Below are 46,853 nucleotides of genomic sequence, written 5' to 3' on the forward strand. Positions count from 1 at the left end.
TGGCGAGCGCTTCAGCGCGGCCGACATCCAGATGAGCTTTCCGCTGGAGGCGGCGGTAGCACGCGCCGGCGAGTACGTCGGTCCCCGCATCCGAGACTTCGTCGAGCGGATCCATGCACGGCCAGCCTACCGCCGCGCGCTCGAGGTCGGCGGTCCCTACGAGCTGGGGCGATGAGCGCGACGGTCCTGCCGCAGGTCGCGCTGGCGCATGGCCTGCGCTTCGAGAACCGGTTCGTGCGCGAGTTGCCGGGCGATGCCGAGGCCGGCAGCCGGCGGCGCCAGGTCGAGGGCGCATTGTGGTCGCCGGTGCTGCCGACGCCGGTTGCCGCGCCGCGCCTGCTCGCGCATTCGGCCGAGATGGCGCAGGCGCTGGGCTTCGATGCCGACACCATCGCCTCGCCGGCGTTCGCGCAGGTCTTCGGCGGCAATGCGCTGGCGCCGGGCATGATGCCCTATGCCAGCAACTACGGCGGGCATCAGTTCGGGCATTGGGCCGGGCAGCTCGGCGATGGCCGCGCGATTACACTGGGCGAGGGCGTCGCCGACGACGCCCAGCGCTGGGAACTGCAGCTCAAGGGCGCCGGTCCCACGCCGTACTCGCGCACGGCCGATGGGCGGGCGGTGCTGCGCTCGTCGATCCGCGAATTCGTCTGCAGCGAGGCGATGCATCACCTGGGGATCCCGACCACCCGTGCGCTGTCGCTGGTGGCCACCGGCGATGCGGTCGTGCGCGACATGTTCTACGACGGCCATCCGGCCGCCGAGCCGGGCGCGGTGGTGTGCCGGGTTGCGCCGTCGTTCGTGCGGTTCGGGCATTTCGAGCTGCCGGCCGCGCGCGGCGACCTTGCGCTGCTCAAGCGGCTGGCCGACTTCACGATCGCGCGCGACTTCCCGCATCTGGCCGGCCAGGGCGAGACGCGGTACGGCGACTGGTTCGCAGAGGTCTGTACCCGCACCGCGACAATGATCGCCGGCTGGATGCGCGTGGGCTTCGTGCACGGCGTCATGAACACCGACAACATGTCGATTCTGGGCCTGACGATCGACTACGGGCCGTATGGCTGGGTCGACGATTACGACCCGGAATGGACGCCCAACACCACCGATGCCCAGGGCCGGCGCTATCGCTTCGGTTGGCAGCCGCGCATCGCGCACTGGAACCTCGGGCGACTGGCGCAGGCGCTCGCGCCGCTGTTCGGTGAGGTCGCGCCGCTGCAGGCCGGGCTCGACGCCTATGCCGCTGGCTACGGCGCTGCCGATCGCAACAACACCGCCGCCAAGCTCGGTTTGCCGGATGCGCGCGAAGGCGACGTCGCGCTGATGCAGCGCCTGTACGGCCTGCTGCAGGCAGGAGAGGTCGATATGACGCTGTTCTTCCGAGGGCTGGCCGATCTCGACCCGGCCGCGCCGTCGCTCGATGTGGTCGACGAGGCGTTCTACGAGCCGGCGCGCCGTGCGGCGGTCGAGGACGGGCTGGTCGCGTGGTTGCGCGACTATGCCGCGCGCCTGGCCGACACCGCCGAACCTGCCGAGGGCCGGCGAGCGCGCATGCACGCGGCCAATCCGCGCTACGTGCCGCGCAACTACCTGGCCCAGCAGGCGATCGACCGCGCCGAGGGCGGCGATGCGGCGGGCATCGCGGAGTTGCTGGACGTGCTGCGCCGCCCCTACGCCGACCAGCCGGGGCGCGATGCCTTCGCCGGCCGCCGTCCGGACTGGGCGCGCACGAAGCCGGGCTGCTCGATGCTGTCGTGCAGTTCCTGACGGCGCGTGCCTGCCGGGGCGATCGCGCGGGGATGTGGCGCCGGTCGTGACCGCGGTCGCGGCTTGCCGACACCGGGCATGGCAGGCTGGCGTGGTCTCTGGCCGCCTGGAGTTTTCATGAAAGCGCTCGCCGCCTCGCTCTCGCTGCTGCTGCTCGCCGCGTGCTCCGACGCCGATCGCGCAGCGACGCCCCCCAGCACCACGGCCGACCCCGGCGCTGCATCGCCATCGGACGCCCGCACCACGCCCGCTGCTTCGCTCGGCACAGCCGGCGCTGCGGCGCCGGCGCCGGAAACCGCCCCATTCTGTCCGGACGACGAGACCGTGGTGTTCGGCTGCCGCCACGCGGCGGGCGTCGATGCGCTGTGCGGGTCGCCCGACGGCGCGCGCATCACCTACCGAAGCGGCGCCGCGCAGGGCGCGGCACCACCCGCGGTCTATCCGTTCGACGACACCGCGCCGTCGCATGCATTTCGTGGCGGCACGTTGGTGTACTCGGGCGGTGGCGGTGCCTTCCTGCGCTTCGATCACCAGGGGCAGGTCCACACGCTGTACACCGGCATCGGCCGTGGCTGGGACAAGGCGGGCGTGGTGATCGCGTCGACTGGCGGCGCTGCGGTCGAGCGCAGTTGCGACGGTGATGCCGTCTCGCAGATCGGGCCCGCACTGTTCACCCAATACGGCATCCCAACCGACCCGGAAGGCTTCGAGATTCCCTGAGTGCGATGCGCGCGGTGCCCGGCGTCAGGCGCGTTGAGGGCCGGTCGCAGGGCAGCCGGCCGATCGCGTCACTGCCGGCGCTCCGCAATGCACGCCGGCACCGGCCATCGCCGGTGGCGCAGCGGGGCTCAGTCCAGGATCGCGCTGGCGCGCGCGTAGTAGGCCTCGCGGTCGGCCAGGCCGTTGGTGCCGCCATTGATCAACCGCGTCACTTGGGTGAAGTCGCCGGCATCGGCGGCGGCATTGATATCGCGGCTCTGCCAGTACCAGGCCGCAATCCGCGCGGCGTTCTCGGGCTGCGCGGCGAGCTCGGGGTTGTTCACCAGGTCCAGGCCGAGGGCGCGCCCGGCCTCGGTGTAGTTGTGACGGCCGGTCACCTGGATGTAGCCGCGGCCCTTGTAGCGCTCGCCGTCGCCTGGCTGGGTGTTGCCCAGGTCCGCGCGGCCTTCGTACGCCGCGCCGCTGGCGATCTCCTCCATGTAGTGGAAGCCGCCGCTCTCGTGCGCCAGCTGGGCGATGAACATCGCCTGGCGCTGCGGCGTGTCGATATTGGCCTCGGCCATCGCGGCGTTGAGGTGCGGCGCGACCGCCTCGGCCTTTGCGGCGCTGAGCGTGGGCACGATCTGCTGCAATTCGGCTGCGGTGACGCCGCCCGCCCCGCCTGTGGCTGGCGGTGCGGTCGGGTCCGGGCCCGTCACAGGACCGGCGCCGTCGCCACCGGTGCCGCCAGGCAACTGGATGCGGTCGCCGACGACGATCAGGTCGGGGTTGCGGATCTGCGGGTTGGCCTCGAGCAGTGCCTGCACCGTCGTGCCGTTGGCCGAAGCGATGCCCGACAGCGAGTCGCCGGGCTGCACGGTGTAGCTGCCACCGGCGCTGCTCGCCGCCTGCGTGGAGCCGCCAGGGACGTTGATGGCATCGCCGGGATAGATGACATCGGGGTTCAGCACCTGCGGGTTCGCCGCCAGCAGCTTGTCGAGCGGCACACCGAGCTGTGCGGCCAGGCCGGACAGCGTATCGCCGTGCTGGACAGTGACCGAGCGTCCGGAGGCCGGATCGGTGGCGGGCAGGGCGGCCTGCGGGCCGACGGCGGAAATGGCGTTCATCGACGTCTCCTTCGTGGCGGATCGCGATGCAGCGCATGCGGTGCGATCAGGTTGTCATCCTGGATACCGCCATGCCACGGGCGCTCCAACTAGGGAAAGCCCTAAGGCGCCCGGTTCAGGGACGTTGGATCGTCGAGACTGAGACGGCGGTCCGGTCAGCGGCGCGGGCCGCTACACTGTGCGGATGCCTTTGATGACCTTGAATGCCGTCGACTACAGCGTCGGCGGCCCTTTGCTGCTGGACGGTGTCGAGCTGTCGATCGACCGGGGCGAGCGGATCGCGCTGATCGGCCGCAACGGTGCCGGCAAGTCCACCCTGATGCGCCTGATCGATGGCGAGCTCAAGCCCGACGACGGCGAGATCCGCCGCGAGCAGGGCGTGCGCGTGACGCGCCTGGAGCAGGAAGTGCCCGCGGGCGCCGACGGCAGCATCTTCGATGTGGTGGCGGGCGGTCTGGGCGAGGCGGGCGCGGCGCTGGCCGAATACCACCGCCTGCTGCACGCCGAGGACTACGACGCACTCGCCGACGTCCAGGCGCGCATCGACGCCCTCGACGGCTGGCGCATCGACCAGCGTGTGACCGAGGTCCTCGAACGCCTGCAGCTCGACGGCGATGCGGCCTTCACCCGGCTGTCTGGCGGCATGAAGCGCCGCGTGCTGCTGGCGCGTGCGGTGGTGTCGGCGCCGGACATTCTGCTGCTCGACGAACCGACCAATCATCTTGATATCGCCGCGATCGACTGGCTCGAAGGCTTCCTCAAGCAGTGGCCCGGCGCAATCGTGTTCGTCACCCATGACCGCCGATTCCTGCGTTCGCTGGCCACGCGCATCATCGAGATCGATCGCGGCAAGCTGACCAGCTGGCCCGGCGACTGGGACAACTACGTGCGCCGCCGCGAGGAACGCCTCAACGCCGAAGCCCAGGAGCAGGCGCGCTTCGACAAGATGCTGGCGCAAGAAGAAGCGTGGATCCGCCAGGGCATCAAGGCCCGTCGCACCCGCGACGAAGGCCGCGTGCGCCGGCTCAAGGCGATGCGCGTCGAACGTGCGCAGCGCCGCGATCTCACCGGTAACGTGCGCATGGCGGCGGCCTCGGCCGGCAATTCCGGCAAGAAGGTCGTCGAGCTCAAGGACATCAGCTTCGGCTTCGGCGATCGCGTCCTGATCCGCGATTTCTCCACGACGATCTTCCGCGGCGATCGCATCGGCCTGATCGGCGCCAACGGCACCGGCAAGACCACGCTGCTCAAGCTGCTGCTGGGCGAACTGCAGCCGCAGACCGGTGAGGTGCGCGCGGGCACGCAGCTTCAGATCGCGTACTTCGACCAGTACCGCGCGACGCTGCGCGAGGACTGGAACGCGTTGGAGAACGTGGCCGAGGGCCAGGACTTCGTCGAGATCAACGGCACCCGCAAGCACGTGATCGGCTATCTGCAGGATTTCCTGTTCACGCCCGAACGCGCGCGTGCGCCGATCACCCGCCTGTCGGGCGGCGAGCGCAACCGTCTGCTGCTGGCCAAGCTGTTCGCGCAGCCGTCCAACCTGCTGGTGATGGACGAACCGACCAACGACCTCGATGTCGAGACGCTGGAACTGCTCGAAGAACTGCTGGGCGAGTATCCCGGCACGCTGCTGCTGGTCAGCCACGACCGCGACTTCCTCGACAACGTGGTCACCTCGACGCTGGTGATGGAAGGCGAGGGTCACGTCGGCGAGTACATCGGCGGCTACGAGGACTGGCTGCGCCAGCGCCCACAGCCGGGCGAGGCGCTGCCGGCGACCACGCTCGCGCCGAAATCCGCGGCGAGCGCGGTCCAGGCCGCGTCGGCGCCAGCAGTGGCCGAGGCGCCGGTGGCGGCCAAGCGCAAGCTCAGCTACAAGGATCAGCGCGAACTCGAACAGTTGCCCGGTCGCATCGAGCAGTTGGAGACCGACATCGCGCGCATGACCGAGGAGATGAACACGCCGGCCTTCTATCAGCGCGATCCCTCGGCGATCGCCGCGCACGGCCAGGCGTTGCAGCAGGCGCAGGACGCGCTCGATGCGGCCTACCTGCGCTGGACCGAACTCGACGCCTGACCCTCAACCACGACGGACGCCCCGTGCTGATCACTCGACCGCTGCCCGCCGACACCGATCTGCTCGCGCTGCAGCGCGCCGCGCCCGCGCGCCATCCGCTGCTGCTGCAGTCGGTCGCGCACGGCACCGCACAATCGCGCTGGGACCTGCTGCTGGCGACCGACGGTGCCTCGCTGCGGCTGGATGCCGACGGCACCACCCGCGACGCCGACGATCGCAGCCTCGAGGGCGCGTTTCTCGACTTGCTCGATGCCCAGTGGCGTGCCGCACGCATCGATCGCGATGAGCCGCGCTGGCCCTTTCGCGGTGGCTGGGCGCTGTACCTGGGCTATGAACTCGCCAGTCAGGTCGAACCGGTGCTGGCGCTGCCTGCCGCGGTCGGCCAACTGCCGGTCGCGATCGCCTGGCGCTGCCCGGCCGCGGTGCTGCGCGACCACGCCACTGGCGAGGTCGTCGCGGTCGCCGAGCCCGGCCACGCCGCGCTGCTCGATGCGCTGACCGAGGCGGCCTCGGTGTCGCCTGCGCCGTTGCCGGCCTGGCGCGCGCCGCTCGCGCTCGACGAAGACGCCCCGGCGCGCTTCACCGACGGTGTGCGCCGCGTGCTCGACTACCTCGCCGCCGGCGACGTGTTCCAGGCCAACCTCTCGCGCGGCTGGCGTGCGACCTTCGACGGCGCGCTCGATCCTGCCGCGCTGTACGCCCGCCTGCGCGAGCACAACCCCGCACCGTTCGCCGGCCTGCTGCAGGGCGCGGGCTGGGCGGTCGCCAGCGCTTCGCCCGAACGTCTGGTCTCGGTGCGCGGCGATCTGGTCGAGACCCGGCCGATCGCCGGCACCCGCGCCCGCTTCGACGGCGACGACGACCTGGCCCGCGTACAGGAACTGGTGGGCCATCCGAAGGAGCGCGCCGAGCACGTGATGCTGGTGGACCTGGAGCGCAACGACCTGGGACGCGTGTGCGTGGCCGGCAGTGTCGAAGTCGACGAGCTGATGTGCGTGGAGAGCTACGCGCACGTGCACCACATCGTCAGCAACGTGCGCGGCCGGCTGCGGGCGGATGCGACGCCCGGGCGGACGATCGCCGCGGTGTTCCCCGGCGGCACGATCACCGGCTGCCCGAAGGTCCGCTGCATGCAGATCATCGCCGAACTCGAAGGCCTGGGCCGTGGCGCCTACACCGGCGCGATGGGCTGGCTCAATCGCGACGGCGACCTCGACCTCAACATCCTGATCCGCAGCGCCGAGATCGAAGGCGACACCGCCCGCTTCCGCACCGGCGCCGGCATCGTCGCCGACTCCGACCCCCAGCGCGAACTCGACGAAACCCGCGCCAAGGCCCGCGGCACCCTCCGCGCGCTGGGGTGCGATGGCTGACGCGTTCGTCGCGCGACGAAGGACGCCCTCTGCGATGACCTCCCGCCCGCGGGGGGGGGGGGGCGCGCATCGCGAGTCGGGTGGGGGCAGGAGCTCGCGAAAAGCAGCCCCCATCCCAGCCTTCCCCCGTAAAAACGGGGGAAGGAGTTAAAGCGTCATCGCGCGAGATCACCTCCCCCGCTCGCGGGGGAGGTCGGCGCGCAACGCGCGCCGGGTGGGGGCATGGGCTCGTCGCGTAAAGCGCCCCCATCCCAACCTTCCACCCGTGAAGGGTGCAATGCCCCGTAAACGGGGGAAGGAGCCAAAGCCATCATCGCGCGAGATCACCTCCCCCGCTCGCGGGGGAGGTCGGCGCGCACGCGCGCCGGGTGGGGGCAAGCGCCGTCAGTGCTCCGTCACCGACACCAGCGGCACGCGCTTGACGCCACACAGCAGCCGGTACGCGCTCGTCTGGCTGCGGGCGACGACTTCGCCGGCCGGGATCTGGCGGCCCCACAGTTCGACACGGCTGCCGACGCCCGCGTCCGGATGCTCGGTCAGATCGACGGTGAGCATGTCCATCGACACCCGTCCGATCAACTGGCCCGGGAGCCCGTCGATCGCGACCGGCGTGCCGGTGGCGGCGAACTGCGGATAGCCGTCCGCGTAGCCCATTGCCACGACGCCCACGCGCGTCGGACGCGGTGTGACGAACGTGCCGCCGTAGCCCACGGGTTCGCCGGCCGGCAGCTCGCGCACGGCGATCACCTGCGACTCGAGCGTCATCACCGGTTGCAACTGCGCCGCGGCCGGATGGCCGGGCGCGAATGGCGATGCGCCATAGAGCATCAGCCCCGCGCGTCCCCAGTCGCCGCGTGCCTGCGGCCAGGTGAGCAGGGCGGGGGAGTTGCACAGGCTGGTCTCGCCCGGCAGGTCGGCAGTGACCGCGGCGAACGTGGCGATCTGCTCGCGCGTGCGGTCATGCGCAGGCTCGTCGGCGCGCGAGAAGTGGGTCATCTTCACCAGACGGCCGACCTGCGGCAGCGCGCGCAGCCGGTGCCAAGTGTCGGCGTAGGCATCGGGATCGATCCCGACGCGGTGCATGCCCGAATCGAGCTTGAGCCACACGTCCAGCGGCCGCGACACCGTCGCGCGCGCGAGCGCCTCGACCTGCCAGGGCGCGTGCACCACCATCCACAGATCGTGCTCGGCAACCAACGGCAGCTCATCGGCGGCGAGCACGCCCTCCAGCAGCAGGATCGGTGCGGTGATGCCCGCTTCGCGCAGCGTCAGCGCTTCTTCCAGGAACGCGACCGCGAACCCGTCGGCTTCGCTCGACAGTGCCTGCGCGCAGCGCACCGCGCCGTGGCCATAGGCGTCGGCCTTGATCACCGCCAGGGCCTTGCCGCCGCCGAGCCGGCGAGCGAGTCGATAGTTGTGGCGCAGGGCGTCGAGGTCGATCAGCGCGCGAGCGGGGCGCATTGCGGTGTCCTTGCTGCGGGGGAAATCAGCGCGCCATTGTCGCGCCTGCGACGCTGCGCGTGTCCGACCGCGACGCAGTGTCCCGCGCGTGTCCGTAGCGAGAGAGGTCGAGCCCGTCGCCGCGGATCGCGGTCGGTTGCATCGCCATCAGGTCGGCCAGATAACGCCCGGAGCCACAGGCCATCGTCCACCCCAGCGTGCCGTGGCCGGTGTTGAGGAACAGGTTCCGGTAGCGGGTGGCGCCGACCACGGGTGTGCCGTCGGGCGTGGTCGGCCGCAGGCCGGTCCAGAAATCGGCCGCAGCGAGGTCGCCACCATGCGGATACAGGTCGCCGACCACTTTCTCCAGCGTCGCGCGCCGACGCGGGTCCAGGCGCATGTCGAAGCCGGCGACTTCGGCCATGCCGCCGACGCGGATCCGGGTGTCGAACCGGGTGATTGCGACCTTGTAGCTCTCATCGAGCACGGTGGAGACCGGCGCCATCGCCGGGTCGCGGATTGGGATCGTCAGCGAATAGCCCTTGAGCGGATACACCGGCACGTCCAGACCCAGCGGCCGCAACAAGGCCGGCGACCAACTGCCCAGCGCCATCACATAGCGGTCGAAACGTTCCAGGCGACCATCGATGCGCACGCCGTCGATCCGGTCGCCGCTGCCCTCGATGCGCTCGATCGTCTGTCCGAAGCGGAATGTCACGCCCGCGTCCCGGGCCAGTTCGGTCAGCCGCTCGGTGAACAGCCGGCAGTCGCCGGTCTGGTCATCGGGCAGGCGCAGCGCGCCGGTCAGGCGGTCGGCGACGCCGGCCAGCGCCGGCTCCACACGCGCGATGCCGGCGCGGTCGAGCAGTTCATAGGGCACCCCGGCCTCGTCGAGCACTGCGGTGTCGCGCCCGGCGTGATCGAGCTGCGCCTGGGTGCGGAACACCTGGAGCGTGCCCAACTGGCGCGCCTCGTAGGCGATGCCGGTCTCGGCGCGCAGGGCGTCCAGGCAGTCGCGGCTGTACTCGGCCAGCCGCACCATCCGCTCCTTGTTCACCGCATAACGTGCGGCGGTGCAGTTGCGCAGCATCTGCGCCAGCCACAGGTACTGCTGCGGATCGGAGGTGAGCCGGATTGCCAGCGGTGCGTGCCGTTGCATCAACCAGCGGATCGCCTTGAACGGCACGCCCGGCGCCGCCCACGGCGACGCGTAGCCGGGCGAGATCTGGCCGGCGTTGGCGTGGCTGGTCTCGCAGGCCGGGCCGTTCGCCCGGTCGACCACCGTCACCTCGAACCCGGCGCGCGCCAGATACCAGGCGCTCGTCACGCCGATCACACCGCTCCCCAGCACCAGCACCCGCATGTGCGCGACTCCGCAAGACATTTCGCCGGCGCAGGGCGCGGCCGGCACGCAATCCGCGCAGTATAGTGGCGGTCCGATAGTCGATTCCGCTGTTTTGAGGCGCGGTTCACGGCGGATTGTCCTGTCGCGCGCCGCTCTTGCCCGGAGTTTTTCATGCCCGTCCCGCGCACCACCCGCAGCCGCCCGCTCGACCGCATCGACGCGCGCATTCTGCGCATCCTGCAGGAGGATGCGCGCATCTCGTTCACTGAGCTCGGCGAGCGCGTCGGGCTGTCGACGACGCCATGCACCGAACGCGTCCGCCGGCTCGAGCGCGAGGGCGTGATCCAGGGCTATCACGCCCGGCTCGACCCCGCGCGGCTGAAGGCCGGGCTGCTGGTCTTCGTGCAGATCGGCCTGGCCTACAAGTCCGCCGATATCTTCGAGGAATTCCGCCGCGCCGCCCTGCGCGTGCCCAACGTGCTCGAGTGTCACCTGATGTCCGGCGATTTCGACTACCTGATCAAGGCCCGCATCCCGGAGATGGCCGCCTATCGCGAACTGCTCGGCAGCAGCCTGCTGACGCTGCCGCATGTGCGCGAATCGCGTAGCTACATCGTGATGGAGGAGATCAAGGAGACGCTGGCGCTGGCGATCCCCGACTGAGACGGCGGACAGCGCGTCCGCCCAACGTCTCACCGACGCCCGCCCTTGCCATGGCCCGCATCCGCTGCCCCCGCTGTCTGCGCCCGGTCTCGCATTGCCTGTGCGCGTGGATCCCCGATCTGTGCAGTCGCGCCCGGGTGCTCGTGCTGCAGCATCCCGACGAGGCGGCGCATCCGCTCAACACCGCGCGGCTGGCCGCCCTCGGCTTGCGCCACGCCACGCTGTGGGTGGGCGAGCGGTTTGCCGACCTGCCGGCCTGGCTCGAGGCGCCCGGTGTGCGTGCGCTGCTGCTGTTTCCGGGGGAGACGGCCGTCGATCCCGCGACATGGACGGCAGCAGGCGAGGGCGCGCAGACGCTGCTCGTCGTTCCGGACGGCACCTGGCGCACCGCCCGTCGCCTGCTGCGCCTGAACCCGGCACTCGCGGCGCTGCCGCGTCTGGCGCTCGCGCCGGACCGGCTATCGCGCTACCGCGTGCGCCGCGCCCGAGAACCGCATGCACTCGCGACCGTTGAGGCCATCGCCGCCGCACTCGACGTGCTCGAGCCCGGTGGCGGATTCGAGGCGTTGCTCGCCCCGTTCGACGCGATGGTCGATGGGCAGATCGCGGCGCAGCAAGCGCGGGAAGCGGGCGAGGCGGGCGAGGCGGAGGTGTCGGCAGATACCGCGATTACGGACGAAGCCGGGGCCGCAGACAGATAAGCCATGGACGGCGCATGACGTGCGTTGTGCTCTCGCATGCGTGTTCGTGGGGGGAGACGCCATCGCGCCAGTCCGTGCCCCCACCCGCCACGCTGCGCGTGTCGACCTCCCCCACGCGTGGGGGAGGTGACATCGCAGCGTCGGCTTCGGGCCTACCCTCGCCGAACTCCCTCACGCGTAGGGAGGGGCCCATGCGACGTCGCGTCGCTGGCGTCTTTCCGTCTGTGGGGAAGAAGCATGCGCCGCCCGCGCTTACTTCGTGAAGGGGGCGCGTGACGACTCCTTCCCCCGCTTGCGGGGGAAGGTTGGGATGGGGGCGCTTTTCACGCGCGGGTCTGGTCCTTCCGAGAGCTGCGCGCGTTGTGCCTTGCGGCGGACGTGGCCATGCGTCTCGGTGTGGGTTACTTCGTCTTCATCTGCAATGAAGCGGACGCGCTGCTACTCCTTCCCCCGCTTGCGGGGCATTGCGCCCTTCACGGGTGGAAGGTTGGGATGGGGGCGCTTTCGCGCTTTTCGCTGCGCGGTTCGCGCGCGCCTTGACCCCACGCAGCAATGGCATGCTTGCCGACTGTTCCCGCCTTGATGGATCCGCCGATGTCCCTCCCGCTCTCCGACCAGATCGTCCTCGTCACCGGTGGCGCCCGCGGCCTGGGGGCCGCGATCGTGCGCGCGTTCCTGGGCCAGGGCGCGCGTGTGGTGGTCAATCATTTCCGCAGTGCCGCGGCCGCGCAGGCGCTGCAAGACGAGTTCGGCCCCGAACGCGCGCTCGCACTGCGCGCCGATGTCACCGATCCCGCGCAGGTCGCTACATTGTTCGAGCAGGCGCGCGCCCGGTTCGGTGCGCCGGTGACCACCGTGGTCAACAATGCGCTCGTCGATTTCGCGTTCGATGGCGATGCGCGCCCGCAGGGCGAGACGATCGATTGGGCGCGGTTTTCCGCGCAGTTCGAGGGCAGCGTGCGCGGGGCACTGAATACGATCCAGGCCGCCGCGCCCGGCATGCGCGAGCGCGGCTTCGGGCGCGTGATCAACATCGGCACCAACCTGTTCCAGAACCCGGTCGTCCCGTACCACGACTACACCGCGGCCAAGGCCGCGCTGCTCTCGCTCACGCGCACGATGGCCGCCGACCTCGGTCCGCACGGCATCACCGTGAACATGCTGTCGGGCGGGCTGTTGCGGACCACCGATGCGAGCGCCGCGACCCCCGACGCGGTATTCGACCTGATCGCCGCCAGCACCCCGCTGCGCCGCGTGACCACGCCGGCCGAATTCGCCGACGCGGTGCTGTTCTTCGCCTCGCCGTGGGCGCGCGCCGTGACCGGCCAGAACCTCGTCGTCGACGGCGGCCTGGTCAAGGACTGAGCGGTCGCGGCCCCTGCGACCGCCCCCGCGCACGCTGCCGCGACGGTGACCTGCAACCGGTGCACACTGCACCCGGGCATCCGCCAAGGCCGGTGGCAGGCATCGGCCGCGTTCGACGCAGGCACGCAGGAGGCAGCATGGCGACCACGACCCCCCGCGCCGGCAAGGCGCCGCGCACGACAGCGGCCACGCCGCGGCTGTTCGACGCCCGGCCCGACACCGCCGACTTCCGCGACCGCATGTTCGAGCCCACGCTGGTCGACGTGCCCTCGGAGATGCCGCTCGCGCACTTCCTGGCGCTGAAGGTGCCCGTGCTCGACCAGCGCAGCGACGGCGCCTGCACCGCCTACGGCCTGGCCACCGTGGCCCACACCTTGCTGCGCCGCCGCCGGCCCGAGCCGGTCACCCGGCGGGTGAGCACGCGCATGCTCTACGACATGGCACGCCGCTACGACGAATGGGAAGGCGAGGACTACACCGGCTCGAGCTGCCGCGGCGCGATGAAGGGCTGGCACCGCCATGGCGTGTGCGCCGAGGAATGCTGGCCGGCCCGCCCCGGGCCGCTGCACGAGGTCTACACCGAGGAACGCGCTCGGGCCGCGCAGGAACATCCGCTCGGCGCCTACTACCGCGTCAACCACAAGGACCTGGTGGCGATGCATGCTGCCTTTGCCGAGGCCGGCGTGCTCTACGCCTCGGCCGCCGTGCACGACGGCTGGCTCGCGCCACCGGCCACTGGCGTCATCACCTGGGCCGAGCAGCCGGTCGCCGGCTGGCATGCGTTCGCGATCGTCGGCTATGACCGCGATGGCTTCTGGCTACAGAACTCCTGGGGCACGCGCTGGGGCCGACGCGGTTACGGCTGGGTGAGCTACGACGAATGGCTGCAGCGCGGCACCGATGTCTGGGTGGCGCGGCTGGCCGTGCCGGTGCGCCTGCAGCGCGTGCAGGCCACGGCCACCAGCAACTCGTTCCTGGCTCGTCAGTCCAACAGCTACGCCCAGGCCGACCTGCGCCCGCACATCGTCAGCCTCGGCAACGACGGCCGCCTGCGCACGACCGGCCGCTTCGGCACCAGCCAGGACGCCGTGCGCAATCTCGTGCGCGACGATCTGCCGCGCATCACCCGCGACTGGCCGAAGAAGCGCATCGCGCTCTATGCGCACGGCGGCCTGGTGCCCGAGGAGGCCGCCATCCAGCGCGTCGCCGACCTGCGCGAGCTGATGCTGCCGCAGCAGGTCTATCCGCTGTGCTTCGTCTGGAAGACCGGCTTCTGGAGCACGCTGGGCAACCTGCTGCGCGATGCCGTGCGCCCGCGCACCGAGGGGCTGATGGACCGCGCCAAGGGCCTGCTGCTCGACCGTGTCGACGACACCATCGAGCCACTGGCCCGCGCCCTGGGCGGCAAGGCGTTGTGGGACGAAATGAAGGAGAACGCCCTGCTGGCGACCAATGCCGTCGTGCGCAGCGGCGATGCGATCACCGAAGCCGGCGGCGCGGCCCAGGTCGCCCGCCTCCTGGGCGAATGGATGCAGGCCGACCCCGACGTGGAACTGCACCTGGTCGGCCACAGCGCCGGGTCCGTACTGCTCGCGCCGCTGGCGCAGTTGCTGACCTCCGACGGCCGCGTCGCCGACGGCCCGGCCGCGACGATGCAGGGCATCGGCCAGCGTATCGCCAGCCTCACGCTATGGGCGCCCGCGATGACCATGGCCCTGTTCGAGCAGACCTTCCTGCCGGCACTGCAGAACGAACGCATCGGCCACGCCGCGCTGTTCACGCTGACCGACCGCGCCGAGCAGGACGACCATTGCGCGCGCGTCTACAACAAGTCCCTGCTGTACCTCGTGGCCCATGCCTTCGAGGTCCGGGCACGGAGCTGGGTGCGCAGCGAGCATCGCCAGGGCACCCCGTTGCTGGGCATGGCCCGTTTCATCGAGGCCCATCCTGGCATCCGCGACCTGCTGGCCACCGATCGCCTGGATTGGATCCAGTCGCCCGCGCGCGAACCGCCCGCTGTTGCCGCAGACGGCAGCGCGGCGACCCGTCACGGCGATTTCGACAACGACCCCGAAACCCTGCAGGCCACCGTATGCCGGATTCTCGGCCGCCGCGACGGCCGTGCACCGGTGCGCATCCACCGCACCGAGTCCGGCCTGGAAGACAGCCGCAACCAGCTGTGCGAAGCGTTGGACGCCGCGCCGCCGCGACGCTAGGCGAGGGCGGCGCGCATCATCGCGTCGGCCATCGAAGGCCGGCGATGCTCAGGGCGCCTCGAGCCGGCACCGCGGCGGGGAAAACATCGTGTTCGCGCACGGCGACCTGCCGAGCTGGACGAGCTGCAGGCCGCCCAGGGCCGCTGCGTGCCGCACCACGGCCGCCAGCCAGCGGATCTCGAATTGCGAGCCGATGCAGGCGCCAGGGCCAGCGGAGAAGGGCATGAATGCCGCCGGCCGCGGGTCTTCCTGCCAGCGCTGGGGCGCGAAGGCGCGCGCATCGGGCCAGGCGTCGCGATGCCGATGCAGCACGAACACCGGAATCACCAGGTCGTCGTCGCGCAGCGCCTTGACCGGCCCGACCTGATGGTCCTTGAGCACGCGCCGGCCATGCGCCGAGGCCGGCGGCCACAGCCGCAGCAGCTCCAGTGCGACATGCTCGGGCTTGCAGGCGAACAGCAGCGCCCGCGTCTCGGCGGAGGTCTCGATGTCGGCCACGGCGTCCATGTGCAGCACGCACGCAAGCCACGCCAGCATCACCGCCGAGGCGCCGACCACCGACAGCACGGCGTGCAGATAGACCTCGCCGCGCGCCGCGCCGGTCAGCACACCATCGGTGCGCAGTACCGCCGGCAGCTCGGCATCGCAGGTCGTGAGCATCGCAGCGACGCGCGACGCCAGCCCTTGGGCGCGTGCGATCTGCGCATCGTCGAGGTGCGCATTGACGAGTTTGGCGTGGAAGACATCGCCGATGTACACCCGGACCGCGGCTGCCAACTCGAGATCGCAGTCGAAGCCCAGCATGTCGGCGACCGAATCGAGCGCCGCCAGCAGGGCAGCGCGATGCAGATCGCCCGAGGCCGCCGCGAGCGCCACGACCGCGACACGCGCTGCCGCATCGACATCGTGCCGGGCGGCCGCGCCGTGCAGCCAGCGGTTGAGTTCGGTGACTGTGGCGGCGGGCACCCGCTGCTTGTCGCCGAACTGCCACACGCTCGGTTCGCGCGCCAGGCAGTTATCGCTGTCGAGCAAGGCCCGGCGTGCCAGCGCGGCATCGCACACCACCACATCACCGATCCAGGCACGGTAGACCGGCCGGCGCTCGCATTTGCGCAGCAACGCCTTCATGCGGCGCCAACCGGCGTTGTCGGCGACGCGGCCGCCCAGGAATCGGCCCACGACGGGGAGCTTGTCGAGCATGGATGTCCTTCTCCACAAAACAAACGCCGCGCAGCATGACGCTACGCGGCGCAGTGTCGACGCGCGACTCAGCCCAGATAGATGCTCGGCCAGAGGTAGGCGTACTTCCACACGGCCTTCTGGCGGCCAGACCCGGTACGCAGCACCGAACGCACGAAACGCTTCATGATCCTGTCTCCTTGTGTCGTCATGAGATCGAGAACAACGGGGCAAACCGCCGATACGACCGCAAACCGACCGCGGGACATACCGACACCCGTTGCGTTCCTACTGTCCTAGCGCGAACCGATGCGTCTGCGCATCTTCCCCCACAAGCGCCGCGATCCGCGCCGGCAGTCTAGGCACAGTTTTTGGTCGCTTGCAATCACCGGTCACCCTGGGTGCTGGCCGTGTCCCAGGTGCAGGGCCATGGCCAGACGACGCCCTTCACGGGCATTCGTTGGCCGCCAACGCATGGGATACCCGGGTAGGCGATAGCCCACGCGCCGTGCTCGTGACAGTGCGGCGGCGGGACGCAGGTCATCCGAGTGCTGACAATCGCATACTCCGCGCCTCTGTCGTCGATGGCTTCTGGGGGCCGCTATGCCGCTTGTTCGTATCGATCTGCGTAAAGGTAAGGACGTCGGGTATCGCGAGCGGGTGGGGCAGGCAGTCCAGGACGCACTGGCAGGCGTGGGTGTGCCCAGCGACGACCGCTTCCAGGTCATCCAGGAGCATGACGAGGCGGGGCTGGTGTTCGATCCCGGCTATCTCGGCATCGCGCGGACAGATGACTTCATCGCCATCCAGATCACCTGGAGTGAAGGCCGCAGCCTCGAGCAAAAGCGAGCGCTGTATCGCGCGATCGCCGACGGCTTGCACGCCCAGGTTGGCCTGCGGCCGGAGGACGTGTTCATCAACCTGGTCGAGGTCAAGAAGGAAAACTGGTCGTTCGGGAACGGCGAGGCGCAGTACGCGCCTTGAGGTTGGCGGCGATCTTGCCCACTGCGACGTGCTTGGCATCGGCTGGTGACGAGTCCGTCGCGAAAAGCACGGTTCTTTGCTGAAAATCGGCGTTCAACGTGTTTCCAGCGAAGCCTGCAGCGCCGTGGCCAGTGCCGCGTCGCCGCTGACGAGCTCGGTCCAGCGCAGTTCGAGGCCCTTGCGCTTGCCCTTGGGCACGAGCTTCAAGCCGTCGGGGTCGATGGTCAGCACATACGGCGCATCGTCGATCTGCACTTCGCGCTTGAGGGGCTTGTCGAGTGGGGTCATGGCGAACTCCGACGGGGATATCGACTTTCGACGCTACAGCGCGCAGCATCAAGTGGAGCAGGGATGTGGGCGGTCCCATAGTGACCGGAACCGCCCGTGTGCTGGCGCCTTGAGACGGTTTCCTGCAGTAGACTCAACTATTACTACGCCCAAGGAAGAATGCGTGCGTCATTCATACGAGCATCGACCAGAGCGAGAATCAATTTCATCGCCGACTCTGGGGCGGGCAGCTTCGTCTTTGACACGCTCATCGATCTCGTCGATTAGGCCGTCTACAAGGGGTTCGAGGCTCTCAGCGAGCGCGGCGGTGTGCTGGGCGCCAGCACCATCTGATTAAGGATGTCTGGCGGCGGTGTTCGCACACGGTTGTCAGTAGCGGGGTCAAGTCTCTTATCTAGGATGAAGCCGCGCGAGCGGTGACGTAAGCCAGTCAGGGGGACGGCATGCGACAGGGATTGAAGCGAGTAGCGCACCGTCGCGACGATGCGCTGACGGGGGGGCGGTGGGACCGGCTGGAGCATCTGCTTGCTGCGTACTACCGCGATGCGGGTTATCAGGTTGCACACGTGGGGACGGGCGCGACGGCTGGCCGGTTCGATGGCGGTGTCGATCTGGAGTTGCGGCGTAATGGGCGACTGCTGCTGGTCCAGGTCAAGCACTGGAACGCCTACAAGGTGCCGCACAACGACGTGCATCAACTGATCGGCGTGATGGTCAACGCCAGGGCCGATGGGGCCATTGTCGTGACCAGCGGTGAGTTCACTCGTGCCGCGATTGAAGCCGCCGCCCGCAACGGGCATGTGCAACTGATCGACGGCGACGAACTCCGTGGCATGCTCGGCCCGCTGCCGGACGTGCCGCCCGCCGCAGCCCATACCGCCGACACGCTGGCCGCCCAGGTGGGGGAGCGCCTGTTGAATGCCGCACTCAGTCGCGCTTTGCCTACTGGACGCAAGGCAGCGAGGTCATATGCCAAAGCCGCTGGGATGGCGCTGCTGCTGAAGTTCGCAGCGCTTTGCTTCCTGTTGCTGGTTGCCTATCAGGTGATCCAAGGCCTAAGCCGAAACCTGAATCTGAGGCTCCAGAGCGTCGATCGGTCTGCTGTCGTTATGCCGCCGCGTTACGAAGCGTCGCCGTCAGTGGCGCCATCTCGTGCTGCGATCGCGGCGCCGCCTGCGGCTCACAATTTCTGTATCGAGCGCGACCGTCGCACAGGCGCGACTGTAGATCGCTGCGTCGAGCACGCCATGCGTCCCAAGCCGACGCTTGCAGAAGTCCGAGAATCGCAGCGAAAAGCGGATGCGGCGATGGAGGTGCTTCGCGCTTCGACACCGGAAATGTAAGGACGTGCTTTCTGCTTCGGTCGGATTTAGTGGTTATGTCAGTAGCACAAGTTCGGGGAGTAAAACGCCTTCTTCGGCGTTTCGTAATAACAAATATGAGAAATTTGATGAAGCGAGTAGGCATGCAAAGTAAGGAGCTTTTTGCGTCGGCGCGGGAGATGCTGTTGGATGCCCAGCGCAGTCGCACATTCGGGTCAGTGGCCTTGCTCGGCGCTCTGGTGGCGGCTGCCGGTAGTGCACCTGCGGCGGTACTGAACCTGCCTGCAATACCGGATAAGCCCCAAGGCGAACAGTTTGTGGGCGTGCGGGCGCCATGGCGCGACTATCTGATCGCCGTGCGCGCCGCAAGGCAGATCGACGACCCGCTTGCCCGTTGCTTGGCGTGGCCTGATCTGCCAGACATTGCTTGGCCCGCCGGTCACGCGGCGGCGCATTGTCACTATCACTTCGCCAATGCGCCTTCGCCCGCGCAGACGAAGGCGCTGCTCGATGCCGGGCAGGTAGACGTGCTCGAGGCGCAACTCGCCGCGGTTTCGGCAGGTCATGGGCAGCGCGAGGAGGCCGAGCGCATCCATACGTTTGTTCACGACGTGGCCAAGCTGCCGGACGGTGAGCGCGATGCACTCACGGCGCAATGGATCGAGGCAGCGCCTGACAGCGCGTTTGCGTCGATGATGCGCGGGCACCACTACTCGACAATGGGGTGGGCGGCGCGAGGCGCGGCGTGGGCATCGGAGACCACCCCTGCCCAGATCGAAGCGATGGAGGGCCACTTCGTCGAGGCTGTACAACTGTATGGCCGGGCCATCGAACTGGATCCTGCGTTGACGCAGGCCTACATTGGCCTGATGGAAATCGCGAAGGCAGTGTCCGACAGGGATCTAGAAGCTTGGGCATTCGCACAAGCTCAGCTCGCAGGGCCTGCGTGCGCCGAGGTTGCACTGTCGCGTATGGGCGCGTTGCAACCGCGATGGGGCGGGTCGTTGCAGGCAATGGCGCAGTACGCGCAGACCTTGGCACCGAACGTGGAGATGTATCCGCTACAGGCGAATCAGCTCGCAGCGCCTTACGTCGAGGCGGTGCGTATCGAAATGGCGGAAGATCGCTACACGCAGGATGCTGCGGATGTCATCGAGGACGCGGTTCGGATGGCGTCGAATGAGGACGCGCTCGCAAGAGCCGCGCAGCTGAGTCTTCATCGTTCCGACGGATCGTCCGAGGATGGTATCAAGGGCCTTGCACTGCTCCTGCAACGCGAACGCTTCACACAGTTGACGCCCTGGCAAGCGCGGCAGGTTGCAAGCCGGCTAGTGCGGGGGGAGCCCGAATGGGCATTTGCGACGGCGGCGGATGCCGTCGCGCGTAGCCCGGACGATGCGTACGGCCAGTATCTCCTGGCAGCAGCCAGCTACAGCATCGGTCGGTTCGAACTTGCCGAAGCCCACTATCAGCTGGCCCGGAAGGACCCGAGGCAGGAGCAGGTGGTCCTGCGCGAACTGGTGACGATGTGGATGTACGACGCCGGGTTGCCTACCGAGGACGCAATGGCGAAGGCAAGCCCGTATCTCGATGCGCTTTTGGAGAAGTATCCCCGCGACGGTCGCGCGCATATCCTGGACTGGTCGCGTCGTGAGTCCCTAGGCCAACCCATTTCGAGGCGGTGGTTCGAGAATTTCCTTGAAGTGGCGGATTCGAACGACCCGCTTCAGGTACAGGCAATCGAGAACGTGAAGCACGCGCTTGCCGAGTGATACTTGAGCTTGATTGCGGCAGCGCCGGAGAGCGAAGTCCGACCCTTGGCTCTCCGGCGCCTATGCCTTGAAGCGATGGCGGTCAATCGCGCTGTCTTCATGAATTATGTGGCAGGTGGGCTCGTAACCCCTCGATAGCAAGCCGACGCCGGGACCTTTGGTCCTAGGGGGGCGCCGCTGTACAACACGAATGAGAGTGGACCACCAAGCGGCGGCGTGACATCGCACCGATCTGCATTGAGCGATCGCGGCCCGCAGCCGCTCGCGTGCTGCCGGTCGCATCGGTGTCTGAGTTCACTCGCTTCTGTTTGCGGTAGTCGCTTGGTGTCCCACCGCTGGTCAACAGCAAAGGCATTGCGCCGCCGTGCGTCGCGGGCGCCGGTACATTGACGACACGCGGATGCAGACCTCGCTGGTTAGATCCAGTCTGATGGGCGCAGCATAAGAACGTCTTTCTGCCATCTAGGGTCTGCCCTAGATATGGAAATCAGCAGTCTTTCACCTGCCATTTACGTAGTCCAATCTCGCCTGAAGGCGCATGGAGGCGACTGCAAGAACGCCGCTATATTCCGGACTCCCCCGAAGCAGGAGAACCCGAATGTTGCTCACCCCTCAGCGTCGTAGAACGGCGCAAATGATCGGCGTGGCGCTTGTTGCCTCTGTGGCCCTTGGTGGCTGCGCTACCTACAAGGAAGACTTCGCACGCATCGACTCGCGCCTGGATTCCCTCGACTCGCGAGTGCAGGGTGCGGCCCAGAGTGCGGAATCCGCCAACCAGTCCGCGACGCAGGCCAACCAGCGCCTGGATCAGATGGAGCGTCGTGTCCAGCAGCTCGAAACGGCGCCGCGCCGCACGCCGCGCGGTTGATCTGATCGAACCGGGACCTGCGGGCCTGCTGGCCACGGGTCCCGGTGTTTCATCCGTCTTGTCGAGGAGTTGTCCCATGGCCCAGTCCACACACGCTGCGAGGCGGGTCTTTCACGGTGCGCTGTTGCTTGCGTTGGCATCCGCCAGCGTCGGCGTGGCCATGGCCGAAGACGCGGTGACGCCGCCTGTCGCCTCGGTCGACCAGCTTCCGCCCGGTCAAGAGGTGTCCGACACGGTGATCGAGCTGGCGGGCTGGGTCATCGCGGCCAACGACAATCACGGCTATCCGTTCGCGGTGATGGACAAGGCCGCAGCGCAGATCCTGGTGTTCGGCGGCGATGGCCGGCTGCGGGGCGCAGCGCCTGGGCTGTTCGGTTCTGCGGTGGGCGACCACGCGGCGCCCGGCATCGCCGGCCTTGCGCTGCGCGAGATTCCAGGGCGCGATCGCACCACGCCGGCCGGTCGTTTCGTGGGCGGCTATGGTCCGTCGATCGACGCCGGGCGTGTGCTCTGGGTGGACTACGACTCAGCGGTCTCGCTGCACCCGACCGCGAGCGGCACGCCGGCCGAGCGACGCGCCGAGCGCCTGGCATCGCCTTCGCCAGACGACAATCGGGTGACCCACGGATGCATCAACGTCGCATCGGACTTCTATGAGCAGGTTGTCCGCTCGACGTTCGAGAAGGGCGGCGTGTTCTACATCCTGCCGGACAAGGATTCGATTGCCGAGACCTTTCCGGACTTCGCGGCAAGCCGCGCGGCAAAGGGCGCCGATTGATTTGAATTGCGGTGCCAGGGACGTGCCCCTGGCCCCCGTCGGGACGCGCGTCTGCTACGCGCGGTCGATGACGAACGCATGCAACTCCGCGAGTTTCCCGTCGCGCAGACGCCACGCGTCGCTGTAATCGGACGTGGTGCGCGTGCCATCGGCAGAGACGATGGTGATCGTGCCGATCGCCACCACATGGTTGGCATCGGAGATCAGCCGGTCCACCACGACCTCCGGTGGATTGACATAGGTTTCGTCCATGAAGCGCCGGATCGCCTCCTTGCCTGTGATCGTGCGGTCTCCGACGAAGTGCCAGACCACATCGTCGGTGCAATGGGCGAGGAAGCCGGCATGGTCGCCGCGCGAGACGGCGGCATTGGCTTCGGTCAACACGGCAGCGGGATTGATGGGCATGGTGCGTCTCCTGTCAGGTTGGCCAGACCTTAACGGCGAGAACGTAAGCCGGCGTGACTTGGACGAGAAGGCCGAGCTGGGCTTTGCTGGCTGAGTCACGCGAGCAGTCGGATCGCAGTCTCCAGACAGGAACGCGCGTCGACCAGTGATGCGCGCCTGGGATGCTCAGGTGTTCGAGGCCTCAAGCTGGCTGCCTTTGCATGCCATTTCTCGGATCTGTGAATCTGGTGCTGTCACGGGGCGCTAGACTCCGCCGATGAGACCCGACCAGACCAAGCTCGACCGCATCGTTGCCGAGGCGCGTCGCAGCGCTGAGCAGCGCAACAACGGATACCGCGAGCGGGCGTTGAAGCTGTACCCGTGGATCTGCGGCCGCTGCGCGCGTGAGTTCATCCGCGCCAACCTGCGCGAGTTGACCGTGCACCATCGCAACCACAATCACGACGACAACCCATCCGATGGCAGCAATTGGGAGTTGCTGTGCATCTACTGCCACGACAACGAGCACGCCCGCCAACTCGACCACACCGGTGTGAGCGCGCGCAACGCCGAGGATGTGCCGGCCGCGGCTACCTCCAACCCCTTTGCGGATCTGAAGGCGCGGCTGGAGAAGGCGCGGTCATGAGTGGCATCGCGCGGCGTCGTGATGACTCGCTGCGGCGACCGCTGGGCGCCGCTCGTTTAGCTCAGTTGGGAATAGTCTCGATGGCGAGTCGATAAGAACCTTATGATGCGGCGCCAGCTCTATAAGGTTTCTCGCATTTCCTTTTAGTTTGCGGCGAATGCGGCGCTCAACAACCTGCTTGCTGAAGGCATCGTCAGTCTGGTCAACGAGCGGCAGTGGGGGCGCGTGTTTCAGGCGACCGAGATCATGGCGCGGCTGGACCGACCGCCTCAAGGGGCCGGAGCGGGCTGAACTGCTGTCATGCCTTCTCAACAACCGTGACACGCACCTTCATTACCGGTGCATCCGGACCTCCAACAGCTCCACCTCGAACACCAGCGACGCGCCCGGCGGAATCACCTTGCCGGCACCACTGCTGCCGTAGCCGAGCCAGGCGGGAATGTGCAGTTCCCGCGTGCCGCCGGGCCGCATGCCGGCGACGCCCTCGTCCCAGCCCCGGATCACGCGGCCGGCGCCCAGTTCGAACACGAAGGGCTGGCCACGATCGCGCGAACTGTCGAACTTGGCACCTCGCTTGTCGGGCGCGTGCTCGTCGTAGAGCCAGCCGGTGTAGTGCACGGCCACTTCGTCGCCGGCTGCCGCGGGTGCGCCGGCACCCTCGGTCATGTCGATGCGCTGCAGCTCGGCGACATCGCCCCCGGTGTAGGGCGCCGGACCGCCGCACGCGGCGAGCAATAGGACGGCGAGCAGGGCGGCATGGCGATGCGTTCGATAGGACATGGGCAAAAGTACGACGAAGGAGCGGGGCAGCATAGCGGCAAGCGCCGCTCACCGCGCCGGGTTCACAGCGGGCATGGCGAACTGTGAGCAAGCGCCTGGGTCTGTCCAGTGCGCATCCGGAGAAGAGGACGCATGCGTCGCCAGTTGCTGCCGCGTGATCTCGGCTTCGAGATCAAACCCTATGACGAGTTGGCCCTGTTCAAGTGGTTCCTGGCCAGTTTCCTGTTCGGCAACCGCATCTCCCAGAGTATTGCAGCCGAGACGTGGCGGGTGATCGTGGAGGTGCACGGCTGTGACACGTCCCGCAAGCTCGGCGCCTGCACCCATGCGCAACTGGTGCGGATGCTGGGCGAAGGCGGCTATCGACGCTACGACGAGTCCACCGCGACTCGCCTCTCGCTGCTGTGCCGCACGCTGATCGACGACTACGACGGCCGCATCCTCGGCATCGCCGAGGCCGCCGGCAGCCGCGAAGACTTCGAGCGCCGCCTGCTTGCGTTCAAGGGCGTGGGGCCAGTGACGCTGGGGATCTTCATGCGGGAGGCGGGGGCGGCGGTGTTTGGGGATGGATAACGCGGCGTGCATGTCAGGTTGAACGATGAGCGGTCGCCGGCTGCTATCGGATCCTGCGGGCGGGCGTTACGCGGTCGCCCCCAGCGAAGCGTCCTACCTTCGAGCATCTCAGGCCGCGGGTGATCGCGGGCCAAACCTGTCCCCGCCTCCCAGTAGCCGCGAAAGTGGCGCCGTTTGTCCTTATGATGCGTCCGGCACCGCCATAACCTGCTGCCTGCTGGTCAAAAAGTTGGATAGGTGACATGCACAACAGCGAACGCGACAGCGGTTTTACGTTCGAAGACGCCGAACGAGCCCAATTGCGGGATTGGATCGGGCTCAGCACCGCCGCAAAGATCGATTTCTTTGAGGAGATGGTCCTGCTCGCTTATCGAAGTGGCGCGCTATCGTCTGAGCGTCTTACGCTTCGCGATTGAGATTCTGTAGAAACTTGTACAGCGTCGACTCCCATCGCATGCTCAGTTCATTGTTGTCGCCGTGGATTCGAGACGTTGTCGTGATGCTTTTGGAGGCTGGTCGCGTGACGAAACGCAACTCCTATGAATGGTGTGTTCGGGCGATCGCGCTGTGGCTGCTCGCCAGCGGTACTGGTTGCACTGTTGAACCCGCGATCAGCCCCGATGACGTTCGGCTCGTCCGTACAGACGCCTCGCAGGAGCCAATGGTTCACGCGCTGGCGCCTTTTCAAGGCGCCGCTAAGGTGGTCGACGGGTGCTTGGGCTTCAATAATTCTGAGGTCGGCGACGTCATCCTCGTCTACCCGTACGACCACACAATGGCGCGCCTTGATGGCACTTTGAGCGTTGTGGACGCGAAAGGATCTCTTGTCTTGCCGGTAGGTCGTCGCGTCCAGATCGGCGGTGCGATGCTACCCGGAGATGAAGCGGTAGAGAGATTGGTCTCCGCGGAGGATCGACGTGACTGCAAAGGTCCGTTCTTTTTGGTGCTGCCGCGGCCTGCCGAGCTTTTGTGACCAAAACGACCTGGCTCCGCGTTTGATCGCAATGCGGCAACGCATTGGCCGAGCCTAGACTTCGATAGCAGCGGCAGCCTTCGGCGAAGGCGTTGCATGGGTTTGACAGTGGAGACGAAAGCACCAGCATGACGGTGGTCCAGGGGGCCGATCCCGCCTCGCCTCAGGGAAGTGAGGTCCTGGTGCTGTACGGAAGTCCAGCCAGGATCATTGCCGACCCGCGCGATCGATCGAGCCCCTGACTGCAGGGCAGTGGCGTCATCACGGGCTGGAGCGCGTCCATGCAGCCAGTCCTCGGGAGCGACGGTCCGTCCGGTCGCGATCCGACCGGTCGAACCCGCGGACGCGCCGTCGTCTCTTCTGTCGCGGATCAGTCGGGGGCGTCGCGTCGATCGTCTTGCGCGGCCCTCGTGTCCGCACTCACCACCCGCCGAACCCGCGTCCGGTAGTCGCGCAGGTTGTCGCCGCGGATGCGGGTCGCCTGCGTGCCTTTCACCGTGCCGACCTTGGTGTCGGTGCCGGTGACAGGGGTGGCCTCGACGGTGGTCTCGCGCTCGAACGCGTGTGATTTGTCGGTGTTGCGATAGAACCGGTACAGACCCCAGTACAGGGCGGTCGCGCCCAGGGGGCCGGCGGCCAGCAGCCAGAGTCCGTTTTCGTCGCTCATACGGTGCTCACCAGAAATGCGATGACGGCCGATTCGATGATCGTGCCGGTGACCAACGCGGCCAGCAGCAGCTTCCACTGCTGCACCGGCACGCTGCCCATGGTTTCGCCGGTGCGGCCGTTGACGGCGATGTAGTGCAGCAGGCCGCCGTTCCTGCCGGGCTGGTGGTAGGAGTACAGCCAGACGGGCAGGTACATCGAGACCCAGCGTGTCCCATGGACCTCGAGCTGTTCTTGCTCCCAGCGCACGCCGCGGTCGTAGCGGCGCGCCGAGCCTTCGACCTGGGCGCGGGCGATCGACAGCAACTGGTCTTCCAGACGCGGGCGCAGGTGCTCGACGTTGCGGTTGCGCTTCTCGGAAGTGAAGCCGCTCAGGTAGGAGGCGTTCCAGCGCACAGCATTCTTGGTGTCGAACGGCAGGATGGTGTTGATGATGTTGTTGGTGTTGGCCTGGATATCCAGGTTGCCGCGCTCGGCCGAGGACTCCAGCGGCAGGTCGTCGACGGTGAAGTCCACTTGTCGTTCGACGCGGTAGACGTCGGCGTCGTAGTAGGTCTTCTTGTTGTTGTCGGTGCCGCGGGTGTAGCGGCGTGTCTCGACCTCGCCTTCGCCGGCCACTGCGGCGCTGGCCCGGGCATCGACGATCATGTAGGGCAGGTACACGCCGACGACGTTCTCGGGCGTGAACTGGTCCTTGAATGCCTTGAGCGCAAGCAGCCGGCGCTTGTCGACGAACTGGCGGATGCGTGCGACCGCGTCGTCTTTCTTGATGTGGAACGGCAGCACGGCGTCGGGCACGGCGCCATTGGGCACCTGCTCGTTGATGCCGAAGACGTGGCGGCACCAGTGGCACCGCGCGGTCATCGCGTTTTCGGTGTTGACGGTGACCTCGGCGCCGCAGCCGCTGCACTTGAAGCTCATCAGCGCCGCGGCGTCGGCGGCGATGTCGCGGGCGCCGGAGGCGACGACGGTGCCGGTCAGCGTGTCCAGCCCCGCGCCGAAGCCGAAGACTTCCTCCACGCGTTCGCCATGCCATTCGTTGCGGCAGTACTGGCAGACGAGCAGGTCGGTGCCGGGCTTGTGACGGATATCGGTCGAGCCGCACTTGGGGCAACGGTTGAGGCCGTCGCGCAGTTCGGCCGACGCGGTATCGATGGCGACGGGGTCGGGCGCCTCGAGCTCGTCACGGATCGCGCCCGGCAATGTGGCCGGGTCGATCGGATACGTCCCGGGCAGCGGCGGGACATCGCGTGGCGAGCCCGGGCCGTCGACGGGCTGGGCCGGCAACGGCGGGGGCAGCTTGGAGTCGGACATGGGCGCGGCGCCGGTGGTCTTACAGGCCCAGTGCCTTGGCCTTGAGCGCGTCGTAGTCGGCCTGGGTGATCAGGCCGAGATCGAGCATCTCCTTGGCCTTCGTGAGCTTGGCGACCGGGTCGTCGGCCGCGGGCGCCGCAGCTGCGGGCGGTGTGGCGGGTTGCTGCAGGCTGCCGAGTCCGCCCGCCATCCCCGAAGCCATGCCCAGGCCCACCAGGCCCGCGGCGCCGCCATTCTCGCCGGCCGACTGCATGCCCTGGGCGACGCTGGCCTGCAGATTGGAATTGCCACGCGACCCCGCCAGCGCATCGGCGCGCTGCACGGTCTTGAGCAATTCGCGGGTGTTGGCGTCGTACTCGATCGAGACGATCGCGGTCTTGACGATCGCAAGCCCGCGGTCGGACTTCCACTGGTAGCCCTGTTCGACGGCGGCCGACAGGCTCTGGGCAAAGCCCAGCGAATCCTGCTGCAGCTTGGTGATGCGATTGCCCTTGGCCGGATCGTTGGTGTACAGGCTGAAGGCCGGGGCGAGCGAGCCGACGACTTCGTTGAATAACTGGCTGGCCGCGGCGTTGTCGATGTCGGTGAAGTCGAACACCTGGCCCGGCTGCAGGTAGCTGGCGGGCACGAAGTTCTTCACGAACAGGATCGGGTCGACGATCTTGAGTGTGTAGGAGCCGCGGGTGATCGCGCCGACCTGGGTGCCGAGGAAGCCGTCGTCCCAGTAGATCTCCGACTGGGTGCCGAAGCGGTTGTCCGGCAGTTCCTTGAGCGAGACGAAGAACGCCGCCTGCTGGGCGCCGGGCTGGCCGCCGAACTTGAAGCGCTCCCAGCTCTGGCGGATCAGCGGGCTGACGATGCCGTCGCCAGCGAAGATCGACTGCGAGTTGACGTCGTCCGAGCGCCACTCATAGCCGCCGGGTTCGGCGACGAAGCCGGTGATCGCGCCGTCCTGCATCAGCAGCAGGCCATAGCCTTCGGGCACGACGATCTTCGAGCCGTTGGTGATGATGTGGCTCGAGCCGCGGGTGTTGGACCCACGCCCGGCGTTGGTGCCCTGGGGCACGGCGGCGAACAGGGCGGCGGTCGGGGGCAGGCCCGCCGGCACCGTGAGGAAGTCCTTCCACTGGTCCGCGAACACGCCGCCGACCGCGCCTTTCACTGCCTGCACAAGACCCATGGACACTCCTGCGTTCGATCGGCGGACACTGCGCCCGCCGTGTCGCCGGACTATACCCGCGCGCGGGGCTGTGGCGCGTCGGGGGCATCCCCAGGTCAGCGTGTCCACAGGTTGGGGTGGCGGGGCGGCGCCGCCGACGGCCTCAGGACTGGCCTGCGCGCCACTGCGTACGGTCTGCGGCGTCGTGGAACGTCCAAGCCACGAACCGGCTCTGCTTGTTGCCCTGGGCCATCGCAACCTCGCGCACCTCGACGGCTTCGGCCTGGCGCAGTTGCCGGCGCAGGCCCGACAGGTGCTCGGCGCGGGCGACGAGGCTGGTGAACCACAGCACCTGCCGGCCGATGGCGGTACTTTCGCGGACCATCTTGCGCAGGAACTCGGCTTCGCCGCCCGGGCACCACAGTTCGTGGTCGTGGCCGCCGAAATTGGGCGCAGGCGCCGGTGCGCGCTTGGCCGGCGGCGCCTTGCCGAGCTGGCGACGCTTGCGCTGGTGCGCGCCGGCGGCCTCGGCGGCGGAGGCATGGAACGGCGGATTGCACAGCGTGAGGTCGAAGCGCTCGTCCGCGCGCACGACGGTCTGGAAGATGCGGTTGCGCGCCGGCTGGCGGCGCAGCGCGATGGCCTTGTCGAGGCGATTGGCGTGGACGATCGCAGTGGCCACCTGCAGCGAGGTGGCGTCGACGTCGCTGCCGACGAAGCGCCAGCCGTACTCGGCGTGGCCGAGCAGCGGATAGATGCAACTGGCGCCGACGCCGACATCGAGCACGCGCACCGAGGCGCCGCGCGGGATCGTGCCGTCGCCGGAGGCGGCGAGCAGGTCGGCCAGGCCATGCAGGTAGTCGGCGCGGCCGGGGATCGGTGGACACAGTGCGCCGTCGGGCAGGTCCCAATGCGCGATGCCGTAGTCGCTGCGCAGAATCGCGCGGTTGAGCGCACGCACCGCGGTGGGGTCGTCGAAGGCGATGCTGGTCTCGCCGCGCGGGGTGGTCAGCAGGTGGGCGGCCAGATCCGGACTGGAGGCGACCAGCCGGGGAAAGTCGTAGCGGCCCTGATGGCGGTTGCGCGGGTGCAAGGCGGGGGCGCTGCGCGCAGCGGTGCGGGCGGCGCCGGGAGAAGCGGGCATGCGGACACTCGGTGGGACGGACGGCGGGCGTCAGTATGGCGGCTCGGGGGACGGACAAAGAAAACCCCGCCGGAGCGGGGGGCTGTCGGGCGGCGCGGGTCTACGGCAGCTCGCACTGCATCTTGGCATCGACGTAGTAGGGCTTGGGCACGTCGGGGTTCTCGCTGGTGCGCTCGAACACCACCTCGAACGAGTCGGCATTCGGCGTGCCCTTGCGCTCGGTGCAGGCGGCCTGGAGCTTGTCCTTGACGGCGGCGATGCCGGCGTCGCGGTTGGCGCCTTCAGCGCTGTTGGTCAGGTTGACGACCTCGGCAGAAGCCTGGGCGCTGACGGCCAGCAGGCCGGCGAACAGGATGGCGGGCAGGTGCCTCATGGGATCTCCTCGTCATGGTGGCGGTGATGGGGGACAGCGCTGCAGCGGTGCGAAGCCGTTGGCGCCGCGGGCCGTCAGCGTAGGGCGGTGAGGTTAAGGCGGCGTGCGCGTGACCGGTGAAGCCCAGATGCGTGCTCCAGCGCAGCGGGACGGCCGAGCGCTACGGTGGCGCATCGTCAGGTCGCGGCGCCATGTGCGGCACGGTCGCCGACTGGCGGTGACGGAGAAGGTGCCACAATCGAGGCGTCGACCCCCTCTCACGGAGAATCCGGCCATGCGCCTCGTATCCCTTGCGCCGCTGCTGTTTGCGATCGCCGTATCGTCGGCGGCCCACGCCCAGTCGCAGCCTGCCCCAGGAGATGCCCCCATGTCCCACGCCTCCCAACCGAGTTCGACGGCCGCGATCGAAGGCACGTGGCGGTTGGTGTCCTACGAGGTGGAGGTCAAGGCGACCGGGGAGCTGTTCCCACCGATGGGCGAGAAGCCCTCGGGCTATACGATCTTCGCGCCCGAGGGGCGGGTGTGGTTCATGCTCACCGCGCAAGGCCGTGAACCGGGCGAGAGCGAGCGCGAGAAGGCGCGCCTGCTCGAAACGGTGATCGCCTACACCGGCCGCTACCGGATCGAAGGCGATGCCTGGATCACCGCGGTGGACGTGGCCTGGAACCCGGCCTGGGTCGGTACCGAGCAGCGCCGCCAGTTCAAGCTCGAGGGCGACCGGCTGCAGGTGCTGACGCCCTGGCGGGTGATGCCCAACTGGGCTGACAAGGGCGAGACGCGCAGCATCATCACCTTCGAGCGCGCGCACGAAACGCGCTGAGCGAGGGATCGGCGATACCGCGACATCGCGACCGCGGCACGCTGGCGTACCGGCGTGCCGCCTTGCACGCGCGTGTGTCAGTTCGTGACCAGGGTGACGCCGTAGGTGCTGAGCATCGGGGTCAGTCGCTGGTACCAGCTGCGTCGCTGGTTCTGTGCGATGCCGCAGTTGGTGCCATCGCTACCGAGTGCACCGCCCGAGGTGACACCCTGGGCGTGGCCTGCCGAGGAGATCCACGAGCCGCCCGAATCGCCCTGGCCGGCACAGGCGTTGGACTCGCGTAACCCGTTCACGGTGCCCTGGGCATAGTTCACGCTGACATTGGTGCGGGTGATCGTGCCGCAGCGCCAGCCGGTGCGATAGCCGGAGCGGCACACGGCCGAGCCGACGGCGGCCTCCGCGCTGCCGACGACCGGCGTCGTGCTGCTGCCGCTGTACTGCCACACGCGGCCGAACAGCGTGTCCTGCTGGCGCACGGTGGCCCACGCGGCGTCGGAGCCGGGGAACGTGCTGGACTGGAAGCTGCCGACGGTCGTGCCGCCGATGCGGACGGTCGTGCCGGCGCTGCCGCAATGGCCTGCGGTCACGAAGCCCTTGGTGCTGCCGCGGGTCACCGGGAAGCCGATCGAGCAGCTGTTGTACTGGATGCCGCCGTAGATGTTGATCAGCGTGGACGGGATCTGCTCGGACACTTCGAAGTGCAGGGCCCCGGTGTCGACATCGCTGCGCGCCAGAAAGTCCATCACCGCTTCGGTGCGGCCGGCGCCGGGCGACAAGGTGACGACGACCCGGTTGTTGGGCAGGTCGACGCCCCAGGATTGCACGCCGTCGAGCCGGCGCATGATGCGCGAGGTGGCTGACTGATCGAGCGCGTGCACGGCCTGCTCGAGCTCATACAGGCTGTAGCGCACCTGGCGCACGTCGGCGCCTTCGACCGCCGGCAGCCGCTGGCGGCCCTGGACTGCGGTGCCCACCACCAGGCGCGGATGCCCGTCGGCGTCGTGTTCGATCCAGGTGCCGGCGTAGCTGTCGCCATACAGTTGGCGCGCCGTGGCTTCGGCCGCAGGTACTTGGCGCTCGACATCCACGGTCACGCGGTACTGGTCCTGGGTCATGCCCAGGTCGCGTTCCAGCGCGGCGACCATGCCGGGGTCCAGGCTCGGCAGGCCGGGTTGCGCGGCCAGGGCACTGCCGCCCGCGGCGGCAGCCGAGAGCAGGGCGAGGGCGAGGGTGCGGCGGACGGCTGCGTGCAGGGTGTGCATGGGTGCTTCCTCCTTGTGCATTCGAAGTGGGCCGTCCCAGCGGTCCGCCTCGGGTCCGACGTCGAAGGCAACGCAGTGCGGTCGTCGACCGCCTCGTCCATCCGTCGACGCCGCAGGACATGATCGTGCTGCGGCATGCGCCTGGTACAACCGCACGGTGGATGTCGATGACCCGGTGGCGACAAAAACGATGGACGTGGACCACTGCGATTGCCGTCCGGCATCCTGATCCGGAACGAGCTTGCTGACACGACGCGCCGCGATCGCAAGGCCTCTGCCGCGTGTTCCCGGCGCATTTCGACCCTAGGGCGGCCGAGCGATTGCGGTCAAGCGCGAATGCGCTGACTGAATGCCAACCAGCGCTCCTTTTCCGACATTGAGGCAATGCCGATGCACGGGCCGGCGGGAAAGTGTGCACTCGGTCCGCAATGAGGTGTCGAGGCCGTCGCGATGCCACGCACGTTGTCATGCGCGCGACACCCGCATTCAATCTCCTGGTCTTGCAGCGCGTGCATGATGCGGGCTCCCCCAAGCGAATGGAGACCAGGATGAAGACGCGGACAATCACCGGGGTTCTGCTGCTGGCGGCCCTGTCGAGCACGGCGGCGTTCGCCGCACGCCATCACTACGACGTCGTCGGCGAAGGCTATGGCCGGACCCAGCAGGAAGCGCTCGAGTACGCCGAGCGTGCGGCTTACGAGCAGTGCTACAACAACTGGGGCCAGGCCGGCCAGGAGCTCACTGTGCTGGCCGAGTGGGTCGATCCGGCCACCGGCTACATCCATATGCGCGTATCGCTGGGCTGCACCGTCGACGACTGATCGCGGCGCTGCCTTATCGATGCGGGAATCGCCGGCTTCGCAGGGGCCGGCGATTCCGTCGCGATGCGGTCGCGCGAGCGGCGCGCTGTCGTTGAAGCGATGGCGCGCGTCGTCTTCGCTGACGCGCATGGCCAAAGGCATAAGTGCGGATGCGGCCGACCGCTGCCGGCAAGGGGGCGTTCCTTTACCCTGTGCGCCCTTTCCGGTCCGCAAGTGGTCCACATGAAGCTGCAGCTGTCCCTCGAGTGGTTCCTCAATCCCGACCACCTGCCGTTGATCGCCGGCATCGAACTCGGCTGGTATCGCGATGCCGGGCTCGACCTCGCACTGCAGGTGCCGGACGACCATTACGATGGCTTGGCCGCGGTGGCGGCCGGCGAGATCGCGTTCGCCTGCAACGAGCCGCTGCACATGATCGACGCCGACCGACCCGGTCTGCGCGCATTGGGCTGCTTCTTCGAGACCGATGGCGGCATCGTGCTGCAGCGGGCCGCAGGAACGCGGCTGCTCGAAGGCGGTGAGGTGCGCTTGGCCTCGCCGGTTGCCGGCGGTGTGACCGATGCGATCGCGGTGGAGATCCTGGCGCGCTGGTGCACGGCCCGGGGCGCGGCAGTCGATCCTGCGCAGGTGCGGATCGAGAGTGCCGGGTTCGAGCATCTGGCCAACCTGCGCGCTGGCTTCGACGGGGCCTGGCTGTGCTTTGCCAACTTCGAGGGCGTCGAGGCACGGCAGGCCGGGCTGGACACCGACTTCATCACCACCGATGACGTGGGGCTTGCGAACTTCTCGGCCCTGGAACTGTTCACCTCGCAGGGCTTTCTTGCCGAACACCCCGAGGTGGTCGCGACCGTGACCCGGCTGATCGGGCAGGGCGCGCGGCTGTGCCGCGAGGATCCCGGCCAGGCAGCCGCGCTGTGGTACGCCTACAGCGGCACCACGCCCACCCCGCTGGTGGACGCGATCATTGCCGACACCTGCCCACGACTGATCGATCCGGTGGTCCGCGACGCGACGCGCTGGCACGCCATGTGGGCGCAGTTCGACCGCCTGGGCCTGAGCCAGGTCGATCGTGACGGCTACGCCGCGCTGTACGCCTGACGCCGCCGCGCGCCGATGAAACCTCCCCCGCGCGCGGGGGAGGTCGCTGCTCTTCGGGGATGACGAAGACCGCGTTGCCAAACCTCCCCCGCGCGCGCGGGAGGTCGCTGCTCTTTGGGGATGACGAAGACCGCGTTGCCAAACCTCCCCCGCGCGCGCGGGAGGTCGCTGCTCTTTGGGGATGACGAAGACCGCGTTGCCAAACCTCCCCCGCGTGCGGGGGAGGTCGGCACGCTTCGCGTGCCGGGTGGGGGAGGGCCTCGGCTCTTGGTCGCGGAGCCTCACGCCCGCACACGTGAGCATCGGCCGCTGACTGCATCGAGCGCCCGCCACGCCTCAGCGGGCCCAGGTGTGCGCCGTGTCGCAGTTGACGCGCGGTCTACAGCCGGTCGATGGATCGCGTCGCCAAGTGGGTCCACAGGGGGCGGCTACGGCGACGCTGCACCTCTCTAAATGTATCTTTTGATGATACAAATAAGCACCCTCCCACGCCCGCTCCCACACCGGGTGCCCATGGCGCCCGACCGCAGGCTCCACCGCCCGGTACTCCACGCATGACACGCCCCGACGCCTCGCCATTCGACGATCCCTCGGCCGTTGCGTCTTACGCCACGACGACGCCGACCAAGGTGCCAGGTCTGGCCGACCTGCATCGCATGACCACGCTGCTGTTGGCCGAGGGCGCGCCGGCGCAGGCGCAGGTGCTGGTCGTCGGCGCCGGCGGCGGGCTGGAACTGGCGGCGATGGCCGAGGCGCAGCCGGGCTGGCACTTCACCGGCGTCGATCCCTCGCGTCCGATGCTCGATCTCGCGCAGCGGGCCGTGGTGCCGTTCGCCGATCGCGTGATGCTGCTGGCAGGCACGGTCGAGCAGGCGCCGGCAGGGCCGTTCGATGCCGCAACCTGTCTGTTGACTCTGCATTTTCTCGACCGGGCGTCGCGGTTGCGGACGCTGCGCGAAATCCATGGCCGCTTGCGGCCCGGCGCGCGACTGGTGGTGGCCCATCATGCGCCGCCGCCCGATGACGCGGCGCGTTGGCTGGCGCGGTCGGCCGCGTTTGCCGACCGTGCAGGTAGGGCGCCCGAGGCCGCGATCGCGACGGGTCGCACGATGGCCGCGCGTCTGCCGTGGCTGTCGCCTGAGGATGAAGAGGCGTTGCTGCGCGAAGCCGACTTCAGCGCTGTCGCGCTCTTCTACGCGGCGTTCTCGTTTCGCGGCTGGGTCGCCACCGCCTGAGCTCAGCGGGCGGGTCGGGGGGCGCGTTTGGCGGTGCGGCGGGGCGGTGCCTCGGCTGCCGCTGGCGGATCGCCGTACAGCCGCTGGCACGTGTCGCACCAGAAGGCGCGCCGTTGCGCGGCCCCCAGGTGCTTGCGGTATTGCAGTGGTGTGCCATCGCGCGGGCAGCTGCGCTTGGTGTGCACCTGATAGTGCTTGCGCAGTTCGAAAGCCTGCTTCCAGCGGTAGAAGTCGAAGCTGTAGGTGCGCGCCTGGGTCACCAGCTCCGACAGCTTGCGCGGCGGCAGGGCGCCGATCCGGCTTTCGGGGTGCACGCGGATCCGGTGCAGGACTTCGTTCTTGATGATGTTGCCGACCCCGGCGAACACGTCCTGGTCGAGCAGCACGTCGGCCGCCAGCGCCTGCGGCCTTGCGCGCAACTTGCGGCGCGCCGCGGCTGCGTCCCAGGCATCGCTCATGACGTCGCCGCTCCAGTCGTACACGGCGTCGAGGTCGTCTTCGATGAAGCGCACCGAGCAGGCATAGAAGTTCAGGCATTGGCCCTTGCTGAAGCCCAGGCCCAGCCTGACCGGTGCGTCCTTGCTGTCGTCGATACGATAGCTGCCGAACAACAGGAAATGGATGCGCACGCTGAAGCCGGGGAATTGCAGCAGCAGGTGCTTGCCCCAGCTGCGCACGGCGCGCAGCGTGCGGTTGCGCAGTCGTTGGATGTCCTGCGTGCTGTTGCCGGTGACGTGCAGTACCTTGCGGCCGACGAATTCTGCGGCCGCTTCGCGAAGGATGACGATCGATGGACCCTCGGGCATGCGGCGAGTATCACCTTGCGCCGTGAGTGCCGGGTCAGACGGCCGGGTGGGGGCGTGCAAAATTCGCTGCCCCCACCCGGCGCGCGGTGCGCGCCGACCTCCCCCGCGATGCGGGGGAGGTGCGCAAGCCATCGGGCATGCGGCGAGTATCGCCTTGAGTCGTGAGTGCCGGGTCAGACGACCGGGTGGGGGCGTGCAAAATTCGCTGCCCCCACCCGGCGCGCGGTGCGCGCCGACCTCCCCCGCGATGCGGGGGAGGTGCGCAAGTCATCGGGCATGCGGCGAGTATCGCCTTGCGCCGTGAGTGCCGGGTCAGGCGGCGGAGTGAGGGCGTGCAAAATTCGTTGCCCCCACCCGGCGCGCGGTGCGCGCCGACGTCCCCCGCGATGCGGGGGAGGTGCGCAAGTCATCGGGCATGCGGCGAGTATCGCCTTGCGCCGTGAGTGCCGAGTCAGACGACCGGGTGGGGGCGTGCAAAATTCGCTGCCCCCACCCGGCACGCGGTGCGCGCCGACCTCCCCCGCGATGCGGGGGAGGTGTGCAGCGACGCGTCACGGTGGCCGCGCTGCCGTGGCGGGCGTTCGGGGTGGGCCGGCGGCGCCGCGATCACCGTGCGTCGGCCCGGAACACGCTAATCTGGCCGCCAATCGACAAGGTGCACGCCGATGGGGCCCGTTCCGTTTCCGATTCCGTCCGACGAAGCGCTGCGGGCCAGTACGCTGGCGGATTACCACGTGCTCGAGTCGCCCCCCGAGCTGGAGTTCGACCGGCTGGTGCAACTGGCCTCGCGGCTGTTCTCGGTGCCGATTGCACTGATCTCGCTGGTGGCCAGCGACCGCCAGGTGTTCAAGGCGCGCGTTGGCCTGGACGTGTGCGAGACCGATCGCGATGTGTCGTTCTGCGCGCATGCGATCCTCAGCGATGAGGTGATGGTCGTTCCCGATGCATTGGAGGATCCGCGCTTTGCCGCCAACCCCTTGGTGCTCGGGGCGCCGTTCATCCGTTTCTATGCCGGCAAGCCGCTGGTCACGCCCGGGGGGCAGCGCCTGGGGACGGTGTGCCTGATCGACACGCAGCCGCGTGCGACGTTCAGTCAGTCGGAACAGGACAACCTGTCGGACCTCGCCGAGTTGGTGATGGATCGCATGGAACTGTTGCGACTGGCGCATGTGCGGACGGTCGGCCAGGCGCGTTTCGAGAACATCGCAGTCACTTCGCCCGATGCCATCATCTGCACGACCGACGTCGGCGCGATCACGTTCTGGAACCATGCCGCCGAGCGCCTGTTCGGCTACACGTCCGAGGAGGTGACCGGCCGCTGCGGCAGTCTGGTCGTGCCCGACAGCTGGCGCGCTGCGTACTTCGAGGATCTTGCCCGGCTGCGCGAGGGCGCGGCGATGTCGGCCGCTGGTCAGACGATCGTGCGCTCGGGCCTGCGCCGGGACGGCAGCGAGTTTCCGGCCGAGATCTCGCTGTCGTCCTGGCGGGAAGGGCGCGCGACGAGCGTGGGCGCAATCGTGCGCGACATCACCGAGCGGCGCCGCAACGAGGACCGGCTCTATCGGCTGGCCTCGCTCGATGCGTTGACGGAGTTGCCCAATCGAGCCGCCTGGCGCGCCTGCATCCAGGACACGCTCGAGCAGGGCACGCCGGTGTCGGTGCTGTTGCTGGACCTGGACGGCTTCAAGGAGGTCAACGACACCCTGGGCCATTCGGCCGGCGACCAGGTGCTCAAGATGGTCGCTGCGCGCTTGAAGGCCGAATGCCCGGATGCACGGATGATCGCGCGGCTGGGCGGCGACGAGTTCGTGCTGCTGCTGGCCGGCGATGACCGCCGTGGTGCGAGTGCCGTCGCCGATGCGCTGGTGCGCGCGTTGTCGCGCCCCTACGACCTGCCGGGACATGTGTTCGAGATCGGTGCCAGCGTCGGGATCGCGTTGTATCCCGCGCATGGTGCCCGCGCCGAGGATCTGCTGGGCGCGGCGGACCTGGCCCTGTACCGTGCCAAGGCAGCAGGCAAGGGGCGCTATGTGGTGTTCGAGCGGGCCTTTCGCGAGGTCGCGGTGGCGCGCCGCGAGTTCGAGCGCGAGTTGCGGCGTGCGTTCGAGCAGGACCAGTTCGCGCTGCTCTATCAACCGCAGATCGACCTGCGTGACGGGCGGATCCGCGGCGCCGAGGCGCTGCTGCGCTGGCAGCATCCCACGCGCGGCCTGCTGTCGCCGGTTTCGTTCATCGACGTGCTGGCGCAGAAGCCGATCGCGCCTGCGGTCGGCGAGTGGATCATGCGCACCGCCTGCGCTCAGGCGCGCGGTTGGCGCGAGCGGGTGCCGGGGTTCCGGATCGGCGTGAATCTGTTCGAGGCGCAGGTGCGATCGGCGCAGTTGCGCAACGTCGTCGAGCGCGTGCTGGGCGAGACGGGCTTGCCGCCCGAGGGGCTGGAGCTGGAACTGCTGGAGAACACGATGATTCGCCACGACGGCGCCTTGCTGCAGGTACTGCAGGCGCTGCGTGCGATGGGGGTGGGCCTGGCGTTCGACGACTACGGCACCGGCTTCGCCTCGCTGAGCCTGCTCAAGCGGTTCCCGGTGAGCCGGCTGAAGATCGACCGCTCGTTCATCCGTGACGTCATCAGCGATCCCGAGGACGCGGCCATTGTCCGCGCGGTGATTTATCTCGGCCGCAGTTTCGGGCTGGAGGTCATCGCCGAGGGCGTGGAGACGAAGGCGCAGCTCGATTTTCTCGCCGCCAACCAGTGCACGCAGGCCCAGGGTTATCTGTTCGGGCGGCCGATGACCGCGCAGGCATTCACTTCGGAGCTGGCGCGCGCGGCGGTCCTGCCCTGAGCGATCGGCAGGGATTGGTGTCGGGCGCCGCGGTTGCTAGTCTGCGGCGACCCCCGAGCGACAGGCGCGACATGCACCGGCGACAGTTTCTCTCCCATGCCGCTGTGGCGGCGCTGGCGTCCACGCTGCCGCTGGGCGCGCTCGCCCAGGCGCAGGCCGCTTCGCCCGGCGCACTGCTCGCCCCGGCGCTGCGGCCCGGCGACACCGTCGGGCTGATCAGTCCGTCGTCGCCGGTCGATGAGCCGTTCGATCTCGAACTGGCGCAGGAGGTGATGCGCGCGCTGGGCTTCCAGGTCAAGACCGGCGCGCATTTCGCCGGCCGACGCGGCCATCTGGCCGGTACCGATGCCGAGCGGGCAGGGGATCTCAATGCGATGTTCGCCGACCCCCAGGTGCGGGCGGTGATCTGCGTGCGGGGCGGCTCGGGCGCTGCGCGGCTGCTGCCGCTGCTCGACTACGACACGATTGCGCGCAACCCCAAGGTGCTATTGGGCTATTCGGACATCACCGCGCTGCACAGTGCGATCCATGCCCGCACCGGGCTGGTGACCTTCCACGGCCCCAACGGTACGGGCAGTTGGAACCGCTTCAATGCCGACCAGTTCCGCCGGCTGTTCTTCGCGCGCGAGGCGATGGTCTACCGCAATGCGGTGGACGATGCAGACGAGTTGGTGCCGCGCCGCAACCGCACGACCACCATCACCGGCGGGCGCGCCCAGGGCGTGCTGGTGGGCGGCAATCTGACCGTGCTCAGCGCGCTCGCCGGCTCGCCGTATCTGCCCGACTTCGATGGCAAGATCCTGTTCCTGGAGGACGTGGAGGAAGCGCCGTACCGGATCGACCGCATGCTCAGCACGCTCAAGCTGATGGGCGCGCTGGACCGGATCGCGGGCCTGATCTTCGGCCAGTGCACCGACTGCGACCCGGGGCCGGGTTACGGCTCGCTGACACTGGCGCAGATCCTCGAGGACCATCTGCGGCCGCTGGGCATCCCGGCCTATCGCGGGGCGATGATCGGGCATGTGCGCGAGCAGTTCATCGTGCCGGTGGGCGGCCGGGTCGAGTTGGATGCCGACGAAGGCGTGTTCCGCCTGCTGGGCCAGGTGCTGGCCTGAGCAAGACGCCGGCGCCGCGCGCGGGCACGGACGTCCTGGGGATTCGGCCCTGCGGATCGGCAGCGCAGGCGTCTGCGGTCATCGCCGCGTCGGTCCGATGTTTCGTTGTTCGCTCAATGGCGAAATTTAACGAAAAGGGGCATACTCCGCCGCATTGTGAGAACGTCCATGACAGGAAGCCGGGATACCAGCCAGCGCAGGTTGCGGATCAGCGAACTGGTGCGTCAGCACGGCAGTGTGCAGGTCGCCTCGCTCGCCGAGTTGTTCGGGGTCAGCGTGCAGACAGTCCGCAAGGACCTGCGCTACCTCGCCGAACGCGGGGTCATGGCACGGGCCTACGGTGGCGCGATCGACAGCAGCGTGGTCGGCGGCCCGGCGGCCGAGCCGGCTTATGAGGTCAAGCGCAGCGAACGCCTGGACGCCAAACGTCGCATCGGTCGGCTGGCCGCCACGCTGATCAAGGCCGGTGACACCATCGCGATCGACTCTGGCACCACGGCCATCCAGTTGGCCGAAGCGCTGCCCAACATCCAGGTGACCGTGGTCACCAACGACTTTGGCGTGCTGACGGCGTTGACGCCCAAGAACAACGTCGACATCGTCATGCTCGGCGGCGAACTGCGCCGCAAGAACATGGCCTTCTACGGCGGCATGACGGTCGATGCGATCGACGCCCTGCACGTGGATGTGGTGTTCCTCGGGGTCGACGGGTTCGACCTGGAGCGCGGGATCACGACCCACTACGAGCCCGAGGCGATGCTCAATCGCAAGATGATCGAGGCCGCGCGCAAGGTGGTGGCGATCACCGACAGTTCGAAGTTCGGGCGCATCTGCCTGCACCGGATCATGCCGGTCGCGGACCTGCACACGCTGATCACCGATTCGGGCGCGCCCGAGGACGTGCGCGAGGCCAGCCGGCAACTCGGCTTCGAGCTGCTGCTGGCCTGACCCGCGCGCCGCGGCTCAGCGCCGGTGCGGGGCGAACACGCGCATCGCGTTGGCGTAGTACACCTTGTCGATCACCTCGCGCGGCAGCGCCAGTCCGCGCACGTCGGCGCGGATGGTCTCGATGCGCTGGGACTGCGCCGTCGCCAGGAACATCCAGTCCGAGCGCCAGACCGCATGCGCGGCCTGCCGGAACGCATCGGGGTCGGTGCCCGGCTCCTGGGTGAGATCGGTGCCGTAGAGCAGACGGTCCTGGTAGGCGAGGAAGAACGCGCGCACCTTGTCGTGGTCGCGCACGGCCTGGTACTGCACCTGGGCCATGCGTGCGGCGAGATCGACCGTGGCTTCGGGGTAGCGATCGAGGAAGGCGGCGAGCCGGTCGACGTTCCATTCCAGGCTGGCCATGTGCGCGCCGACGAAGCGCAGTTGCGGATGCGCGTCCAGGAATCGGTCGCGGACCGCCATGTGGGTCTCGTAACCGGGCTGATCGGGATGCAGATACATGTGGTACTCGGGATGGTTGCCGAAGTACTCGCGGTCGTTGTCGGTGGTCATCTGTTCGAGCGGCAGCCAGCAGTTGTGCGGCTCGCCCTGGTGGCCGATCAGCGGAATGTCGAGCGCGCGGATGCGTTCGGCGATCGGCGACAGCGCCGGATGGTCGAGCATGATCGGCCGCCCCTGTGCGTCGGTCTCGACCATGCCGACGTTCTTCCAGATCTTGACCGCGAGCGCGCCGCGCGCGACCTCGGCCGCCAGCGCGTCGCCGACCGCGTCCGACCAGCCGGGGCTGTCGAAACCGGTCATGCGGAACGTCGCCGCCCAGTGGAACCGCGCGGGATCGGCGGCGGCCTGCTTGAGCGCAATCGCGTGCTGGGTCTCCACCGGCGGGAAGGCGGGATAGTCGACATTGATCGACAGCAGTTCGAAGCCGTCCGTGCGTGCCTGCTCGAGGAACGCCGCCGAGTCGGCATTGGCATGCACGTGGGCATCGAATTTGCGGACCGCGGCGAAGTCGTCCATCGCATAGAGGGCTGCGGAGGGGGTGGCGTCGGGCCGGGGCGCGGCGCAGGCGCCAAGGACGCAGGCGGCGACGAGCGCCGCAAGCCGGGACGGGAAGGGCATGCCGATCTCCAGTTCGATAGCGAAACTTTTTTATCACATAACGAAACAAATGTGTTGCGGTCTCCGGCCGGTTTGACGCAGACTCGGCAACACCGAACGAAAGGGGAGAACCCGGCACATGCTGCCCGTCCGACGTCGTACCGTGCTCAAGCTCGTCTCCGGCACCGCGGCCTATGCCGCGGCATTGCCGTTGGTCCAGGCCGCTTCACCGACCACCGCTGCCCAGGTCCGCGCACTCGCGCATGACAGCCTGCTGTCGCTCGAATTCGATGCGGCGTTGCGCAGTCGAGTGCTGGCGCGTGGCGAGCCGATCACCGGCTTCGACGCCAGCGAGGCCTTGTTGTTGGCCGACGGCAGCGCGATCGAACACTTCGCGTTCGTCGACGAGCGGGTGGAGCGGGTCCGCAGTGAACGTCACGGCCCGGGGCGGCGGCACGTGGTGCGCGGCCGCTCGGCGCAAGGCGTCGAGAAGACGGTAGAGGTGACGTTTCACGAACGTCATCCGGGGCTGGCGGTGCTGCGCACGCGTTACCGCAATGGCGGCCAGACGCCGCTTGAGATCGCCGGGTGGCGCAATGCCGCCCATGCGATGGCCGACGCCGGCGACGGCTTCTGGAGCTTCTCGGGCGCCACGCATACCGACCGCCGCGACTGGGTGCAGCCGCTGACCGAGGGGTTCGCGCAGCGCAATACGCTGGCGATGGATTCCTCGGACTATGGCGGCGGCACGCCGGTCGCCAACATCTGGCGCCGGGATGTGGGGCTGGCCGTGGGCCATGTCGAGCCCAAGCCGCGGTTGCTCGATCTGCCGGTGACGCGCGAGGCCGACGGCGGCGCGCGCATCGCGATCGAAAGTACCCGCGCCGCCACGCTGGCACCGGGCGAGATGTTGGAGAGCGACCGCTGCTTTGTGGCCGTCCATACCGGCGACTACTTCGGCGTGCTGCAGCACTACAGCCGCTGGATGGCCGACGAAGGCATCGCGGCGCCGGAGGTCCCGGCCTCGGCGTTCGCGCCGATCTGGTGTGCCTGGGGCTATGAGCGCGACTTCACCACCGAACAAGTGCTGGGCACCTTACCGAAGGTGAAAGAGCTGGGCCTGGAGTGGGTGGTGCTCGACGACGGCTGGCAGACCAACGAGGGCGACTGGCAGATCGACACGCGCAAGTTCCCGCGCGGCGAGGCGGACATGATCGCCTTCGTGCAGGCGATCAAGGCCCAGGGCCTGCGCCCGCGGCTGTGGCTGGCGCCGCTGGCCGCCGACCCGGGCAGCGAAGTCCTTTACCGCCACACCGACATGCTGTTGCTCGACCGCGATGGCGCCAGCCAGAACGTGACCTGGTGGAACGCCTTCACCCAGTGCCCGGGCTACCAGCCGACGGTGGATTTCTACGTGGCGTTGGTGACGAAGATCATCGGCGAGTGGGGTTTCGAGGGCCTCAAGCTCGACGGCCAGCATCTCAATGCGGTCGCGCCCTGCTACAACCCCGCGCACAACCACGCCGACCCGATGGAATCGTGCGAAGCGGTCGCGACGTTCTGGCAGGCGATCTACGACGCCGCGCACGCGGCCAACCCCGATGCGGTGGTCGAGCTGTGCCCCTGCGGCACCGCGTTCGCGTTCCACAACCTGCCGGCGACCGATCAGTACCCCTCGTCCGATCCGCTGTCGTCGTGGCAGGTGCGCCACAAGGGCAAGACGATCAAGGCGCTGATCGGCAAACGCGGCAGCTATGCCGGCGATCACGTCGAACTGGCCGACGGGGGCGCGGATTTCGCGTCCAGTGTCGGCATCGGCGCGGTGATCTCGACCAAGTTCACCTGGCCGGCGGACATCCCCGATCCCAAGCTGGACATGCCGCCGGGCGGGTTGGTGCTGGGCGCCGCCAAGGAAGCGGTGTGGCGCAAGTGGATCGACCTGTATCGCGCGCACATGCTGCCCAAGGGCGACTATCTGGGCACGCTGTACGACATCGGCTTCGACCGGCCCGAGACCCATGTCATCGGCAAGGACGGCGCGCTGTATTACGCGTTCTACGCCGAGCGCTGGGACGGCCCGCTGCAACTGCGCGGGCTCGGTCGGGGCCGCTACCGGGTGCGCAACCTGTTCGACGGGACTGACCTGGGCACGGTTGACGCGCGCAGCGATACGCTGGCCTCGGTGCCGTTCGAGACCTTCGCGCTGTTGCAGGCCACGCCGGACGGCGCGGCATGAGCGCGGTCGCCGCAGCGGTGCCCGGTGGTCGCGCCTGGCTGGCCTTCGCGATGGCCACGGTGGTGCTGTTTGGCGTGTGGGGCGCGTTGTCGGGCCTGACCGCCAGCCCGGCCTTTCCCGAAACGTTGGTGTACTGCGTGTGGGCGCTGACGATGGTGCCGCCGGCGCTGTTCGTGCTGTGGCGCAATGGCTGGCGCGTGGACCGCAGTCCGCGGGCGATCGTCTACGGGCTGTTGATCGGCCTGCTCGGTGCCGGCGGGCAGATGCTGCTGTTCAAGGCGTTGGCCGGCGGGCCGGCGTACTTCATCTTCCCGATCATCTCGTTGTCGCCAGTCATCACGATCGCGCTGTCGTTCACGTTGCTGCGCGAACGCACCACGCGCGTGGGTGCGATCGGCGTGGTGCTGGCGTTATTGGCGCTGCCGCTGCTGGACCTGTCGCTGGGCCGCGCAGAGGGGGAGGGCGTGGGCTGGTTCGTGCTGGCGCTGCTGATCATGCTCGCCTGGGGTGTGCAGGCCTACTTCATGAAGCGCGCCAACACCGTCGTGCGCGCCGAGAGCATCTTCTTCTACATGACCGTTGGCGCGTTGGCGCTGGTGCCGGTGGCCTGGCGCATGACCGACTTCGGCCAGCCGATCGCCACCGGCCTGCAGGGGCCGTGGCTGGTCGCCGCGATCCAGGTGCTCAATGCGGTCGGCGCGCTGTGCCTGGTCTATGCGTTCCGCTATGGCAAGGCGATCGTCGTCGCGCCGTTGACCAATGCCGGCGGCCCCTTGATCACCGCGGCGCTGTCGCTGGTGCTGGCCGGTGTGGTGCCCGGTCCGCTGAAGCTGGTCGGGCTGGCGATGGCGCTGGTCGCTTCGGTGCTGCTGGCGCTCGAGCCCGAACGCCCGACCCCGATCGACTGACGCCTTCTTTCCGACGATACGAGGACCGCGATGCACGCCCTGCTCGAGCTGGTCGCCCGCCATACGCGTGGCGACGGCGCCGGTATCCCCTCCATCTGCTGCGCCCATCCCTTGGTGCTGGAGGCCGCGCTGCGCCATGCCAGGCGCCACGCCCTGCCGCTGGTGCTCATCGAGGCGACCTGCAACCAGGTCAACCAGGACGGTGGCTACACCGGCATGACCCCGGCCGACTTCGTCGCTTTCGTCGGCGACATCGCCCGGCAGGTCGGCGTCGATCGGGCACGCATCGCACTCGGCGGCGATCACCTGGGCCCCAATCCCTGGACCGTGCTTGAGGCCGAGGCGGCGATGGCCAAGGCCGAGACGATGGTCGCCGCCTACGTCGCCGCGGGCTTTCGCAAGCTCCATCTCGATTGTTCGATGGCCTGCGCGGACGATCCGGTGCCGCTGCCCGAGGCGACGATCGTCGAACGCGCGGTGCGGCTGTGCCGCGCGGCCGAGGCCGCCCATGCCCGGGCCGGCGGCGAGCCGCCGGTCTACGTGATCGGCACCGAGGTGCCGGTGCCTGGCGGCGCGACCGAGGCCATCGAGGGCCTGGCAGTCACCGCGCCCGAGGCCGCGCTGGCGACGATCGAGGCCCACCGGGATGCATTCGCGGCCGCCGGCCTGCAGGCCGCGTGGACGCGGGTGATCGCCTCGGTGGTGCAGCCGGGCGTGGAGTTCGACCACCACCAGGTCATCGACTATGTGCCGGCGGCCGCACGCGCGCTCAGCGCCGCGATCGAGCAGGTCCCGGGCCTGGTGTTCGAGGCGCATTCGACCGACTACCAGACCCCGGACACACTGGCCGCGCTGGTGCGCGACCACTTCGCGATCCTCAAGGTCGGCCCCGGCCTGACCTTCGCGCTGCGCGAGGCCTTGTGGGCGCTGGATGCGATCGAGCGCGAGTGGATCGCGCCGGACCGGCGTGCGCAGCTGCGCGAGACCGCATTGGCACGCATGCGCGCCCAGCCCGGCCACTGGCAGCGTTACTACCACGCCCAGGGCGAGGCGCTGACCATCGACCTGCAATACAGCTTGAGCGACCGCATCCGCTACTACTGGCCGGACCCGGCGATCGAGGCGGCCTGCCAGCAGCTGTTCGCCAACCTGCGCCAGAGCCCGCCGCCGATGCCGCTGGTCGGCCAGTACTTGCCGCAGGCGCTGCGCGCCCTGCGTACCGACCGCGCCCCGCTTGATCCCGCCGCCCTCGTGATGGCCCACATCGCCATCGCCCTCGACGACTACCGCCATGCCTGCGTCCCCGATGCCCAGTCCTGAACACCTCGGCCTGCCCGAATCCGATCTGGCCGCCAGCGGCGCGCTGTGGACCGCACGCGAGATCGAACAGCAGCCGCGCATGCTCCTGCGCACCCATGCCCTGGTCACCGAGATGGCCGAGTCGCTTGCGGCCTTCATCGCGCCGGTGTCGGGCGACCCGACGGCGCGCGTGATCCTGACCGGCGCCGGCACTTCGGCCTATATCGGCGAATGCCTGGCGCCGTGGCTCGACCGCAGCCTCGCTGCGCGCGTCGATGCGGTGCCCACGACCGATCTGGTCAGTGCGCCGCAGCTGTATCTGGATCCGGATCGCCCGCTGCTGCTGGTCTCGTTCGGGCGTTCGGGCAACAGCCCCGAGAGCGTCGCA

The 46,853-nt window shown here is 68.6% G+C and carries 43 protein-coding genes and 1 pseudogene (1 of these 44 only partly in view); 29 read left to right on the top strand and 15 right to left on the bottom strand.

The window, feature by feature from the left end; translation table 11 throughout:
- From WAF18_RS12450 to WAF18_RS12460, 3 genes are all read left to right on the top strand, one after another.
- Positions 1 to 175, top strand: the end of a protein-coding gene (locus tag WAF18_RS12450; RefSeq protein WP_337245378.1) for a glutathione S-transferase. It extends 506 nt beyond the left edge of the window; the window shows 175 of its 681 coding nt (coding positions 507-681); its start codon lies beyond the left edge, outside the window; its stop codon occupies positions 173 to 175.
- Positions 172 to 1,764, top strand: coding sequence for a protein adenylyltransferase SelO family protein (locus WAF18_RS12455; RefSeq protein ID WP_337245379.1), 1,593 nt, complete (start codon positions 172 to 174; stop codon positions 1,762 to 1,764). The genes WAF18_RS12450 and WAF18_RS12455 overlap by 4 nt, the downstream gene beginning before the upstream one ends.
- 117 nt (positions 1,765 to 1,881) lie before the next feature.
- Positions 1,882 to 2,484: a hypothetical protein gene (locus tag WAF18_RS12460; protein ID WP_337245380.1), complete on the top strand. Its 603-nt coding sequence runs from the start codon at positions 1,882 to 1,884 to the stop codon at positions 2,482 to 2,484.
- A gap of 128 nt (positions 2,485 to 2,612) precedes the next feature.
- On the opposite strand, the gene WAF18_RS12465 is transcribed toward WAF18_RS12460, so the two are convergent.
- Complete coding sequence (locus WAF18_RS12465) at positions 2,613 to 3,590, bottom strand: LysM peptidoglycan-binding domain-containing protein (RefSeq protein WP_337245381.1); 978 nt, start codon at positions 3,588 to 3,590, stop codon at positions 2,613 to 2,615.
- Positions 3,591 to 3,774: 184 nt separating this feature from the next.
- On the opposite strand from WAF18_RS12465, the gene WAF18_RS12470 reads away from it, so the two are divergent.
- Together WAF18_RS12470 and WAF18_RS12475 are read left to right on the top strand one after the other, a co-directional pair.
- Entirely contained in the window at positions 3,775 to 5,670 is a 1,896-nt protein-coding gene (locus tag WAF18_RS12470; protein ID WP_337245382.1) for an ATP-binding cassette domain-containing protein, read from the top strand.
- 23 nt (positions 5,671 to 5,693) lie between these two features.
- Positions 5,694 to 7,043 carry an aminodeoxychorismate synthase component I gene (locus WAF18_RS12475; protein ID WP_337245383.1) on the top strand — a complete coding sequence of 450 codons (1,350 nt, stop codon included), beginning with the start codon at positions 5,694 to 5,696 and terminating at the stop codon, positions 7,041 to 7,043.
- Between the two features lie 384 nt (positions 7,044 to 7,427).
- On the opposite strand, the gene alr is transcribed toward WAF18_RS12475, so the two are convergent.
- On the bottom strand, positions 7,428 to 8,504 hold the full coding sequence (alr, locus tag WAF18_RS12480) for an alanine racemase (RefSeq protein ID WP_337245384.1): 1,077 nt from the start codon (positions 8,502 to 8,504) through the stop codon (positions 7,428 to 7,430).
- A gap of 25 nt (positions 8,505 to 8,529) precedes the next feature.
- On the bottom strand, positions 8,530 to 9,846 hold the full coding sequence (locus tag WAF18_RS12485; protein ID WP_337245385.1) for a D-amino acid dehydrogenase: 1,317 nt from the start codon (positions 9,844 to 9,846) through the stop codon (positions 8,530 to 8,532).
- A gap of 153 nt (positions 9,847 to 9,999) precedes the next feature.
- Between WAF18_RS12485 and WAF18_RS12490 the strand changes: the two genes are divergently transcribed.
- From WAF18_RS12490 to WAF18_RS12505, 4 genes are all read left to right on the top strand, one after another.
- Positions 10,000 to 10,491, top strand: a complete 492-nt coding sequence (locus tag WAF18_RS12490) for an AsnC family transcriptional regulator (RefSeq protein ID WP_183425550.1) — start codon at positions 10,000 to 10,002, stop codon at positions 10,489 to 10,491.
- Between the two features lie 50 nt (positions 10,492 to 10,541).
- Positions 10,542 to 11,192, top strand: a complete 651-nt coding sequence (locus tag WAF18_RS12495) for a tRNA-uridine aminocarboxypropyltransferase (RefSeq protein ID WP_337245386.1) — start codon at positions 10,542 to 10,544, stop codon at positions 11,190 to 11,192.
- Between the two features lie 582 nt (positions 11,193 to 11,774).
- Entirely contained in the window at positions 11,775 to 12,557 is a 783-nt protein-coding gene (locus WAF18_RS12500; protein WP_337245387.1) for a 3-oxoacyl-ACP reductase, read from the top strand.
- A 137-nt stretch (positions 12,558 to 12,694) separates the two neighbouring features.
- A complete protein-coding gene (locus tag WAF18_RS12505; protein ID WP_337245388.1) occupies positions 12,695 to 14,773 on the top strand; it encodes a C1 family peptidase in 2,079 nt (692 codons plus the stop codon).
- Between the two features lie 48 nt (positions 14,774 to 14,821).
- On the opposite strand, the gene WAF18_RS12510 is transcribed toward WAF18_RS12505, so the two are convergent.
- Positions 14,822 to 15,973, bottom strand: a complete 1,152-nt coding sequence (locus WAF18_RS12510) for a cytochrome P450 (RefSeq protein WP_337245389.1) — start codon at positions 15,971 to 15,973, stop codon at positions 14,822 to 14,824.
- A 582-nt stretch (positions 15,974 to 16,555) separates the two neighbouring features.
- Here WAF18_RS12510 and WAF18_RS12515 point away from each other — a divergent pair.
- Complete coding sequence (locus WAF18_RS12515) at positions 16,556 to 16,936, top strand: tautomerase family protein (RefSeq protein ID WP_337245390.1); 381 nt, start codon at positions 16,556 to 16,558, stop codon at positions 16,934 to 16,936.
- Between the two features lie 93 nt (positions 16,937 to 17,029).
- Here the strand turns inward: WAF18_RS12515 and WAF18_RS12520 are convergent, their stop codons facing one another.
- Positions 17,030 to 17,224 (bottom strand): hypothetical protein, encoded by a 195-nt coding sequence (locus WAF18_RS12520; protein ID WP_183425543.1) that lies wholly within the window; start codon positions 17,222 to 17,224, stop codon positions 17,030 to 17,032.
- 443 nt (positions 17,225 to 17,667) lie between these two features.
- Between WAF18_RS12520 and WAF18_RS12525 the strand changes: the two genes are divergently transcribed.
- The 4 genes from WAF18_RS12525 (at position 17,668) to WAF18_RS12540 (ending at position 21,964) form a co-directional block, all read left to right on the top strand.
- Positions 17,668 to 18,567, top strand: a complete 900-nt coding sequence (locus WAF18_RS12525; protein ID WP_337245391.1) for a restriction endonuclease — start codon at positions 17,668 to 17,670, stop codon at positions 18,565 to 18,567.
- A 95-nt stretch (positions 18,568 to 18,662) separates the two neighbouring features.
- The gene (locus WAF18_RS12530; RefSeq protein ID WP_337245392.1) at positions 18,663 to 20,318 is read left to right on the top strand and encodes a DUF4034 domain-containing protein; all 1,656 of its coding nucleotides are present in this window, start codon (positions 18,663 to 18,665) and stop codon (positions 20,316 to 20,318) included.
- Positions 20,319 to 20,916: 598 nt separating this feature from the next.
- On the top strand, positions 20,917 to 21,186 hold the full coding sequence (locus WAF18_RS12535; RefSeq protein WP_337245393.1) for a hypothetical protein: 270 nt from the start codon (positions 20,917 to 20,919) through the stop codon (positions 21,184 to 21,186).
- Between the two features lie 76 nt (positions 21,187 to 21,262).
- Positions 21,263 to 21,964 carry a hypothetical protein gene (locus tag WAF18_RS12540; protein WP_337245394.1) on the top strand — a complete coding sequence of 234 codons (702 nt, stop codon included), beginning with the start codon at positions 21,263 to 21,265 and terminating at the stop codon, positions 21,962 to 21,964.
- A 54-nt stretch (positions 21,965 to 22,018) separates the two neighbouring features.
- Here the strand turns inward: WAF18_RS12540 and WAF18_RS12545 are convergent, their stop codons facing one another.
- The gene (locus WAF18_RS12545; protein ID WP_337245395.1) at positions 22,019 to 22,369 is read right to left on the bottom strand and encodes a nuclear transport factor 2 family protein; all 351 of its coding nucleotides are present in this window, start codon (positions 22,367 to 22,369) and stop codon (positions 22,019 to 22,021) included.
- Between the two features lie 256 nt (positions 22,370 to 22,625).
- On the opposite strand from WAF18_RS12545, the gene WAF18_RS12550 reads away from it, so the two are divergent.
- Positions 22,626 to 22,994, top strand: a complete 369-nt coding sequence (locus WAF18_RS12550; RefSeq protein ID WP_337245396.1) for a YajD family HNH nuclease — start codon at positions 22,626 to 22,628, stop codon at positions 22,992 to 22,994.
- 333 nt (positions 22,995 to 23,327) lie between these two features.
- On the opposite strand, the gene WAF18_RS12555 is transcribed toward WAF18_RS12550, so the two are convergent.
- Complete coding sequence (locus WAF18_RS12555) at positions 23,328 to 23,774, bottom strand: FKBP-type peptidyl-prolyl cis-trans isomerase (RefSeq protein ID WP_337245397.1); 447 nt, start codon at positions 23,772 to 23,774, stop codon at positions 23,328 to 23,330.
- Positions 23,775 to 23,906: 132 nt separating this feature from the next.
- Between WAF18_RS12555 and WAF18_RS12560 the strand changes: the two genes are divergently transcribed.
- The 3 genes from WAF18_RS12560 (at position 23,907) to WAF18_RS12570 (ending at position 25,320) form a co-directional block, all read left to right on the top strand.
- Positions 23,907 to 24,347: a DNA methylase gene (locus tag WAF18_RS12560; protein ID WP_337245398.1), complete on the top strand. Its 441-nt coding sequence runs from the start codon at positions 23,907 to 23,909 to the stop codon at positions 24,345 to 24,347.
- Positions 24,348 to 24,589: 242 nt separating this feature from the next.
- Positions 24,590 to 24,763: a hypothetical protein gene (locus WAF18_RS12565; protein WP_337245399.1), complete on the top strand. Its 174-nt coding sequence runs from the start codon at positions 24,590 to 24,592 to the stop codon at positions 24,761 to 24,763.
- A 38-nt stretch (positions 24,764 to 24,801) separates the two neighbouring features.
- A complete protein-coding gene (locus tag WAF18_RS12570) occupies positions 24,802 to 25,320 on the top strand; it encodes a hypothetical protein (RefSeq protein ID WP_337245400.1) in 519 nt (172 codons plus the stop codon).
- 370 nt (positions 25,321 to 25,690) lie between these two features.
- Here the strand turns inward: WAF18_RS12570 and WAF18_RS12575 are convergent, their stop codons facing one another.
- From WAF18_RS12575 to WAF18_RS12595, 5 genes are all read right to left on the bottom strand, one after another.
- Complete coding sequence (locus tag WAF18_RS12575) at positions 25,691 to 25,987, bottom strand: hypothetical protein (protein ID WP_337245401.1); 297 nt, start codon at positions 25,985 to 25,987, stop codon at positions 25,691 to 25,693.
- A complete protein-coding gene (locus WAF18_RS12580; protein ID WP_337245402.1) occupies positions 25,984 to 27,300 on the bottom strand; it encodes a TFIIB-type zinc ribbon-containing protein in 1,317 nt (438 codons plus the stop codon). The genes WAF18_RS12575 and WAF18_RS12580 overlap by 4 nt, the downstream gene beginning before the upstream one ends.
- 19 nt (positions 27,301 to 27,319) lie before the next feature.
- Entirely contained in the window at positions 27,320 to 28,480 is a 1,161-nt protein-coding gene (locus WAF18_RS12585) for an SPFH domain-containing protein (RefSeq protein ID WP_337245403.1), read from the bottom strand.
- Between the two features lie 142 nt (positions 28,481 to 28,622).
- Positions 28,623 to 29,603, bottom strand: a complete 981-nt coding sequence (gene rlmF / locus WAF18_RS12590) for a 23S rRNA (adenine(1618)-N(6))-methyltransferase RlmF (protein ID WP_337245404.1) — start codon at positions 29,601 to 29,603, stop codon at positions 28,623 to 28,625.
- 100 nt (positions 29,604 to 29,703) lie between these two features.
- Entirely contained in the window at positions 29,704 to 29,976 is a 273-nt protein-coding gene (locus tag WAF18_RS12595) for a hypothetical protein (RefSeq protein ID WP_337245405.1), read from the bottom strand.
- Between the two features lie 367 nt (positions 29,977 to 30,343).
- Here WAF18_RS12595 and WAF18_RS12600 point away from each other — a divergent pair, with 367 nt between their 5' ends.
- On the top strand, positions 30,344 to 30,796 hold the full coding sequence (locus WAF18_RS12600; RefSeq protein WP_183425523.1) for a lipocalin-like domain-containing protein: 453 nt from the start codon (positions 30,344 to 30,346) through the stop codon (positions 30,794 to 30,796).
- 77 nt (positions 30,797 to 30,873) lie between these two features.
- On the opposite strand, the gene WAF18_RS12605 is transcribed toward WAF18_RS12600, so the two are convergent.
- A complete protein-coding gene (locus WAF18_RS12605) occupies positions 30,874 to 32,058 on the bottom strand; it encodes a S1 family peptidase (RefSeq protein ID WP_337245406.1) in 1,185 nt (394 codons plus the stop codon).
- A gap of 548 nt (positions 32,059 to 32,606) precedes the next feature.
- Between WAF18_RS12605 and WAF18_RS12610 the strand changes: the two genes are divergently transcribed.
- The 3 genes from WAF18_RS12610 (at position 32,607) to WAF18_RS12620 (ending at position 35,212) form a co-directional block, all read left to right on the top strand.
- Entirely contained in the window at positions 32,607 to 32,879 is a 273-nt protein-coding gene (locus tag WAF18_RS12610; protein ID WP_183425521.1) for a hypothetical protein, read from the top strand.
- A 222-nt stretch (positions 32,880 to 33,101) separates the two neighbouring features.
- Positions 33,102 to 33,977: an ABC transporter substrate-binding protein gene (locus WAF18_RS12615; RefSeq protein WP_337245407.1), complete on the top strand. Its 876-nt coding sequence runs from the start codon at positions 33,102 to 33,104 to the stop codon at positions 33,975 to 33,977.
- A 554-nt stretch (positions 33,978 to 34,531) separates the two neighbouring features.
- Positions 34,532 to 35,212: a class I SAM-dependent methyltransferase gene (locus WAF18_RS12620; RefSeq protein ID WP_337245408.1), complete on the top strand. Its 681-nt coding sequence runs from the start codon at positions 34,532 to 34,534 to the stop codon at positions 35,210 to 35,212.
- 2 nt (positions 35,213 to 35,214) lie between these two features.
- Here WAF18_RS12620 and WAF18_RS12625 read toward each other — a convergent pair whose 3' ends face one another.
- Positions 35,215 to 36,018 carry a DNA-formamidopyrimidine glycosylase family protein gene (locus tag WAF18_RS12625; protein WP_337245409.1) on the bottom strand — a complete coding sequence of 268 codons (804 nt, stop codon included), beginning with the start codon at positions 36,016 to 36,018 and terminating at the stop codon, positions 35,215 to 35,217.
- A 665-nt stretch (positions 36,019 to 36,683) separates the two neighbouring features.
- On the opposite strand from WAF18_RS12625, the gene WAF18_RS12630 reads away from it, so the two are divergent.
- The 3 genes from WAF18_RS12630 (at position 36,684) to agaR (ending at position 40,924) form a co-directional block, all read left to right on the top strand.
- A complete protein-coding gene (locus tag WAF18_RS12630) occupies positions 36,684 to 38,861 on the top strand; it encodes an EAL domain-containing protein (protein WP_337245410.1) in 2,178 nt (725 codons plus the stop codon).
- A gap of 71 nt (positions 38,862 to 38,932) precedes the next feature.
- Positions 38,933 to 39,976, top strand: coding sequence for an LD-carboxypeptidase (locus tag WAF18_RS12635; protein ID WP_337245411.1), 1,044 nt, complete (start codon positions 38,933 to 38,935; stop codon positions 39,974 to 39,976).
- 168 nt (positions 39,977 to 40,144) lie between these two features.
- Positions 40,145 to 40,924: a transcriptional repressor AgaR gene (gene agaR, locus WAF18_RS12640; RefSeq protein ID WP_183425515.1), complete on the top strand. Its 780-nt coding sequence runs from the start codon at positions 40,145 to 40,147 to the stop codon at positions 40,922 to 40,924.
- 15 nt (positions 40,925 to 40,939) lie between these two features.
- On the opposite strand, the gene WAF18_RS12645 is transcribed toward agaR, so the two are convergent.
- Positions 40,940 to 42,043, bottom strand: a complete 1,104-nt coding sequence (locus tag WAF18_RS12645; protein WP_337245412.1) for an amidohydrolase family protein — start codon at positions 42,041 to 42,043, stop codon at positions 40,940 to 40,942.
- A gap of 118 nt (positions 42,044 to 42,161) precedes the next feature.
- Here WAF18_RS12645 and WAF18_RS12650 point away from each other — a divergent pair, with 118 nt between their 5' ends.
- From WAF18_RS12650 to WAF18_RS12665, 4 genes and pseudogenes are all read left to right on the top strand, one after another.
- On the top strand, positions 42,162 to 44,258 hold the full coding sequence (locus WAF18_RS12650) for a glycoside hydrolase family 36 protein (protein ID WP_337245413.1): 2,097 nt from the start codon (positions 42,162 to 42,164) through the stop codon (positions 44,256 to 44,258).
- Positions 44,255 to 45,166 (top strand): DMT family transporter, encoded by a 912-nt coding sequence (locus WAF18_RS12655; RefSeq protein WP_337245414.1) that lies wholly within the window; start codon positions 44,255 to 44,257, stop codon positions 45,164 to 45,166. The genes WAF18_RS12650 and WAF18_RS12655 overlap by 4 nt, the downstream gene beginning before the upstream one ends.
- Positions 45,167 to 45,196: 30 nt before the next feature.
- On the top strand, positions 45,197 to 46,486 hold the full coding sequence (locus WAF18_RS12660) for a D-tagatose-bisphosphate aldolase, class II, non-catalytic subunit (protein ID WP_337245415.1): 1,290 nt from the start codon (positions 45,197 to 45,199) through the stop codon (positions 46,484 to 46,486).
- Positions 46,473 to 46,853 (top strand): annotated as a pseudogene (locus tag WAF18_RS12665) (sugar isomerase); the annotation flags it as partial. The gene WAF18_RS12660 and the pseudogene WAF18_RS12665, both read left to right, overlap by 14 nt.

Origin of the sequence: Luteimonas sp. gir (genome assembly GCF_037198055.1) — a bacterium.
Lineage (GTDB): Bacteria > Pseudomonadota > Gammaproteobacteria > Xanthomonadales > Xanthomonadaceae > Luteimonas > Luteimonas citri_A.

Excerpts from the sequence above, each read along its gene's own strand:
- WAF18_RS12655 (WP_337245414.1), top strand. The coding sequence starts at position 44,255 with ATGAGCGCGGTCGCCGCAGCGGTGCCCGGTGGTCGCGCCTGGCTGGCC.
- WAF18_RS12540 (WP_337245394.1), top strand. The coding sequence starts at position 21,263 with ATGGCCCAGTCCACACACGCTGCGAGGCGGGTCTTTCACGGTGCGCTG.
- WAF18_RS12630 (WP_337245410.1), top strand. The coding sequence starts at position 36,684 with ATGGGGCCCGTTCCGTTTCCGATTCCGTCCGACGAAGCGCTGCGGGCC.
- alr (WP_337245384.1), bottom strand. The coding sequence starts at position 8,504 with ATGCGCCCCGCTCGCGCGCTGATCGACCTCGACGCCCTGCGCCACAAC.
- rlmF (WP_337245404.1), bottom strand. The coding sequence starts at position 29,603 with ATGCCCGCTTCTCCCGGCGCCGCCCGCACCGCTGCGCGCAGCGCCCCC.
- agaR (WP_183425515.1), top strand. The coding sequence starts at position 40,145 with ATGACAGGAAGCCGGGATACCAGCCAGCGCAGGTTGCGGATCAGCGAA.
- WAF18_RS12580 (WP_337245402.1), bottom strand. The coding sequence starts at position 27,300 with ATGTCCGACTCCAAGCTGCCCCCGCCGTTGCCGGCCCAGCCCGTCGAC.
- WAF18_RS12490 (WP_183425550.1), top strand. The coding sequence starts at position 10,000 with ATGCCCGTCCCGCGCACCACCCGCAGCCGCCCGCTCGACCGCATCGAC.
- WAF18_RS12520 (WP_183425543.1), bottom strand. The coding sequence starts at position 17,224 with ATGACCCCACTCGACAAGCCCCTCAAGCGCGAAGTGCAGATCGACGAT.
- WAF18_RS12545 (WP_337245395.1), bottom strand. The coding sequence starts at position 22,369 with ATGCCCATCAATCCCGCTGCCGTGTTGACCGAAGCCAATGCCGCCGTC.
- WAF18_RS12460 (WP_337245380.1), top strand. The coding sequence starts at position 1,882 with ATGAAAGCGCTCGCCGCCTCGCTCTCGCTGCTGCTGCTCGCCGCGTGC.
- WAF18_RS12575 (WP_337245401.1), bottom strand. The coding sequence starts at position 25,987 with ATGAGCGACGAAAACGGACTCTGGCTGCTGGCCGCCGGCCCCCTGGGC.
- WAF18_RS12595 (WP_337245405.1), bottom strand. The coding sequence starts at position 29,976 with ATGAGGCACCTGCCCGCCATCCTGTTCGCCGGCCTGCTGGCCGTCAGC.
- WAF18_RS12650 (WP_337245413.1), top strand. The coding sequence starts at position 42,162 with ATGCTGCCCGTCCGACGTCGTACCGTGCTCAAGCTCGTCTCCGGCACC.
- WAF18_RS12565 (WP_337245399.1), top strand. The coding sequence starts at position 24,590 with ATGCACAACAGCGAACGCGACAGCGGTTTTACGTTCGAAGACGCCGAA.
- WAF18_RS12505 (WP_337245388.1), top strand. The coding sequence starts at position 12,695 with ATGGCGACCACGACCCCCCGCGCCGGCAAGGCGCCGCGCACGACAGCG.
- WAF18_RS12615 (WP_337245407.1), top strand. The coding sequence starts at position 33,102 with ATGAAGCTGCAGCTGTCCCTCGAGTGGTTCCTCAATCCCGACCACCTG.
- WAF18_RS12525 (WP_337245391.1), top strand. The coding sequence starts at position 17,668 with ATGCGACAGGGATTGAAGCGAGTAGCGCACCGTCGCGACGATGCGCTG.
- WAF18_RS12660 (WP_337245415.1), top strand. The coding sequence starts at position 45,197 with ATGCACGCCCTGCTCGAGCTGGTCGCCCGCCATACGCGTGGCGACGGC.
- WAF18_RS12485 (WP_337245385.1), bottom strand. The coding sequence starts at position 9,846 with ATGCGGGTGCTGGTGCTGGGGAGCGGTGTGATCGGCGTGACGAGCGCC.
- WAF18_RS12570 (WP_337245400.1), top strand. The coding sequence starts at position 24,802 with ATGCTCAGTTCATTGTTGTCGCCGTGGATTCGAGACGTTGTCGTGATG.
- WAF18_RS12585 (WP_337245403.1), bottom strand. The coding sequence starts at position 28,480 with ATGGGTCTTGTGCAGGCAGTGAAAGGCGCGGTCGGCGGCGTGTTCGCG.
- WAF18_RS12555 (WP_337245397.1), bottom strand. The coding sequence starts at position 23,774 with ATGTCCTATCGAACGCATCGCCATGCCGCCCTGCTCGCCGTCCTATTG.
- WAF18_RS12530 (WP_337245392.1), top strand. The coding sequence starts at position 18,663 with ATGAGAAATTTGATGAAGCGAGTAGGCATGCAAAGTAAGGAGCTTTTT.
- WAF18_RS12610 (WP_183425521.1), top strand. The coding sequence starts at position 32,607 with ATGAAGACGCGGACAATCACCGGGGTTCTGCTGCTGGCGGCCCTGTCG.
- WAF18_RS12625 (WP_337245409.1), bottom strand. The coding sequence starts at position 36,018 with ATGCCCGAGGGTCCATCGATCGTCATCCTTCGCGAAGCGGCCGCAGAA.
- WAF18_RS12605 (WP_337245406.1), bottom strand. The coding sequence starts at position 32,058 with ATGCACACCCTGCACGCAGCCGTCCGCCGCACCCTCGCCCTCGCCCTG.
- WAF18_RS12510 (WP_337245389.1), bottom strand. The coding sequence starts at position 15,973 with ATGCTCGACAAGCTCCCCGTCGTGGGCCGATTCCTGGGCGGCCGCGTC.
- WAF18_RS12645 (WP_337245412.1), bottom strand. The coding sequence starts at position 42,043 with ATGCCCTTCCCGTCCCGGCTTGCGGCGCTCGTCGCCGCCTGCGTCCTT.
- WAF18_RS12470 (WP_337245382.1), top strand. The coding sequence starts at position 3,775 with ATGCCTTTGATGACCTTGAATGCCGTCGACTACAGCGTCGGCGGCCCT.
- WAF18_RS12550 (WP_337245396.1), top strand. The coding sequence starts at position 22,626 with ATGAGACCCGACCAGACCAAGCTCGACCGCATCGTTGCCGAGGCGCGT.
- WAF18_RS12600 (WP_183425523.1), top strand. The coding sequence starts at position 30,344 with ATGTCCCACGCCTCCCAACCGAGTTCGACGGCCGCGATCGAAGGCACG.
- WAF18_RS12620 (WP_337245408.1), top strand. The coding sequence starts at position 34,532 with ATGACACGCCCCGACGCCTCGCCATTCGACGATCCCTCGGCCGTTGCG.
- WAF18_RS12500 (WP_337245387.1), top strand. The coding sequence starts at position 11,775 with ATGGATCCGCCGATGTCCCTCCCGCTCTCCGACCAGATCGTCCTCGTC.
- WAF18_RS12495 (WP_337245386.1), top strand. The coding sequence starts at position 10,542 with ATGGCCCGCATCCGCTGCCCCCGCTGTCTGCGCCCGGTCTCGCATTGC.
- WAF18_RS12515 (WP_337245390.1), top strand. The coding sequence starts at position 16,556 with ATGCCGCTTGTTCGTATCGATCTGCGTAAAGGTAAGGACGTCGGGTAT.
- WAF18_RS12535 (WP_337245393.1), top strand. The coding sequence starts at position 20,917 with ATGTTGCTCACCCCTCAGCGTCGTAGAACGGCGCAAATGATCGGCGTG.
- WAF18_RS12465 (WP_337245381.1), bottom strand. The coding sequence starts at position 3,590 with ATGAACGCCATTTCCGCCGTCGGCCCGCAGGCCGCCCTGCCCGCCACC.
- WAF18_RS12455 (WP_337245379.1), top strand. The coding sequence starts at position 172 with ATGAGCGCGACGGTCCTGCCGCAGGTCGCGCTGGCGCATGGCCTGCGC.
- WAF18_RS12635 (WP_337245411.1), top strand. The coding sequence starts at position 38,933 with ATGCACCGGCGACAGTTTCTCTCCCATGCCGCTGTGGCGGCGCTGGCG.
- WAF18_RS12560 (WP_337245398.1), top strand. The coding sequence starts at position 23,907 with ATGCGTCGCCAGTTGCTGCCGCGTGATCTCGGCTTCGAGATCAAACCC.